The sequence below is a fragment of the Mycobacterium sp. E1386 genome, assembly GCF_001672745.1.
GTDB lineage: Bacteria > Actinomycetota > Actinomycetes > Mycobacteriales > Mycobacteriaceae > Mycobacterium.
In genome coordinates this window covers 1-46,194 of sequence record NZ_LZKH01000262.1, presented here as the reverse complement: position 1 = coordinate 46,194, position 46,194 = coordinate 1, and the positions used below count along the sequence as shown (strand labels likewise).

Genomic DNA, 46,194 nt, shown 5'->3' with positions numbered 1-46,194 from the left:
CTTCTGCGCCCGGCGCCCGGATTCGTTTTCGTGGTATGCCTGAAGCCGTGTCCGACGGTCTTTTTGACCTGCCCGGCCCGCCGCCGGGTTACGGCGCACCGCCGCCCGGCTACGGCCCGCCACCCGGATACGGCGCCCCGCCCAAGCCCGCGTTCAGCGTCGGTGAGGCCTTCAACTGGGCGTGGAACACCTTCACCAGGAACGCCGTCGCGTTGATCGTTCCCGCGCTGGTGTACGGGCTATTGCTCGGAGTGGCCACCGCGCTGATCACACTGAGCCAGAACATCGGCGCGACCGGCACGAGCTCCGACGACTACGACTTCACCTTCACGACCAACCTGACCGGACCCGGATACGGGATGCTGGCCCTCGGCTACCTGATCGCCTACGCGGTAAGCGCATTCGCGCAGTCGGCGTTCCTGTCCGGCTGCCTCGACCTCGCCGACGGGCGCGCGGTCACGGTCGGCTCGTTCTTCAAGCCACGCAACCTCGGCATGGTGTTTCTCGCCGTGCTGATCGTCGAGGTGCTCACCTCGATCGCGTCGGCGTTGTGCTTCATCCCGGGGCTCGTCCTTGGCATCTTCACCCAGTTCACCGTCCCGTTCGTGATCGATCGCTCGGAGTCGGCCATCAAGGGCTTCACCTCCAGCTTCTCGCTCGTCGGGTCGAATTTCGTCAACGCGCTGCTGGTGTGGCTGGTCGCGTTCGCGTCCTTCCTCGTCGGGTTCCTGTTGTGCGGTGTGGGCCTGTTGGTGGCGGCCCCGGTCGCCTCCCTGGTGATCATCTACGCCTACCGCAAGCTGACCGGCGGCCAGGTCGTCCCCGTGCCGCAGCCCGGTTACCAGCCGGGTCCACCGCCGGGACCGCAGCCGGCGTAAGCGCCGGTCCGCGTTCGAAGTTACGGCGCTGTTAGCCGCGGCTGCGGTGCGCTGCGGCCTTGTGCCGCCTGTGATGAGATCACCTTGTTATGAGCATCAAAGTCGCGCTGGAGCACCGCACCAGCTACACCTTTGACCGGCCGGTCCGGGTGTATCCGCACGTGGTGCGGCTGCGGCCCGCGCCCCATTGCCGCACGCCCGTCGAGGCCTACTCGCTGCGCATCGAGCCGGACGAGCACTTCATCAACTGGCAGCAGGATGCGGTGGGCAATTTCCTTGCGCGCCTTGTGTTTCCGAACCCGACTCGGCGGCTGACCATCACCGTCGGGCTGATCGCCGACCTCAAGGTGATCAACCCGTTCGACTTCTTCATCGAGGACTGGGCCGAGATGTGGCCGGCGCAGGGGTTGACGTACCCCAAGGAGCTCGCCGACGATCTGGAGCCATACCTGCGGCCGGTCGACGAAAACGGTGACGGGTCGGGTCCCGGCGAGCTGACGCGGGCCTGGGTGCGCAACTTCTCGGTGCCCGCCGGCACGCGCACCATCGACCTGCTGGTCGCGCTCAACCGCGCCGTCAACGCCGATGTCGCCTACAGCGTGCGCATGGAACCCGGCGTGCAGACACCGGATCACACGCTGCGGACCGGCGTCGGCTCGTGCCGCGATTCGGCGTGGCTGCTGGTGTCGATCCTGCGCCAGCTGGGGCTGGCCGCCCGCTTCGTGTCCGGCTACCTGGTGCAGCTGGCCTCCGACGTGGAGGCGCTCGACGGGCCGTCGGGCCCCGCCGCCGACTTCACCGACCTGCACGCCTGGACCGAGGTGTACATCCCCGGTGCGGGCTGGATCGGGCTGGACCCGACGTCGGGATTGTTCGCCGGCGAGGGCCACATCCCGTTGGCGGCCACCCCGCAGCCGGCGTCGGCGGCGCCGATCAGCGGCGGCACCGAACCGTGCGAATCGGTGCTGGAGTTCTCCAACACCGTCACCCGGGTCCACGAGGACCCGCGCGTCACCCTGCCCTACACCGACGACGCGTGGGAGACGATCCGCGAGGTCGGCCGGCGCGTCGACGAGCGGCTGGCCGCCGCCGACGTGCGGCTGACCATCGGCGGTGAGCCGACATTCGTATCGGTGGACGATCAGGTCGCCGAGGAATGGACCACGGCCGCCGACGGCCCGCACAAGCGGCAGCGCGCCTCCGACCTGGCCGCGCGCCTGCGAGAGGCGTGGGCGCCCAACGGGTTGCTGCAGCGCGGGCAGGGGCGGTGGTATCCGGGAGAGCCGTTGCCGCGCTGGCAGATCGCGTTGTATTGGCGCACCGACGGGCGACCGCTGTGGAACGACGGCGCGCTGCTGGCCGACCCGTGGCTGGGCGACCCGGCCCCGGTCGATGCCGACGCGGGCCACCGCCTGCTCGCCGCGATCGCCGACGGCCTGGAGCTGCCGCCCTCGCAAGTTCGGGCCGCCTACGAGGACCCGTTGCACCGGCTGGCGACCAAGGTGCGGCAACCCGAGGGCGACCCGGTGGACCCGGCCGACGATCTCGACCCCGAAGACGGTGCGGACTCCCCCGCCGGGCGCGCCGCCCTGCTGGCACGGCTCGACGAATCCATCACCGCCCCAGCGGCTTTCGTGTTACCGCTGCACCGCCGCGACGACGGCCAGGGCTGGGCGAGCGCCGACTGGCGCCTGCGCCGCGGTCGAATCGTGTTGCTGCACGGTGATTCTCCCGCGGGTCTGCGGCTGCCGCTCGATTCCATCAGCTGGCGTCCGCCGCGCCCGTCGTTCGAGGCCGATCCCCTGACCGTCGGCGACGAGCTGTCGATCGAGTCGGGCACCGCGGTGTTGGAGGACCCCGACACCGCGCCGCCCACCGCCATGGTCGCCGAGGTTCGCGACGGGCTGCTCTACCTCTTCATGCCGCCCACCGAGGCGCTGGAGCATTTCGTCGACCTCGTCGCCCGCGTCGAGGCCGCGGCGGCCAAGGTCGACTGCCCGGTCGTGATCGAGGGCTACGATCCCCCGCCGGACCCGCGGCTGCGCTCGACCACCATCACGCCGGACCCGGGGGTCATCGAGGTCAACGTCGCGCCCACCGCGACCTTCGCCGAGCAGAGTCAGCAGCTCGAGACCCTCTATGAGCAAGCGCGATTGGCTCGCCTGTCCACCGAGTCCTTCGACGTGGACGGCACCCACGGCGGCACCGGCGGTGGCAACCACATCACCCTCGGCGGCGTCACGCCCGCCGACTCACCGCTGCTGCGGCGGCCGGACCTGTTGGTCTCGCTGCTGACGTACTGGCAGCGGCACCCGTCGCTGTCGTACTTGTTCGCCGGCCGGTTCGTCGGCACCACCTCACAGGCTCCCCGGGTCGACGAGGGCCGCGCCGAGGCGCTGTACGAACTCGAGATCGCGTTCGCCGAGATCGCGCGGTTGGGCGGCGGTGGTCCTAAGAGTGTGGCGAAGCCGTGGGTGATCGACCGCGCGCTGCGGCACCTGCTGACCGACATCACCGGCAACACCCACCGCGCCGAGTTCTGCATCGACAAGCTCTACAGCCCCGACAGCGCTCGCGGCCGGCTCGGCCTGCTGGAGCTGCGGGGGTTCGAGATGCCGCCGCATCTGCGCATGGCGATGGTGCAGTCGCTGCTGGTGCGCTCGCTGGTCGCGTGGTTCTGGGACGAGCCGCTGCGCGCCCCGCTGATCCGCCACGGCGCCAACCTGCACGGCCGATACCTGTTGCCGCACTTCTTGATTCACGACATCGCCGACGTGGCCGCGGACCTGCGGGCGCACGGCATCGCGTTCGAGACCAGCTGGCTGGACCCGTTCACCGAGTTCCGTTTCCCCCGCATCGGCACGGCGGTTTTCGACGGGGTGGAGATCGAACTGCGCGGCGCGATCGAGCCGTGGAACACCCTCGGCGAGGAGGCCACCGCGTCCGGGACCGCCCGCTACGTCGACTCCTCGGTCGAGCGCATCCAGATCCGCATCATCGGCGCCGACCGGCACCGCTACGTGGTGACGGTCAACGGCTACCCGGTGCCGCTGCTGGCCACCGACAACCCCGACATCCACGTCGGCGGGGTGCGGTTCAAGGCCTGGCAGCCGCCGAGCGCGCTGCACCCCACCATCAGCACCGACGTGCCGCTGCAGTTCGAGCTGGTCGACCTGACGACGGGCACGTCGCGCGGCGGGTGCACCTACCACGTCGCGCATCCCGGTGGGCGGGCCTACGACGAGCCGCCCGTCAACGCCGTCGAGGCCGAGGCGCGCCGCGCCCGCCGCTTCGAGGCGACCGGCTTCACCGCAGGCAAGCTCGATCTGTCCGACATTCGGGAGAAACAGGCCCGGATCTTCACCGATATCGGCGCGCCGGGCATCCTCGACCTGCGCCGCGTGCGTACCGTGCAGCGGTAATGGCGTCTGCGGACATGACATTCGGCATCGGTGCGGGGTCGGCGCCCCCGGCCGACCACTACGACGCCGACCGCCTGCTGGCCGGGTACCGCGCCGCGCGCGCCCAGGAGGCGCTCTTCGATCTACGGCACGGCCCGGCCGCCGGCTATGACGAATTCGTCGACCGGGACGGACGCGTGCGACCGGCATGGACGGAACTCGCCGACACCATCGCGGAACGCGGCCGGGCAGGGCTCGACCGGCTGCGCTCGGTGGTGCGCGGCCTGATCGACAGCGACGGCATCACCTACACCGACGTCGACCGCACCGAACACGGCCTCGAGCCGCGGCCGTGGATTTTGGACACGCTGCCGCTCGTGCTCGCGGCCGCGGAGTGGGACGTGCTGGAGGCCGGGCTGGTGCAGCGGTCCCGGCTGCTCGACGCCGTTCTCGCCGACCTGTACGGATCGCGCAGCCTGCTCACCGAGGGGCTGTTGCCGCCGGAGCTGTTGTTCGCCCATCCCGGTTATGTGCGCGCGGCCAACGGCATCGAAGTGCCCGGGCATCACCAGCTTTTCCTGCACGCCTGCGACGTCAGCCGGCTGCCGGACGGGACCTTCCAGGTCAACGCCGACTGGACACAGGCGCCGTCGGGCGCCGGCTACGCCCTGGCCGACCGGCGCGTCGTCGCACACTCGGTTCCCGATCTCTACGAACGGATCGTGCCGCGACCGACGACGCCGTTCGCCCAGGCGCTACGGTTGGCGCTCATCGATGCCGCGCCCGACGACGCGCAGGACCCGGTGGTGGTGGTGCTCAGCCCGGGCATCTTCTCCGAAACCGCCTTCGACCAGGCGTATCTCGCCACGTTGCTGGGTTTCCCGTTGGTGGAGAGCGCGGACCTGGTGGTGCGCGACGGCAAGCTGTGGATGCGCTCGCTGGGCACCCTGAAACGCGTCGACGTCGTCCTGCGCCGGGTCGACGCCGAATACGCCGACCCCCTCGATCTGCGCGCCGACTCCCGCCTGGGCGTCGCCGGTCTGGTGGAGGCGTCGCACCGCGGGACCGTGACCGTCGTCAACACGCTGGGCAGCGGCATATTGGAAAACCCTGGGCTGCTTCGGTTTTTGCCCGAGCTGTCCGAGCGCCTGCTCTCGGAGGCGCCCCTGCTGCAGTCCGCGCCGGTCTACTGGGGCGGCATCGCGGGTGAATGCTCACACCTGCTGGCGAATCTTTCTTCGCTCCTGGTGAAGTCGACCGTCGGCGGCAAAACCCTTGTCGGCCCGACCCTTTCGTCATATCAGCTTACACGGTTGGCGGCCGCGATCGAGAAGATGCCTTGGCAGTGGATCGGTCAGGAGCTGCCGCAATTCTCGTCGGCGCCCACCGACCATGCCGGAGTGTTGTCGTCGGCCGGCGTCGGCATCCGGTTGTTCAACGTGGCCCAGCGCAGCGGGTACGCCCCGATGATCGGCGGCGTCGGCTATGTGCTGGCGCCCGGGCCGGCCGCGTACACGCTGCAAACCGTTGCCGCTAAGGATGTTTGGGTGCGCCCGACGGAGCGTGCGCGGGCCGAGACGGTGACCCTGCCGTCGCCCGCGCCGCCGGCCAAGACGGCCGCGGGCACCTGGGGCGTCAGCTCGCCGCGTGTGCTGTCCGACCTGTTCTGGATCGGCCGCTACGGCGAGCGCGCGGAGAGCATGGCGCGGCTCCTGCTCGTCGCCCGGGACAGGTTCCACGTCTACCGGCATCAGCAGCACACCGAGGAAAGCGAATGCGTGCCGGTGCTGATGGCCGCGCTGGGCAGGATCACGGGGACCGACGACGACGACCGTGTCAGCGACGGGGCGGAGATGATCGCCGTCGCCCCCTCGACCCTGTGGTCCCTGACCGTAGATCCCGAGCGGCCCGGGTCCCTGGTGCAGTCGGTGGAAGGGTTGGCGTTGGCCGCCAGGGCGGTGCGCGACCAAATGTCCAACGACACCTGGATGGTGCTGGCCGGGGTGGAGCGCGCGCTGGCTCAGCGGCGGGAGCCGCCGGAGTCCCTCGCCGAGGCCGACGCGCTACTCGCGACGGCCCAGGTGCAGACGCTGTCCGGGATGCTCACCCTGTCGGGGGTCGCCGGTGAGTCGATGGTGCGCGACGCAGGCTGGACCATGATGGACATCGGCAAGCGCATCGAACGCGGCCTCTGGCTGACCGCGCTGCTGCGGGCCACGTTGACCGCCGTCCGCGCGCCCGCGGCCGAGCAGACGATCATCGAGGCGACGCTGGTGGCGTGCGAGTCCTCGGTCATCTACCGGCGCCGCACCGTGGGCCAGGTCAGCGTCGCCGCCGTGGCCGAGCTGATGCTGTTCGACGCGCAGAACCCGCGGTCGCTGCTGTATCAAGTCGAGCGGCTGCGGGCCAACCTCAAGGATCTGCCCGGGGCGTCGGGGTCGTCGCGCCCGGAACGGCTGGTGGACGAGATCGCCACCCTGCTGCGCCGCTCGCATCCCGCCGAGCTGGAAGTCGTCAGCGCCGACGGGCAGCGTGCCGCGCTGGCCGACCTGCTCGGTTCGGTGCACGCCGGGCTGCGCGAGCTGGCCGAGGTCATCACCACCACGCAGTTGGCGCTGCCCGGTGGCATGCAGCCACTGTGGGGTCCCGACGTACGCCGGGTGATGCCGGCCTAGCGGTGATCGCGAGCGCGGCGAAGCCGGGCGAAGCGGGTCACCGCCATCAGGTCCAGCGGTGATCGCGAGCGCGGCGAAGCCGGGCGAAGCGGGTCACCGCCATCGCCGCTAGCCCCTGGCGTCAATCGGGTTCCTCGTCGTCTTGGCCGCGGAGGAATCGTTCGGGGTGGTGGTAGCTGTTGGTGCGGGGTTGTCCGCGGTCGAGGTGCGGTGGTGGGAGCCATTCGGTTTCGCCGCGGGCGTTGGTGCGGGTGGTCCAGCCTTGTTCGGCCAGCCGGTTGTCGGGGCCGCAGGCCAGGGTGAGGTCGTCGATGTCGGTGCGGCGGGTGGTGGTCCAGCCGGTGATGTGGTGGACCTGGCTGTGGTAGGCGGGGGCATCGCAGCCGGGTTTGGTGCAGCCGCGGTCCTTGCCGTAGAGCATGATGCGCTGAGCGGGGGAGGCGATTCGTTTGGTGTGGTGCAGCGCCAGTGATTTGGCGCCATCGAAGATGGCGAGGTAGTGGTGGGCGTGGCCGGCCCAGCGGATCACATCGCTCATGGGTACCAGGGTGCCGCCGGCGGTCAGGGCCTTGCCGGCGGCGGCCTCCAGGTCCTCCAACGTGGTGGTGACCACGATCGAGACCGGCAACCCGTTGTGGGAGCCGAGTTTTCCCGAAGCCAGCAGGCCGCGCAGCCCGGCGAGGAAGGCATCGTGGTTGCGCTGCGCTGTCGAGCGGGTGTCGCGGCGCACCGCGTCCTCATCGGGGGTGGCATCGACCACCGGGGTGTCGTCCTCGGGGTTGCACGCCCCGGGGGCGGCCAGTTTGGCCAGCATGGCCTCGATCGCGGAACGCAGCTCCGGGGTGATCAGCCCGCCGATGCGTGACATGCCGTCGATCTCCTGGGCGCCTAGGGTGATGCCGCGTTTGCGGGCCCGCTCGGCGTCGCTGAATTCCCCGTCGGGGTGCAGCCAATCCATCACCCGCCCGGCGTATTTGGCCAACTCGTCGGGCCGATACCCGGCGGCCTTGCCGGCCAGGTCGGCTTCGGCGGCCTGGCGGGTCAATGCGTCCACCGCGGCGGGCAGCTGGGCGAAAAAACTCCGGATCACCTTGACGTGGCTATCACCGATGACCCCGTCGCGTTGGCCGGCCGCGGTGGCGCTCAACAGCGGCGCCAGCCGCTGGCCGGTCAACCCCCGGCGCTGTCCGAGGTCGGCGGCTTCGGCGATACGCCGGGCGGCCTCGCCCTTGGTGATGCGCAACCGATCAGCCAGGCCCACCCGCAGCGAGCCACCCAACTCTGCGGGGCTGGCGTGGGCGTCGAGCTGGTTGATCAACGCGTGCTGGGGGGCGCGCAGCCGGCGGTACACCCGTTCCAGGCGTTCCAGGGCGCGCAGCCGCTCGGGGGCGGTGAGCACGTCAAAAGACAACCCACACAACCGATCCACGTCGTGGTCGAGCGCGTCGAACACCTCGACGATCTCCTCACGACCACTGACACCCATGCCCCAAACCCTACGAACACCCACCGACAAAAACGGCCGCCATGTGACCACTGAAGCCAAAGTAACACAAGGGATTTCAGATGTCGGATGGCTAGAGAGGAAGCCGGGTCACACGTCCGACGTCGTGCGGTCCACGTCGACCCCGTGATAGCGGTGCGGATCGGGCAGCCGGCGACGCCGCCGCATATGCACCAGCGCCAGGACCGACAGCACGGCGGCGTAGATGCACCAGAGCGACGCGAACGCCTCTAGGTATAGCACCGCAACCAGGACTAGCCCCACCAGGTTTGCGAAACCGAACACCACGATGGAGCGATATCCCGACATCAGGGCCGGCCCGATGACGGCGATGATGTAGAGCACCGCCCACGGGTAGCTTTCGCGGGAGGCGGTTTGATATTCCAACACGTGCGGGCACCTCATCACCCCGACCGGTTTGGTGAGGACGACGAACGCGAGGTAGGCCGACACCACCGCACCGAGCACCACGAAGGGCGCCACCCGCAGCCGGGCGCCGCGCGGTTCAAGCATCAGGATCGCCAACGGGACCAGTAAAGGGAGCACCGGCAGTGCGATGAACACATAGGCGTGCATCGCAAAGTTGGCCATCTCGGCCGAGGCAAACCGATTGGGCCACACCACCGCCTCGAGGAACTGGTGGACCGAGAACACCGCGGGCAGCGAGGCGAAAGGCACCTCACGCCAGTGCTTCACCTCCCGCAGGGTCGCAACCGCGACCGGCAAAAGGGCGGTACCCACCACCAGATCCGCCGTCATCGAAAAGCACATGGCTAACCCGCGATGGCGGCGGGCCCCCGCGACTCGGAGGTCACCTCGTCGATCACGGTGTAGATGAACTTCATCTTCTCCAGCACCGCGACGGGCAGCACGAACGGGTACAGGTCGTCGTGACCCATCGACCGGTTCACCATGTTCAGCGACCAGGACAGCGGCAGCCACATGTCGATGATCGTCTGAAAAGCGCTGGGCCCCAACGCAGGCCGGTCGAAAGTGGCCGATGCCGACGCAAAGCCGCACCATGCCGAGGTGTCCAGCGTGTCGCGGATGTGCAGGTAGTGGGCGAACGTCTCGGCCCAGTCCTCGGCGGGATGCATGGTGGCGTACGACGACACGAAGTCTTCCTGCCAGTCCTCGGGCGGCCCCTCGCTGTAATGGCGGTCCAGCGCCTCTTGGTAGTCGGCGTCGGGATCACCGAACAGCTCGTTGAACCGCGCCAGGTAATCGCTGGACGGGGCGATCAGCCGGTAGAAGTAATAGTGCCCGATCTCGTGGCGGAAGTGTCCCAGCAGGGTGCGATACGGCTCCTCCATCTCCACCCGCAGCTGCTCGCGGTGCACGTCGTCGCCCTCGGCCAGATCCAGCGTGATGACGCCGTTGTCGTGCCCGGTCATCACCTTCTCGCGCGCGCTGGACAGCAGATGGAAGGCCAGTCCCTGCTCGGAATCTTGATCGCGCCCGATGATCGGCAGCTTCAACTCGTGCAACTCGGCGATCAGCCGCCGTTTGGCCGCCTCTGCCCGGGCGAATTCGGCCAAGCCGGCGGTGTCGGCGTCGTTGGGCCGCACGGTGGTCAGCGCGCAGGACGCGCACAGCAGCCGGGGATTGTTGACCGGCACCAGCCAATTGCATTCGGCCAGCTGCAGGTTGGCGCACAGCTGATACTCGGCGGCGTCCACGAAACCGGCGTGCTCGCCGGCGTTCTCCTCGGCGATCACCAGCAGAGCCATCTGCTCGAGCGAGAACCCCAGCGCGCTACCGCAATTCAGGCAGGTGGAGTTCTCGAACGTCAGACGCTGGCCGCAGTTGGGGCAGTTGAAGTCACGCATGGAGCACATCCCCTTCGAAGGGCACCACGTCGACGGCAACGTCGATCACGCTGTGCTCGGAATCGGTGTAGATGATTCCCCGCAGCGGCGGCACGTCGGCGTAGTCGCGGCCCCGTCCGACGATGATGTAACGCTCGTCGACCAGCTGGTCGTTCGTGGGGTCCAAACCCAGCCATTCGAACTGGCCGGGCTCCTGCGGTGTCCACACGCCCGCCCAGGCGTGGGTGGCGTCAATACCGATCATTCGATCCTTCCCCGGTGGCGGGTCGGTGGCCAGGTAGCCGGACACGTAGCTGGCCGCAAGACCGTTGGCGCGCAGGCAGGCGATCGCCAGCCGTGCAAAGTCCTGACATACCCCTTCCCGGGCCGCCAGAACCTCATTGACACCGGTGGAAATCGTCGTCGACCCCGAGCGGTAGGTGAAGTCGGCGAAAATCCGCGACGCGAGGTCGCGCAGCACGTCGACCAGCGGCCGCCCCGGAGCGAAGCTGGGCGCCGCGTATTCGCGGACCTCGTCGGTGATCTCGGGCGGGTTCAGGTCCAGGGTGAACTCCGCGGCGAGCGCTCCCCTGCCCCCCGTCGGGCGGGCCGCCTCCCACGGTTGCACCGCCGGGCCGCTGGTGTAGCGCCCGGGAGGCGGCGGATACACGTCCACGATGGAGTCGCTGGTGACGGTCAGGGTGTGGTGCGGCTCCGTGACGTGGAAGTACGAGCTGATGTTGCCGTAGACGTCGCTGCTTGTGGAGACGTCGGCGGGCGCGGGATCGATGGTCAGCTCGTGCACGATGCACCGCTGCCGCATCGAATCCCGCGGGGTGAGAAAGCCGCGGCCATATGAACTGGTCACGACGTCGGAGTACCGGTACTCGGTGCGGTGGGTGACTCGGTGCCGGCGGGCGACCGCGGCGTCAGCTTCAGGCACAACGCTGATCACATCACACCGGACCGTTGCGCGCCGTCCCCGGCGCGAAACCGTTTGCCAATACGGCGGCACGCGGGCGAAACCGGGAGCACAATCGAGATGTGGCCACGTGGTACGACGTCGCCCGCATCGTTCGTGAGCTGGCACTGACCTCGGAGCCGTCACCGCATGAGTGGCGGGTCGGCAAGAAGTTGCTGGCCTGGGAGCGGCCATTGCGTCCGTCCGAACGCGAGGCGCTGGCCCGCGAAGGCCTGGAATCGCCCGACGGCGACGTCCTCGGCGTGCGGGTGTCCGACGAGGGGGTCAAGTTTGGGTTGATCGCCGACGAGCCGGGCGTGTATTTCACCACCCCGCATTTCGACGGCTACCCGGTGGTGCTGGTCAAGCTCGCCGCGATCGCGGTCCGCGACCTCGAGGATCTGATCACCGAGGCGTGGTTGACGCAGGCCCCGAGGAAGCTGGTCCAGGAGTTCCTGGCCGACTCGCGCTGACTCGGTCACACGTGCCGAAGGTCGATGACCCGTTGCAGATCGTCGACGCAGGCGCTGACGACGTCGGCCAGGATCAACTGCGTCTTCTCGCGCGCGGCTGACTGCAATTCCGAAGCGTGATGACGCGCGGAGGCGGCGTACGCGCATGCGCCGGCGGGATCGCGGTCCGCGAGAGCGGTTCCGGCCCCCAGCACCACCACCACCGTGTGCACGGAGCTCGGAAGCCCGTCACGGAAGCCGTCGGCATTGTTGGCGACGGCGCGGGCGAGTTGCAGCACCGAACCGGCCAGCAGGGCCACGTGCACGGCCTGATGGTCGGCGGCCTGGACGGTGTCCCGCAGGCCCCAGCGTCGCGGGGCGATGGTGACGACGTGGCGGGCGGTGGTGCGCGCCTCGAGCAGCCCGCTGAGCTGCTCCTGCACTCGGTCGACCGCCGTCAACGGCCAGTCGGGAGGGGGTGCCTTGCGCCCGACGGCGATGTCCGCGGTTCGCGACAAGACGTCGTGCAGCACGCTCAGCACGCCGACGCGCGCGGTGCGCAGCAGCTGCAGCGGGTCGGCGGGGAACAGCAGGACCGCGAAAACGATGGCCACCGCACCGCCGATCAGCGCGTCGAAGATGCGTTCCAGGCCGACACCGCCGCGGTAGAGGGCCAGCACCAGGATCGCCGACACCACGGTCTGGTTGGCGAACATCATGCCGTGCCCGATGAAGCCGCCCCCGATGAACACCGCGGCGCCCAGCGCGACGAGCGCGGCGACCGCGATGGGCACCGCCCCGGGCCCCAGCACGCCCTGCACCACCGAGCCGACGCCGATCCCCAGGGTTACCCCGACCATCATCTGGATGGCGCGTTGCGCGCGGAGGACGTTGCTCGTCGACAACGACACCGCGGCGGCGATCGGCGCGAAAAACGGCTGCGGGTGCCCCAGGACATCGTGCGCGAGGTACCAGGACAGGCCCGCGGCGAACGCGGTCTGCACCAGGTTGAACCACACCACCCGCAGCCGTTTCAGGCCCGCGCGGGCGGCGGCGAGAGCCGCGGGAGCCGTCGTCCGCCGCGAGGTGCCCACGGGCCTAGGTGCGCTGCAACTCGAACAACGGAATGACCCGGCTGGTCTTGGACTGGTACTCGGCGAACACCGGTGCCGCGGCGGTGATTGTCGGCAAGACGTCCTCGCGTTCGGCGGTCGAAAGCTCGCGGGCCGTGACGGCAAACTCCTCGGTGCCGACCTCGACGCGGGCCTGCGGGTTGGCCCGCAAGTTGTGCACCCACGCGGGGCTGACCGGGGAGCCGGCGAAAGATCCGATGATGATCAGCTTGCCGTCGATGTCGAAGTACGCCAGTGGCGAAACCCGGGTCTGCCCGGACTTGGCGCCGGTTGTGTGCAGCAGGAGCAGGTTGGCGTTCTCGAACTGGCCGCCCACTTTGCCGTCGTTGGTCCGGAACTCGTCGATGATGCTCTTGTTGAACGCGTTGATCGTTTCGGTGTCAGGCATTTCAGTCATGCCCGGTCAACCTTTTCGGGCTTGGCGTCTATTCCGGACTCCCTGCGCTGCTGGGCGGTGATCGGCGCGGGCGCATCGGTGAGCGGATCGACGCCGCCGCCGGTCTTCGGGAACGCGATCACCTCGCGGATCGAGTCCACCCGGGACAGCAATGCGTTGATGCGGTCCCAGCCGAAGGCGATCCCGCCGTGTGGCGGCGCGCCAAAGGTGAACGCCTCCAACAGGAATCCGAACTTCTCTTCCGCCTCGGCCTGGTCCAGTCCCATCACGGCGAACACCCGCTCCTGGATGTCGCGGCGGTGAATACGGATCGAGCCGCCGCCGATCTCGTTGCCGTTGCAGACGATGTCGTAGGCGTCGGCCAGCACGCTGCCGGGGTCGGTGTCGACCACGTCGGAGAACTCGGGCTTGGGCGAGGTGAAGGCGTGATGCACCGCGGTCCACGCGCCGGAGCCGACGGCCACGTCCCCGGCGGCGGTCGCCTCGTCGGCGGGCTCGAACAGCGGCGGGTCCACCACCCAGACGAACGCCCACGCGTCCGGGTCGATCATGTCGAGCCGGCTGGCGATCTCCCCGCGCGCGGCGCCCAACAGGGCGCGCGACGACTTCGGCGGCCCGGCCGAGAAGAAGATGCAGTCCCCTGGTTTCGCCCCGACGTGCGCGGCCAACCCCTCCCGTTCGGTGTCGCTGAGATTCTTGGCGACCGGGCCGGCGAGCGTGCCGTCGTCACCGACCAGCACGTAGGCCAGCCCGCGGTGCCCGCGCTGCTTGGCCCACTCCTGCCAGCCGTCCAGCGTGCGCCGCGGCTGCGACGCCCCTCCGGGCATCACCACCGCACCGACGTACGGTGCCTGGAAAACACGAAATGTGGTGTCGGAGAAGAACTCCGTGCACTCGACGAGCTCCAGCCCGAACCGCATGTCCGGCTTGTCGGACCCGAACCGTCGCATCGCTTCCGCATAGGTGATCCGCGGGATCGGCGTTGGGACCTGGTATCCGATCAACGCCCACAACGCGGTCAGGATCTCCTCGGAGATCGCGATGATGTCCTCGGCGTCGACGAAGCTCATCTCCATGTCGAGCTGGGTGAACTCGGGCTGGCGGTCGGCGCGGAAATCCTCGTCGCGGTAGCAGCGGGCGATCTGGTAGTAGCGCTCCATCCCGGCCACCATCAGCAATTGCTTGAACAGCTGCGGGCTCTGCGGCAGGGCGTAGAACGAGCCCGGGTGCAGCCGGGCCGGCACCAGGAAGTCGCGCGCGCCTTCAGGCGTCGAGCGGGTGATGGTCGGCGTCTCGATCTCGACGAAGTCGTGACCGGCCAGCACCGCACGGGCTGCGGCATTCACGTTGGAGCGCAGGCGAAGTGCCGCGGCGGGGCCGTCGCGGCGCAGGTCGAGGTAGCGGTACTTCAGCCGCAGCTCCTCGCCGGCGGGCTCGTCGAGCTGGAAGGGCAGCGGCGCGCTGTCGCCGAGCACGGTCAGGGAGTCGACGTTGACCTCGATGTCGCCGGTGGCGATCTCGGGATTGGCGTTGCCTTCCGGGCGGATCTCGACGACACCGGTCACCGCGACGCAGAACTCGGCGCGCAACCGGTGCGCCTGGGCCAACACCTCGGCATTGCGGAACACCACCTGCGCGATACCGGAAGCGTCACGCAGGTCGATGAAGATGACCCCGCCGTGGTCGCGGCGGCGAGCCACCCAGCCCGCGAGCGTCACCTGCTGCCCGGCGTCGCTGCTTCTCAGCGAACCGGCGGCGTGGCTGCGCAGCACAAACACTCCTTTTTCGGCGGGCTTGGGACGAGTGACCAGTCTAGAGGAGGTACTTTCGGACCTATTGCCACCACCATCGCACTAGTCGGACCCGGCGCCGTCGGCACGACGATCGCCGCGCTGCTGCACAAGGCCGGGCACGCGGTGCAGGTGTGCGGCCGCACGGCCCGCGCCCGCATCGAATTGCGGCCCGACGACGCCGATCCGATCATGGTGCCCGGCCCGGTGTGCACCGATCCCGACCAGGTCACCGCCACCGTCGACGTGGTGGTGCTGGCGGTCAAGGCCACCCAAAACGACGCCGCCGCCGGATGGCTCGCCCGCCTCTGCGGCCCACACACCATCGTCGCCGTGCTGCAGAACGGCGTGGAGCAGGTCGAGCAGGTGCAGCCGCATTGCCCGTCGTCACCGGTGGTCCCCGGGATCGTCTGGTATTCGGCCGAGACCCAGCCCGAGGGCTGGGTCCGGCTGCGCACCGAAGCCGCCCTGGTGCTGCCCAGTGGGCCGTCGGCCCAGACGCTCGCCGAGCTGCTGCGCGGCGCCGGCTGCCGGGTCGAGTGCGACCCCGACTTCATCACCGCGGCCTGGCGCAAGCTGCTCACCAACGCACTGGCCGGGTTCATGGCTCTGTCCGGGCGGCGGTCCGGCATGTTTCGCCGCGACGACGTCACCGAACTGTCGCGCCGCTACGTCGCCGAATGCCTGGCGGTAGCCCGGGCCGAGGGCGCCCGGCTGCCCGACGGCATCGTCGACGAATTGGCCGGCATGTTCCGCCACGCTCCCGAGGACATGGGCACCTCGATCCTGGCCGACCGGGAGAACCGTCGGCGGATGGAATGGGACATCCGCAACGGGGTGATCATCCGCAAGGCCCGCACCCATGACTTGGCGACGCCGATCAGCGACGTCCTTGTGCCGCTGCTGGCCGCGGCGAGCGACGGCCCCGGCTAGATTAATTTCATGTTCCCGTGCGAGCGCGTCGACCTGGGCTTCATCGACAGCGCGCCCTTCGTGTTCCGCAACAGCGTCGACCTCGCCATCACGCCCGAGCAGTTGTTCGAGGTGCTCGCCGACGCCGAGTCGTGGCCACGCTGGGCGAGCGTGATCACCAAGGTGACCTGGACCAGCCCCGAGCCGCGCGGTGTCGGCACCACCCGCGTCGTCGAGATGCGCGGAGGGATGGTCGGCAACGAGGAGTTCCTGGCCTGGGAACCGTTCAGCCACATGGCTTTTCGGTTCAACGAATGCTCCACGCAAGCCGTCGCCGCGTTCGCCGAAGACTACCGGGTCGAAGTGATCCCGGGTGGTTGCCGGTTGACGTGGACCATGGCGCAAAAGCCCGCGGGCCCGGCCAGGCTGGCGATGTACGTGGTGGGGCCGCTGCTCAATCTGGGCCTTCGCCGCTTCCTGCGCAACCTGCGCAGCTACACCGACGTCCGGTACTCCGCGACCCAACAACATTAGGAGCCTGCCATGTCCTTCAACGAGGGTATGCAGATCGACACCAGCACCGCGTCCTCCTCGGGTGGAGGCGGGATGGGCATGGCGATCGGGGGCGGCGGCCTGGGCCTGCTCATCCTCATCGGCGCGTTGCTGTTGGGCGTCGACCCGGGCCGCGTGCTGAACCAGCAGGGGAACACCAGCGGCTACTCGGCGCCCGGGTTCGACCTGAGCCAGTGCAAGACGGGGGCCGACGCCAACAAGTACGTGCAGTGCCGCGTGGTCGCCACCGGTAACTCGGTGGACGCGGTGTGGCACCAGCTGATGCCGCGCTACACCCGGCCGCATGTGCGGCTGTTCACCGGTTCGGTCGACACCGGCTGCGGACCGGCCACCACCGCGGTGGGGCCGTTCTACTGCCCGGTGGACCAGACCGCCTACTTCGACACCGACTTCTTCCAGGAACTCGTCGACAAATTCGGTTCCAGCGGAGGGCCGTTCGCGCAGGAGTACGTGGTCGCCCACGAATACGGCCACCACGTGCAGCAACTGCAGGGCGTCCTGGGTCGCTCCCAGCAAGGGGCCAAGGGCGCCGGCGGCAACGGCGTCCGCACGGAATTACAGGCGGACTGCTACGCGGGCATCTGGGCGCACTACGCGTCGACGGTCAAGCAGGAGAGCACCGGCGTCCCCTACCTGCAGCCCTTGAGCGACCAGGACATCCAAGACGCGCTCTCGGCCGCGGCGTCGGTGGGCGACGACCGCATCCAGAAGGAAGCGACCGGCCGGGTCAATCCCGAGTCGTGGACGCACGGATCCTCGGAGCAGCGGCAGCATTGGTTCACCGTCGGCTACCAGACGGGCGACCCGAAGCAGTGCGACACCTTCTCCGCCCCGAGTTTGGGTTAGTCAGCTAGTAGCTGCTTCGGCTCGGCGCGGCCTTCCTCGTCGAGCGGCAGTAGCGGCGCGCGGGGGCCGGCGACCAGACCCCGAACCCGGCGGTGCTGCCGATCCGCCATGCGCGCGTCGGGCGGGTGTCTTAGACTTCTACCCCGCCGCACGACGCGAAAGGCTCGCATGTCGGATCTGACGCAGGAGCGCACCGACATTGCGGATGTGTCGGTCTGGACGCCCTTGCGTAATCAGGTTTTCCGCGCCCTGTTCATCGCTCAGTTCGTCTCCAACGTCGGCACCTGGATGCAAAGCGTGGCGGCGCAATGGTTTCTGGTCGAAGGGCACAGCAGCGCCACCGTCGTGGCACTGGTCCAGACCGCGAGTCTGGGGCCGACGCTCCTGTTGGGATTGTTCGCCGGCGCGCTGGCCGACGTGTTCGACCAGCGGCGGCTGCTGATGGCCCTGCAGTCGTATGCGGTGTTGGTGGCGCTGGTGCTGGCGGGACTGACCTACTTCGGCCGGCTCACCCCGACGGAGCTGCTGCTGTTCACCTTGGCCATCGGCGTCGCCTCCGCACTGACCGCGCCGGCCTGGCAGGCGATTCAGCCCGAGGTCGTTCCGCGCGAGCAGATCACGGCCGCCGCGACTTTGGCCAGCGTCTCGGTCAACGTCGCCCGCGTGGTCGGACCCGCCATCGGCGGCGTCGTCCTCGCGCTGACCGGGCCGGCAGCGGTCTTCGCGATCAATGCGATCTCGTTCGTGGGCATCATCATCGCCCTGGCGGCGTGGCGACGGCCCAAACAGATCGCGCCCGTCGAACGAGAACACCTGGGCCAGGCGATCCTCACCGGACTGGCGTACGCCGCCAACGGCCCGATCTTTCGCAGGATCCTGCTGCGCGCAGCCCTTTTCGTCTTCCCCGCCTCGGCACTGCTGGCCCTGTTGCCGGTGGCCGCCGCCGACACCTGGCACCTGCGGGCCAGTGGCTACGGTATGGCGCTGGGCGCCATCGGTTGTGGCGCGGTGCTCGCCGTCGCGGTCCCCGCACCGTTGCGCCAGAAGGTGCCGCCCAACACGCTGCTGGCGGGGTGCGCGGCCGCGTACGGCGCCGCCACTCTCGCGGTGGTCTGGCTGCCGTTCGCCGCGGCGGCGCCCTTCCTGGTGTTGTCGGGGATGACCTGGCTGATCACGTTGACGACGTTGAACGCCGCGGCGCAGCTGCATTTGCCGCGCTGGGTTCGGGCCCGCGGGTTGGCCATGTACCTGCTGGTCTTCACGGGCTCGCAGGCGGTCGGCTCGTATCTCTGGGGTGTGGTCGCCACGCGGGAAGGCCTCGGCGTGGCGCTGACGTTGTCGGCGGCGTTGCTGGGGGTCACCGCCCTCAGCGTCGTGCCGCTCGGGTTGCGGCCGGAAACCGGGAAGCTCAGCCGCGACATTTCGCGGGCCTGGCCGTCGCCGATGGTCGTGTTCGAACCCTGCCCGAACGACGGACCGGTGCTGGTGACCGTCCGCTATCGGGTCGTGACGGACACCCTGCAGGACTTCGTCGAGGCGATGAGCGCGGTCCGGCGCTCACGGTTGCGAACGGGAGGCCATAGCTGGGGGCTGTACCACAGCCTGGAACATCCCGACACGGTCCTCGAGAGGTTCACCGTGCCGTCGTGGACCGAATTCAGCCGGCAACACACCGAACGCTGGCTGGAGTCCGACCACGACGGGGTGACGAAGGCGGTCAGCTACACCGTCGACAACACCCGGCGGCACGAGTATTACCTCGCGTTGCGGGTGCACCGATGAGCGGCTTCTACCGGTTCACCAGGGCCGCGTCGAGCAGGTGACGCCCGTGGTGGCGCTCTGCGTCACCACGACCTGGCCGTCGACCGCGATCTGGCATTGAATCTGCGGCGTGTTCGACGAATCGCAGTCCGGCCAGTGGCACCCGCCGCTCGCGTTCACGAACGCCCATTGATTCGGGTCGGCCAGCGTCGTGTTGTACACCAGCGGCTGCCCCGCGGTGAACGCCGTCTGCACGCTGTTCAAGTACTGCGACGAGTTGGCATTGAAGGCGGCCTGGCTGGGCGGATCGGTGTTCATGTAGCGGACGTTGCCGGTGAGATTGCCGGTGGCGGTGATGGTGTAGGTCACCTGGTGGCCGGCCGGGTCCGCAGATGAGGTCGCGGGCGTGACGGCCAGCGCTGCGGCTGCCGCAAACGTCGCCACCGCGACCCCCGTGGTCACTATTCGCACGTTCGTCATATCGAAAACGCTACCCAATTCGTTACGGGGCTACGCCTGGAAAGGGCCGCGGGATTTGCTCGAGCCGCATGGGCGCCCGTTCCGCGGCGTTCACCGCCCTCGGGTATGAAGCAGGAGTGGCCGACGATCCCGCACACCCTGGCGGAAGGGAACCCGCCCCCGGCATCAGCCGCCGCAGGCTGTTGACCACCAGCGCGGTCTCGGCCGCCCTCGGTGCGGGTGCGGGCGGCGGGGCCGCCATGTTGTGGTCCCACACCAGCGCGCCCGCCGTCTGGTATCAGCCGAGTCGCAACGGCGGCCCACCGGTGACGGGACTGCACCTGCAATTCGGCCGGCATGCCGGCTCCGAGGTGGTGGTGTCCTGGCACACCGTGGACGCGGTCCGGAATCCGCGCGTCATGTTCGGCACGCCCACGTCGGGCCTCGGGCACACGGTGGCGGCCGAGACCCGCACCTATCGGGACGCCAAGTCCGACACCGAGGTTCGCGTGAACCACGCCCGCCTGACAAACCTCACCCCGGACACCGACTACGTGTACGCGGCGGTGCACGACGGCGCGGAGCCGGAGATGGGCACCATCCGGACCGCCCCGTCGGGCCGAAAGCCCTTTCGCTTCACCAGTTTCGGTGATCAGTCCACGCCGACGCTGGAGAGGCTTCCTGACGGCACATACGGCACCGACAACATCGGATCGCCCGCATCCGCCGACACCACCCTGGCGGTAGAGCGGATGGCGCCGCTGTTCAACCTCGTCAACGGCGACCTGTGCTATGCCAACCTCGCACAAGACCGTATCCGCACCTGGTCGGCCTGGTTCGACAACAACACGCGGTCGGCGCGTTACCGGCCCTGGATGCCGGCGGCGGGCAACCACGAGAACGAATTGGGCAACGGCCCAATCGGTTACGGCGCGTATCAGACGTACTTCGCGGTCCCCGATTCCGGCTCCAGTCCCGAGACCCGCGGCCTGTGGTATTCGTTCACGGCCGGCTCGGTGCGGGTGATCAGCCTGAACAACGACGACGTGGCGTTTCAGGACGGCGGCAATTTCTACGTGCACGGCTACTCGGGTGGCGAGCAGAAGCGTTGGCTGGCAAACGAACTCGCCACGGCGCGGCGCGATCCCGAAATCGACTGGATCGTCGTGTGCATGCACCAGACGGCGATCTCCACCGCCGACAAGGCCAACGGTGCCGACCTGGGGATCCGCGAGGAATGGCTCCCGCTGTTCGACGAGCACCAGGTCGACCTGGTGGTGTGCGGGCACGAACACCACTACGAGCGGTCGCACCCATTGCGCGGCACGCTGCCGAGCGACACCCGAACGCCGATACCCGTGACCACCCGCGACGACGTCATCGACTCCACCAAGGGAACGGTGCACCTCGTCATCGGCGGCGGCGGCACTTCCGCCCCCACGAACGGGTTCTTCTTCCCCGAGCCGCGCTGCCGCGTGCTGACCGGTGTCGGCGCGTTCGACCCGGGGCTCGGGCGCAAGGCACCGATCTACGTCGTCGAGGACGCGCCATGGTCCGCATTCCGCGACCGGGACAATCCCTACGGCTTCGCGGCATTCGACGTGGACCCCGGTAACCCCGGCGACAACACCTCGATCAAGGCCACCCACTACGCGCTGAGCGGGCCGTTCGGCGCGGTGACGGTGGTGGACCAGTTCACCCTGACCAAGCCGCGCACCGACCGGCCGGCCTAGTTCAAAACAGCGTCGCCTGAAGGGGTTCCGGCTCCGCCTGCATCGGCGCGACGGGTTGGCGGAACGAGCGATGCTCACCACCCAGCCGGTACTTCGCGATCAGTGGCGCCGCCCGCTTCCGCAACATCTCGCGGTAGTCGGCCGGCAGGTACGCCCCGCGCCGGTAGAGCTCGCGATAGCTGCCCACCAGCTCGGGATGCGAGCGGGCCAGCCAGGACATGAACCAACCGCGGGTCGAGCCGCGCAGGTGCAGCCCGAAGACCGTCACACCGGTGGCGCCCGCGGCCGCGATCTGACCGAGCAGCCGATCGAGGTGTTCTTGCGAGTCGGTCAGGTGCGGCAGCACGGGCGCCACCATCACATGGCAGTCCAGGCCGGCCTCGCGGATCGCGGCGATCAGTCCCAGCCGCGCCTGCGGCGTGGGCGTGCCCGGCTCGACGTCCCGATGCAGGTCCGCGTCACCGATCGCCAGCGACACCGCGACCGAGAGCGGAACCTGTTGCGCCGCGGCGGCGATCAACGGCAGGTCGCGGCGCAGCAGCGTGCCCTTGGTCAGGATCGACAGCGGTGTCCCGGATTCGGCGAGGGCGGCGATGATGCCCGGCATCAGCGCGTAGCGCCCCTCCGCCCGCTGGTAGGGGTCGGTGTTGGTGCCCAGCGCGACGGTCTCGCGTCGCCACGACGGCCGCCGCAGCTCGCGCCGGAGCACCGCGACGACGTTGGTCTTGACGATGACCTGGCTGTCAAAGTCATTGCCGCAGTTGAGGTCCAGGTATTCGTGTGTCGGCCGGGCAAAGCAATAGCGGCAGGCGTGCGAGCAGCCGCGGTAGCCGTTGACGGTGTACCGGAAGGGCAATGCGGAGGCGTCCGGCACCTTGTTGAGCGCGGACTTGCAGAGCACCTCGTGAAACGTGATCCCCTCGAACTGCGGGGCCCGCACGCTGCGGACAAAACCGATCCGCTGCAGCCCCGGCAGCGCCCCGTCCTCGACGGGCCGTCCGTTGACCGCGATGGCCTGGTCCGCCCAGCGCATGGCCTATTCGAACATTAGTTCGATCTGGAGTCAAGCACCGTGGGCAGATGTGGCCGGGCATCTCGATCGTCGGAGGCGGCGGCGGGGGCTACCGCCGGCGATGGCCGCACCCCGCGACTTTGAGCGTGGCCGACGAGTCTGCGCGGTGCCTGTTTCTCAGGGCCGGCGTCTCAATCGAATGCCAAAACGCGAGTGGTCGAGCATGAGTGGCAGCGGTCGGTGTGGGTGCGGATAGGCACCGGTCGCCGCCGGGCTGCGCTCGCCGAGTACGGCCGTCAATACCGCGACACCGATTCGCAGCGCAAGGTCGGCGCCAGGGCATGCTTGCGGCCCGTGACTGAAGAAGTTGAATGACCACGACGATTGGGCGGCCCCTTGGGTCCACACTATGGGATCGAACTGATCGGCCCCGGGGAAACGGCTGGTGTCGCGATGGTTGAAGGTGTTGACGATCAGGACTTGTGTTCCCGCGGGCACGATCTCGCCGTCCCACTCGGTGGGCCCGGTGAGGGTTCGCGCCAACACGGGGGTGCTGGGCCAGAGGCGCATCGCCTCGGATAGGCAGCCCACGAGGTAGTCGTGGGCACTGTGTTCGTCGATTGCGTTCTGCGCGTTGAGGAGAATCTCGGTGTGTGTGGCCAGCAGCGCTAGACAACGCCAGAGATTGATGGCCAGGGTGTCACCCATCGCGAACATCCAGTGGATGACTTGATGGGTCGGGTACGTGATGTCGGAGGCGGGCGCCGCGGCGAATTGCCCCACCAGGCTGTGTGCGTCCGCGGCTTGAACGTAGCGGCTCAGCGCGGTCAGGAAGGTGTCGAAAAGCTCGGGGTCTCCCCTGCCGGGCGGGTTGGCTTTGGCCATCAGCGTCACGAGTTGTACCGATATTTTTTGGTCGTCAGCTGCGTTGTCGCCGAGAATGATTCGGCGCGCGATTCGCTGTATCACGCTGTGAAACCGCGGCCAGTCAAGGTTGTCGGGCATGGCTCGGGCTTCCTGGTCCGCGACGGTGTCGCAGCGGTGGGCGACCGCGCCGCCACCGGCGGCGTGCGCCAGGACAGCCACGGTGAATCGGCGGCGGTCGGACCAATGGTCGCCTCGTGAGATGGTCAGGGCGTGCGGCTGGAATTTGTTCATTCCGGAGAGTTTGGGCTCGGGGTCGGACGCGAAAGGCTCTGGCGCGTGGGAGAGTACGAAACGGATCTGATCCGGGCCGAAGACGAGCAGCGTGGGCTTGCTTCCCACCTTCACCCAGATCGGTCCGTCACCGTAGCGCCGGTGCAGCGCGGTGAGCAGCCGGTGTGCGCCGCGGGCGACACCGGCTCGGTTGAGCGCAGCGGTTACCGCGGGTCGGCGGCTGAAGAGGCCCTCGGCCACATTGGGCAGCGCCACCAGGGCGGTGAAGCGCAGGTCCTCCAGTGTGGTGGTGCGCGGGAGGGCGAGCGTGCGACTCGTCAAAATTGCTCACTTTTGACGAGGGCGGCCTCGATGTGGCTGAGCAGTGCACGGCATGCGGGCTTGGCTTCCGGAACGGGCAGCAGCGGGTAGACGTGAATCGCCCCGGGCTGCTCGTGGTAGGCAATGCGGCCGGTGCCGATGCTGTCCCGCAGCCGGCGGCAGTCGGCGACGAAGATGTCGCGGTCGCCGACGTAGAGGTCGATGGGTGGAAGATTGTGCAGCCCACCGAAGATGGGACTGACCCGGTAGTCGTCCGCCGGCAGGTGTCCGGCCCATACGCGGCCGCACTCGCGCAGGCCGGGAACCGCGAGCCAGGGGTCGCGCTTGGCGAGGGTCGGGATGACGGGATTGGTCAGTGCGATGTCGAGCCACGGACTGATCAGGGTGAGCCCGAGCGGCTGGGTGGCTCCGGCGCTGATGGTGGCCTGGGTAGCGGCGAGCGCCAGGCCCGCGCCGGAGGAGTCACCGGCAACATAGGTGGGCCCGTCATGCGCGGCTCGGCCGATCACCTGCCCGACAAAGTCGATCGCTTCGTCCGCATGGTGTTGCGGCGCAAGTCCGTAGAGGGGGACGTGCACAGGGCGCCGGGTCGCGTCGGCGATCGCGCAGACGAGTTTCCAGTGTGCGGGCGCGATCTGGTTGACGTAGGCGCCCCCGTGGACGTAGACCACCGACGGACCGCGGGTAGGAATCGGCGTACCGCTCGCCGATTGCACTGTGTAGCAATCGAACCCGCCCACGGTGGCACTGGTCAGATGGTAACGAGCTGACGTCGCTATCCGAGAGGGTGGTCCGCCGCTTTTCTTGGGCCGATTGAGATAGGCGCGCGCGCTCCGCGCGCTGGCATAGGTGCGAGGTCGCCGGACGAGTCGCCCGTAGGTAGCGATGGCATGCATCTGCCAGGACATCGGCCTACCGTTCGACTGCGATCTTGAAGACAGCGCTGGTGATCGTCCCGAATGCGTTTCCGCCGCCGATGAACAGCCGTTTGGTGTCGTAGCCCGCGACGTCTTTCATGTTCTGGCCGCCGAAGCGGGCCGCGGCGGCACCGTCGGGCAGGACAACCTCGACACCGAGCAGTCCGTGGCGCACCTCTAGACGTTCATCGCCGGTAGCGTTGGCGATCAGTTCGCCGACGGTGCGGTCGAGGCCCTCCGTTGGGATGGCCGGGCAGGTCACACCTTGCTCGTGGAGTTTGCGCGACAGGTCGCCGAGGGTGACCGCGGCGCCGACCACCAGGTTCAAGTTGCCGGTGTTGACCTCTACCGTGGTGTCGTCGCCGTCGGCGTGGGGTGTGGAGTTCGGACGACCTTCGAGCGCCGCGCGCACGGCGGCCTCGAACGCAGGCAGCGGGGGTTCTTCCGGTGACGGTTCGGGCAGCATGATGCCGGGGTTGAACGTGTGCGCGGGATCGAAGACCCGCTTGAGGATGCGTTGAGCGGCGATCTCGACCGGGGTGAAGCGTTTGGTCATGAATTGGATTTTCTCGGTACCGACCCCGTGCTCGCCGGTGATCGTTCCATCCAGCTTCAACGCCGCTTCGATGATCTCGTTGTTGGCGGCCTCCAAAGCCGCGGGCGCGTCGGGGTTCTCCTTGTCGTAGAAGGTGGTCGGGTGGAGGTCCCCGTCTCCGGCATGTCCGGTCACGGCGATGAACAGCAGGGCGTCCGAGTGTCGTTTGGCGGCGTCCTGGATTGCCTGCTGCATCTCCGGAATGTGTTGGCGTGGGACGGTGACGTCGCCGATGAAGAAGCCTTTGCCGCTGTGCACGACCGCGTCCGGGGCGTGGAGGCGCCCGTACCAGAGCTTGGCGCGGGCCTCGTCGTCGTCGGCGCGGCGCACCTCGGTGGCGTGTTGTCGCAGGACCTTTTCTACGATCGCGCCGTCGCGGTCGACCTCGGCGGCGGTCCCGTCGACGTCGATGAGCACGATCGCGTCGGCGTCGGCGGGATAGCCGGTGTCGGTGAACTGCTGCAGGCCGTTGATGCCGGCTCGATCGAGCCACTCGACCGCCGCGGGCACGGTCCCGGTCCGGATGATCGCAGAGATGGTTTCGGCTGCCTCCCGGGCGGTGTTGAAGCTGCCCATCAGGCTGCGAGTGACCGGCGCGATGGGGCGCAACGCGACGGTCGCCTCCGTGAGGATCGCCAGGGTACCTTCCGACCCGATCAGCACACCGAGCAGATCCGGGCCGTCGTCGGCCGCGCTGAGGTTGATCACGGTGCCATCAGCCAGAACCGCTTCGACGCTGAGGACGTGGTTGTAGGTAACGCCGTACTTGAGAGCGTGTGGCCCACCGGCGTTTTCGATGATGTTGCCGCCGACGCTCGCCAGATGTGCCGATACCGGGTCGGGTGAGAACACCAGCTTGTGCGGGGCTAACTGCTGCTGCAGATCGAAGTTGATGACACCGGGCTGGACTCGAGCCGTGCGAGCTGCCGGGTTGATGTCGAGGATCTGGTTCATCTGTGTCAGATCGATCACCACGCGGTCCGCGCCGGCCATGACTCCGGCACTGCAGTTCGATGCGCCGGCCCGGGTAACCAACGAAACGTGATGTTCAGCAGCAACTTTGACTGCGGCGACGACGTCGTCGCGACTGCGCGGGCGCAACACCAGACCAGGTTGCTGGCCGAAACCCCAGTAGTCTTCGGTGTGTTCAACCAGGGTAGCCTCGTCGGCGGCCACCGCGTCGCGGCCCTGAAGCGCCGCGGCGAACGCCGAAATGACCGTGTCATCCACTAATGTCTCCTAGCTGCCGAATCCCGCGGGCACGGGCGTCGTGCGGGCGTTGATCAGGGTGGGACGGTCGCGGTCGGCGATGCCGGCTTTGACCAGTTCGTACACTTCGTCGGAGCTGTGTGCTTCGTGGGCGTCGACGCCGTAACTGGCCGCGGTTCCCACGATGTCGAGTCCGGGAATGTCGAGCCCCGGGACATTCGGGGTCTTCTCCCAGACGCCGAATTCTTTGACCACGCCGTACTCGGCATTGGAGGCCACGACGATAGTGAGCGGGATGTTGTAGCGTGCCGCGCTCCACAGCGCGGTGATCGCGTAGTGGATGGAGCCGTCGCCCATCAACGACACGACCGGGCGGTCAGGAGCCGCGACTTGAGCGCCGACCGACGCCGGCAGCCCCCAGCCGAGCCCGCCACCGGCGGCCGACAGATGTGATCGCGGATTGCCCGGGCGGATGCTTTCGGTCATAACGATCTCGTTGCTGCCCGCTTCGCTGACCCACAGGGTGTCCGCGGGTGCGGCGTGCCCGACGGCGGTCCACAGGTCCGCCGGCTTGAGCGGCACCTGCTCCGACACCCGTTCGGGGACCGCGGCGCGCGGCGCGGGCGCGGCGCGCTGCGTGGGCTTGACCGCCGCCGCCAAGGCCCGGGCCGCGGTGCGAATGTCGGCGACGATCGCGTCACCAACGGGGGCGCGGGCGGCCTCGTCGGGATCGTTGGTGATCTGGATCAAGCGAGCTCCCTCAGGCAGGTACGGCCCGGGCACCAACGGGTAATAGCGGAACACCGGCGTCCCGATCGTGAGGATCAGGTCGTGGCCGGCGAGAAGCCCGGAGATCCAGCCCGCACCCGGAGGCAGCGCGCCGTGATAGAGCCGGTGATTTTCCGGGAACCCGCTCCAACCGGTCAAAGGTGCGGTGAATACCGGTGATTCGGTGCGCTCGGCCAGCTCGATCACCGCGTCGTAGGCGTCGTAGCGGTCGATGTCACCGCCGACAACGATCGCTGGCGACGAGGCGGCGTCGAGTTGTGCACCGACCTGTTCGGCCAGCTCGGTCGGGAAACCCGCCGCGTGGGTCACGGTGCGATCGCGGACCAGTGCGATATCGGCGAGCTGGCCGTCGGTCAGTTCGATCGGCATGTCGTCCATCGGCAGCGAGACGAACACCGGGCCCATCGGCGGGGTGGTGGCCAGGTGGATGGCCCGGGCCAGCACGGCGGGGGACTCGCTGGCGGTCGCCGGCTCGGCGGCCCATTTCACGAATGGCTTTGGTGTTGTGGTGGGTTCGTGATTGGTCAGCAGGCAGTACTGGTTTTGCATGTTCCGGCGCTGGTTGCCCGCGGTGATGATCAGCGGCGTCTTGTTGACGTAGGCGTTGTAGATCTGGCCTTGCGCGTTACCCATTCCAGGGGCGGTGTGCAGGTTGACCACGGCCGGACGGCGGGTGACTTGCGCGTAGGCGTCGGCCATCCCGACCGGGATCATCTCCTGCAGGCCCAGGAAGTAGCGGAAGTCGTCGGGAAAGTCTTGCAGCAGCGCCAATTCCGACGAGCCGGGATTGCCGAACCAGGTGGTCAGGTTGTGCGAGCGGAACAAGTCAAGGATGGCGTCGCGCACTGTGGTCATAAGTGATGGTCGCTTTCATGCGAGTGAGAAGGAGAGTTAGTCGAGTTCCCCGGGCACGGGGTTCAGCGCCCAGCTCAAGGCGAAGTCGGCGACTTCTTCCCATCCCGGTGCGCCGCAGGTGAAGTGGTCTCGCTCGGGGAAGAGTTTGTAGGCGGTGATCGCGGCCGAGTGTTTGGCGTTTTTCGTGTAGTTCTCGTGCTGCACCGCGGGCGGCAGGATGTGGTCGTGGCCGCCGGCGATGAACAGCAGCGGCGCGCGGTCGTCGTTGGCGAAGTTGTAGGTGGTGGCCGCGTGGGGCGTGACGTTGGCCAGGCCGCCCTGGAACAGGATGCGCGCCGGCACCGGAACCGCGTACCGCTCATAGGCGCTCGCAGAGTCGGCTTCGGTGAGCGTGTTGGCGAAGGCGTAATGGAATTGCTTCGCTGTGATGGGCACCGCGCGGTGCACGTTGGCGGGATTTTTCAATACAGGGAATGTAGCCCGAACCTCCGAGAACGGCAGCGCGTTGATGCCCTTGACGGCGGCGCCGTCGATGGACACCCCGGCCCGCCCGTAGCCGGCGTCGAGCAGCAGCTGCACGAAGGTGCCGCCGAACGAGTGGCCCATCAGTATCGGCGGTTGGCTCAGTTCGCCGATGATCTCGGCGAGATGGTCGAAGACTTCCCGCACCCCAAGGTCGGCCAGCGGAGAGGGGTTCTCGCGCAGCGCGGCGACCCCCGTCGGGCCGGGCGCCACACCCGGATAGCCCGGCGTCAAAACCGTGAATCCCCTGGCGCGGTAACGGGCAACCCAGTCCTCCCACGCAAACGGCGTCATCCACAGGCCGTGCACCAAAACGACGGTCTGATCATGGGCGGCGTTCATGACAAGAAGCGTGATCGTTGCGGGAGGACTTCACAATGAACGGCAGCCCAAAGTCGCGATCGTGCGCCTTGTGCCCAGGCACAATAGCGAGCGGCGCTTTACGATTCGCTACATGTTGCAGCAACGACCGCTGACCGTGCTCACCAATCGCGTGCGACAACAGTCGGGCGCAATCGTGACCAAGGTCCTCGCCCGGCTGCGCGCTGAAGTACCCGACTATTTGCCCATCGACGACGACAACGGCGAGACCGTTAGGGGCAACATCGCCGAGTACCTCGACGAAATGCTCGAATGGATCGACCGAGGCACTGACCCCGGCCACCACAGCTTCGATTCCGCAATTCATCACCGCGCCAGCCAAGGTCTGACGCAGTCAAGTCTGTTGCACGCCTACCGCCTCGGCGCAGCGACCATCTGGGACGAGCTCGCACGCCTGGCGGACATCGGCGAAATCGAGAAGGAAGCCCTCATCGCGGCGACACCGTCCATCTTCGCCTGGATGAACACCAATTCGCTTCGCGCACAGGCGGTTTTCCGCGAAGTCGACATCCGCAACGCCCGACGCAACGAACAAGTTCGCGCCGCCCTGCTCGATACGGTGCTGTTCAACGAATCCAGCGTCGGGGCAGCGTTCTGGGACGCGGTCGCCGCCCTCGGTCTCCCGCGGACGGGGCAGCTCACGATCATCTCGGCAACCAGCGCTGAGCCTTCGGTGGCGCATTCGCCTCCCGACATCGAGACGCTGATCTCGGCGAACCCCGCTGTTCAGGACTCGTGGTTTCGTCTCACGTCTCATTCGCAATTGGGGGTCGTGTCGCTTCGACGGAATCGCGCGGACGCGCTGGACACCATCGCCGCCACCATCTGCACCGACATCCCCATCATGATTGGCCTCAGCAGCCCCTTCACCGAGGTCGCCGACTGCTCAAAAGCCCGCGCTCAGGCGCAAGTCGCTATGTCAGCCTCGTCGAACAGTCGCCCGAGTACTCGCTACAACCGCGACGTCATCGCGGTCTTGCTCGCCAGCTCACCAGACGCCGCCGCATCCGTAGTGACAACCACATTGGGACCGGTACTCGAGTTGCCAGCCGAACGGCGCGAACCACTCCTCACGACCGTCGACACCTGGCTACAGCGCGGCCAGTCCGTCTCGGCCACCGCCGACGAACTGCACTGTCACCGCAACACCATCAACTACCGATTGCGCCGATTCGCCGAACTCACCGGACGACCGCTGGCCGACAATATCTGGCTGGCTCAAGTCGCAGTGGCGCTGCAAGCCGCACGCAGCTAGTAGATAAACCGCGGTCGATCTGCGCGCCGAAAACTCTTCGGGCAGCTCGCGACTGCCTCCTCCGCGGTCCGGGTTCACGAGCTATTCGAACAACGCTCATGAGCTCGCCGAGCCCCGCGCAAACTCCTCTCGTGCAGCGGCCGCTCAGAGGACGGCGTCGGCAAGGCGATCCACCTGATCGACCCCTGCGACGCAGGGATGGAACACCAGCCCATTGAAACCGAGGTCGCGGTAGGCGCGCACGGTGGTCGCCGCGTCCTGCGGGGTGGTCAGCAGGTCGGCGACGTTGAGCGCTGCGTAGTCCGGCTTGAATCCGTAGTAGCGCTGTAGATGCTCCCGGCCGAGCCGGACAGTGTCCTCATCGCCGAACGCGAAGTTCACGCTGGCGTGCAGCCGCGGCTGCCCCGACCGGCCCGCCTCCCGCCACGCCGCGCGTGCCCGATCGGCGAATGACGCCTGATTGTCGTAGTCGCGCAGGGCGCCGGCCGACCAGCCGTCACCCATCGTCGCGACCCGGCGCATGGTGGCCTCCGACCGTCCCCCGAACAGGATGGGGATGCGCACCGGCCGCGGGCACAACCCCTTGTCGCCGGTGACCGGCGCGGCGCGCCACGCCTCGCGCAACAATCCGACCGTCTCGTCCAGAACCCGTCCCCGCCGGCCGAAGTCGGCGCCAACCGCCGCGTAGTCGTCTGTCCGGTTGCCCACACCCAAACCCAGGCTCAGCCGGTTGCCGGTGCCGTCCGCGATGGTGGCGAGCTGCTTGGCAAGCAGCGCGGCCGGGTAGAGGGGTGCCAGCAAAACGTTTGTGATCAAACCGATTTCACTGGTCGCGCCTGCGGCGAGGGACAATGCGACGATCGAATCGAGGCTTTCGTAGACCAGCCGGTCGATGGTGGCCAGGCTGGCGAACCCTCGTTGTTCCGCCCGGCGGGCCCAACGCACGGTGAGCGGACCCCGCACGTGGGCGATGTGGCTCGGCAGGCCAATTCCGATCTGCATGGGAATCCTCCGCTATTTCTGCATGGTTGTCTGATTGACGGCGGTGAAGATCTCGTCGTACGAGTCTTCGCGCGCGGCGAATCGCACGCGCCGAGCGGCATCGACCACGATCTCGGTGGCGCCCGGGTTGGATCGCAGCAACGAAATGGCCTCGGCGACAAAGGCATCCAACGCGACGATATGAGATGCATTGCCGAGACCGCGCTGAATGTCAGTCTCTACCCGTGGCGGGATGACCTCGACTACCTCAATCGCCGTGTCGCGCAGCTGGTGGCGTAGCGACTCGGTGTAGGAGTGCAGTGCCGCCTTGGTCGCGCAATACGTCGGCGTGACCGCCTTAGGTACGAAGGCCAGGGCGGAGGTGACGTTGACGATTGCGGCATCTCGCTGCGCGAGCAGAGTGGGTAGCAGTGCGGCGGTGAGCCGGATGGGCCCGAGCAGGTTGACCGCCACGGTTTCCTCCGCCGCGGCGGCGTCACCGGCCAGCAGGTCCTCGGTATGCATGATCCCCGCGTTGTTGATTACGACGTTCAGCCCGGGGTGGCGACCCGTCACTTCGGCAACCAGCCCAGCGATGCTGACCGGGTCGCTCTGATCCAGATGCACGCAGTCCATGCCGGGGTTGGCGGCCGCGGCGGCTTGCAGGACCTCGCGGCGCCGCCCGGCGATGATCACCCGGTTGCCCAGGCGGTACAGGGATTCGGCCAACGCTCGGCCGATTCCACTGCCTCCGCCGGTAACCAGGACGATGTTGCGTGTCAGCTTCATGGTGCGAGGCTCGCAGCGTCGGTGACGAAACAACCAGCGTACGGCTCAAAGTGTTGATAAATCCCCACTGGATGCCGAGATCCGCCTATCATTGCTCATGATCGACGCGCTGGACGGACAGATCCTGCATGCCCTACAGATATCGCCCAGGGTCTCGTTCCGCCACATGGCCGAGGTCCTCGGAACGACCGAACAGACGGTTGCCCGCCGCTACCACAGGCTGCGCCGGAACGGAGTCGTCCGGGTCGTGGGTCTGGAGAACCCGTGGGGTGACGGTGACGCCGATTGGGCGCACTGGGTCTGCCGGATACACGCCAAGCCCGACCGCATACCGCAGCTGGCCGACGCGCTGGTTCGAAACCCGGATGTCTCCCACGCCAACGTCCTTTCGGGTTGGACCGACCTGGTGTGCACCATCCGGGCACCGCTCGGCGACAGCCGCGACGACGTGTTGTTGAAGCGGCTTCCGCGAGCGGGTTCGGTCATCGACATCGGCATCGACGCGGTGCTGCACACGTTCGGGCGAGCCCCGAGCGCGCCGTGGACGGGCTACGGCCACAAGCTCACTGGCGAACAGGCCGAGCAAATCCTCGCTGTCGTCGACCGCCCGACAACCGGGCAGACGTGCCGGCCGACCCTCGAAGACCGTCCCATGCTCGATGCGCTGGCCGATGACGGCCGCGCCCCCCAGGTACGGCTGGCCGAGCGCACGGGCTGGTCGGTGGCGCGAGTGCGCAGGCGCTTGGCGGCGCTCGAAGCGGCCGGGGCGTTGCTTTACGACGTCGACGTGCTTCCCGAGCGCCTCGGTTACCACCTCAGCGCCATGCTCTGGCTGACGGTCGCGCCCCGGCACACACACCGTGTCGGGGAACAGATTGCAGCGCACGACCAAGTCGCGTTCGCCGCCGCCGTCAGCGGTAGGAAGAATTTGATGGCGGTGGTCATCTGCCGTGACGTCAGTGATCTGTACGAGTACCTTTCCAACCGCCTCGGGGCAATCGAAGAGGTCCTCACCTACGAGGTCAGCATCCGCACCCAGCGGCTCAAGCAACACGGATCGGTGATCGCGCACGGGCGGCTGATGAACCCGACCCCGCCCGCGCGCTGAGCGCGGTGCCGCGGCGGCCTAGAGGGCACCGAAAATGTCACAACGGTCGTAGAGTGAGCGACGACCCCGTCGTACCTACTCCGGCCGCGAGGCACCCATGACCGAACGCATCGAGGTTCAGCGCACCATCGCGGCGTCGGCGCCGGAAATCTTCGCGGTGCTCTGTGACCCGCAGGGCCACGTCGCGATCGACTCGTCCGGAATGCTGCAAAGCGCCGAAGGCGATCCGGTGCGCGGCGTCGGTGACCGCTTCGTCGTGCACATGGATCGCGAGTCATTGAACGACTTTCCGCAATTCGGCAAGTACGACGTCACCGTCGACATCACGGAATTCGAACAGGACCGCCTGATCGCGTGGACCGTTCTGGGCAAAATTCAGCCTCCGATCGGCCATGTCTACGGCTATCGACTCCAGCCCAGCGAAAACGGTGCGGCGACCGTGGTCACCTCGTTCTACGACTGGTCAAACATCGACCCCAAGTGGCGCGAAGCCGGTATTTTCCCGATCCTGTCCGAGGGTGCGCTGCGGGCGACACTGGGAATTCTGGATCGTACGGTCCGGCGCGGTTATCCGCGCGGATAACGCGTTTTCGGTGAGCGCCTAGACCCGACTGCGGTTTTATCGCGCATTCGGGTGGGTATGACGTTTGGGCCCCTCACGAAAGGACCCGACATGTTGCACTCGATGATTCTGGCGAGTTCGGACCCCGTCGCGGCCGGCTTCATCCTCCGCGGCATCAAGGGAATCTTTGTCGCCATCGGCAGCGTTATCGCCGCATTTATCTGCGCAATCATCGCAATGACGAAGGGCCGCAATCCGCTGGGGTGGGGAATTCTCGGCCTATTCTTCTCGATCCTCACGTTGATCGTCGTCATCATCATTCCGAGCAAGAAATAACACCACGACGATGCCCGTGGCCGGGTTATCGATCGAGTTTTGAAAGAACCTCGGCGACAACAGAATCCGCCGCAACGGGCACCTGATCCCCCGTCGAGAGGTCCTTCACCCCGACCGTCCCCGACTCGATGTCACGGTCGCCGACGACCAGCGCGATGCGCGCCCCGGAACGGTCGGCCGCGCGCATCGCCCCTTTGAGGCCACGGTCGCCGTAGGCCAGGTCGACGCGCACGCCGGCGGCGCGCAGCCGCGCGGCCAGCACCGCCAGCTGGAGCTTGGCCCGCTCGCTCAGCGGCACGCCGAACACGTCGCAGCGGGTCGTCTCCCCCACGGTCTTGCCCTCCGCGCGCAGCGCCAGCAGGGTGCGGTCGACGCCCAGCCCGAAGCCGATGCCGGACAGGTCTTGCCCGCCGAGCTCGTGCATCAGGCCGTCGTAACGGCCGCCGCCGCCGATGCCGGATTGCGCGCCCAGACCGTCGTGCACGAACTCGAAGGTGGTCTTGGTGTAGTAGTCCAGTCCGCGCACCATGCGCGGGTTGATGACGTAGGGCACGCCGAGCGCGTCCAGGTGCGCCAGCACGGTGTCGAAGTGCTGCTTGGCGACGTCGGACAGGTGGTCGATCAACACCGGCGCGTCGGCCGTCATGGCCCGCACGGCCGGTCGCTTGTCGTCGAGCACCCGCAGCGGGTTGATCTCGGCGCGCCTGCGCGTCTCGTCGTCGAGGTCGAGCCCAAAGAGGAAGTCCTGCAACAGTTCCCGATACTGCGGGCGGCAAGTCTCGTCGCCCAGCGAGGTGATCTCCAGGCGGAACCCGTCCAGTCCCAGCGAACGGAAGCCGGCGTCGGCGATGGCGATCACCTCGGCGTCCAGCGCCGGATCGTCGACGCCGATCGCCTCCACACCCACCTGCTGCAGCTGCCTATAGCGGCCGGCCTGCGGCCGCTCGTAGCGGAAAAACGGCCCCGCATAACACAGTTTGACCGGCAACGCCCCGCGGTCCAGGCCGTGCTCGATCACCGCGCGCACCACCCCGGCGGTGCCCTCGGGCCGCAGGGTGACCGAGCGGTCGCCGCGGTCTGCGAACGTGTACATCTCCTTGGACACCACATCGGTGGATTCGCCGACGCCCCGGGCGAACAGGGCGGTGTCTTCGAAGATGGGCAGCTCGATGTGGCCGTAGCCGGCCCGGCGGGCGGCGGCCAACAAGCCGTCACGGACGGCCACGAACTGCGCGGAGTCCGGCGGGACGTAGTCCGGCACCCCCTTGGGCGCGTGAAACTCCGTCACGGGCTGAGGCCTTCGATGAACGGATTGAATCGCCGCTCCGCGCCGATGGTGGTGGCGTTGCCGTGACCCGGCAGCACCACGGTCTCGTCGTCGAGCACCAGGAGTTTTTCCACGATCGAGGTCAGCAGGTCGCGGCCGCTGCCGCCGTGCAGGTCCGTGCGGCCGACCGAGCGTTCGAACAGGGTGTCGCCGGTGAACACCACATCGTTGTCTCCCGCTACCCGGAAGACCACCGACCCACGCGTGTGCCCGGGCGTGTGGTCGACGTTCACGGTCACGCTGCCCAGGTCGAGCTTGTCGCCGTCGCGGTCCAGCTCGACGACCTGCTTGGGCTCGCGGAAAAAGGCACCCGCCATCAGCTGCGCCACCCGCGGACCCAGGCCGTAGATCGGGTCTTTGAGCATGAACCGGTCCTCGGGGTGGATGTAGGTCGGGCAGCCGAAGGTGTCGGACACCTTCTGCGCCGACCACATGTGGTCGATGTGTCCGTGGGTGAGCAACACCGCCGCCGGGGTCAGCCGGTTCTCGTCGAGGATGCGCCGCAGCGGGCCCATCGCCCGCTGGCCCGGATCCACGATGACGGCGTCCGTCCCCGGCCGCTCAGCCAGCACATAGCAGTTGCACTGCAACATGCCTGCGGGAAATCCGGTGATCAACACGGTTCCCAGTTTCCCACGGGCCCCACTTGACACCGGTCGCGGCGCCCACATTAGCCTGAGCTGGCCACTGACGCCTTTCGCGGGCACCCGACTTACCGACCATGGAGGCAGACGGCCGTGCCGACCAATGAACAGCGACGTGCCAACGCCAAGCGCAAGCTCGAACGGCAGCTGGAGCGCCGCGCGAAGCAAGCCAAGATGCGCCGGATCGTGTTGATCGCCGCCGGCTCGGCCGTGGCCGTGGCGGTGGTCGTCGCGGTGGTGCTCACGGTCATCAACACCAAACACGAGCACAAGAGCAACACCGCGACGAGCACGACATCCGCCGCCCCCAGCAGCTCGCCGGAGTCCACGACGCCCCCCGGGCCGACGCCGCCCGCGCCGCCGCTGCCGGCGTTCAAGCCGTCGGCCGACCTGGGTGCCAACTGCCAGTACCCGGCGTCACCGCAACCGGCCGCCAAAGAGGTCAAGCCGCCGCGCACCGGCAAGGTGCCGACCGACCCCGCCCAGGTGAGCGCCAGCATGGTGACCAACCAGGGTCGCATCGGATTGATGCTCGCCAACAACGAATCACCTTGCACGGTAAACAGTTTCGCGAGCCTGATCGGCCAGAAATATTTCGACAACACCAAGTGCCACCGGCTGACCACGTCGGCTGACCTGGGCGTGCTGCAATGCGGCGACCCCAAGGGCGACGGCACGGGCGGCCCGGGCTACCAGTTCGCCAACGAGTACCCGACGGACCAATACCCGCCGAACGACCCGAAGGCGCAACAGCCGGTCCTCTACCCGCGGGGCACCCTGGCGATGGCCAACGCCGGTCCCGGGACCAATGGCAGCCAGTTCTTCATGGTGTACAAGGACTCCCAGCTGCCGCCGCAATACACCGTCTTCGGCACCATTCAGCCGGACGGGCTGGCCACGCTGGACAAGATCGCCAAAGCCGGCGTCGCCGGCGGCGGTGAGGACGGCGCACCGGCCTCCGACGTCACCATCACCTCGCTGTTGCTCGACTAAAGCCAAGCAGCGCAACGCCGCTGATTCGAATCGGGCGACCAACGGGTGGTCCACCGCTTAAGGTCGTTGCGTGGGGACAGAGTCTTTCGGGCAATACCAACTGCTGGACGTTTTGGGGCGCGGCGGCATGGGCCAGGTCTACCGTGCCTACGACTCCGCCACCGATCGGGTCGTCGCGTTGAAGGTGCTGCCCCCGAACTTGGCCGAGGATCAGGAGTTTCAACAGCGATTCCGCCGGGAGGCACGCATCGCGGCGAGTCTCAACGACCCGCACGTGGTGCCCATCCACGGTTACGGCGAGATCGACGGTCGGCTCTATGTCGACATGCGCCTGATCGAAGGCCGCGACTTGGTGCAGTACATCGAAGAGAACGGGGGGCGCCTGTCCCCCGAGCGCGCGGTGGCGGTGATCGAACAGGTTGCCGCCGCGCTGGATAGCGCCCACCAGGTGGGGCTGATCCATCGCGACATCAAGCCGAAGAACATTCTTCTCACCCAGGCGCGCGACTTCGTCTACCTGATCGATTTCGGCATCGCGCGCACCCTGGCCGACACGTCGCTCACGCAGACCGGGCACACGATGGGCACCGTCGCCTACATGGCGCCCGAACGGTTCAGGGGCACAACGGATCACCGCGCCGACGTGTATTCGTTGGCCTGCGTGCTGCACGAGTGCCTGACCGGCAGGCGGCCTTATGCCGGCGAGAGCCTCGAGGAACAGCTCAACGCGCATTTGAACACGCCGCCGCCGCGGCCGTCGATGACCGCCGCCGGTGTGCCCCAGGCCCTCGATGCAGTGGTCGCCCGCGGGATGGCCAAAGACGCCGAATACCGCTACCAGTCGGCGATGGAACTCGCCGAAGCCGCCCGGGCGGCGCTGGCCGCCCCGGCCGGGACGGCGGCGTGGAGCCCCCCGCCGGCGCCACCGGCATCGCCACCGGGGCCACCGGCCCCGCAGGAACCGACGCAGGACTTCCCCCCGACGGGCGCCAACCTCGGCGCCGGCCCGCCGTATCGCCCGCCGACGCATTCCCGGCGGCTGCTGCTGGGCATCGTCGGCGCGTCGGCCCTGGCGCTGGCCGCGGTGGTGGCGTTGGTCATCGCGTTGGTGAGCCAGAACGACGACTCGGCCGGCAGCGCGGCATCGAGCACCCCGACCCGCGCCCGCGTTCCCAACCGGCCGGGATCGAGTTCCGGACCGACCGCGCAGGCAACGGGGACCGTGCCGCCGCTGCCGGCGTTCGCCCCGCCGGCCGATCTGGGCGCCAACTGCCAATACCCGAGCGCGCCGGACGCCGTCGTCAAGCCCGTCAGCCCGCCCCCGACCGGAAGGGTCTCCACCGAACCCGCGCAGATCCCGGCCACCGTCTCGACCAACCTGGGCGACATCGGCATCGAGCTCGCCAACAACGAATCCCCGTGCACGGTCAACAGCTTCGTCAGCCTCGCCAAGCAGCAATTCTTCGACAACACCCAGTGCGCCCGGCTGATCAACTCGACGGACGGAGGGTCGCTGCTGTGCGGCGGCCCCGACGCGGACGGCGCCGGTGGCCCCGGCTATCAATTCGCCGACGAATACCCCACCAACCAATACCCGGCCGGTGACCCCGCGCTGCGGGCGACGGTGGTGTACCCGCGCGGCACCGTGATCATGGCGACCGAGGGGCCCAACACCAACGGCAGCCAATTCGTACTGGTGTTCCGGGATTCGGAATTGGAGCCGCAGAGCACGGTGTTCGGCACCATCAGCCAGGCGGGCCTGGCGGTCCTCGACAAGATCGCCCAGGCGGGTATCGCAGGCAACCGGCAGAGCGGGGCTCCGACCAACCCGGTCACGATCAACTCGGTGCGCGTCGGCTGAGCCTCAAGCGGCGGACGTCACGCGGTAGACGTCGAAAACGCCTTCGACGTTGCGCACCACGTTGAGCAGATGCCCGAGATGCTTCGGGTCACCCATCTCGAAGGTGAACCGGCTGACCGCCACCCGGTCGTTGGAGGTGGTGACCGAAGCCGACAGGATGTTGACCTTCTCGTCGGCCAGCACCCGCGTGACGTCGGAGAGCAGCCGGTGCCGGTCGAGCGCCTCGACCTGGATGGCCACCAGGAACACCGACGACGGCGACGGCGCCCAGTGCACCTCGATGATGCGCTCGGCCTGCTGCTGCAGCGACGCGGCGTTGGTGCAGTCGGTGCGGTGCACGCTCACTCCCCCGCCGCGGGTGACGAAGCCCATGATCTGGTCGCCGGGCACCGGCGTGCAGCACTTGGCCAGCTTGGACAGCACGCCTGGGGCGCCGGGAACCGAGACGCCGACGTCGTCGCTGCTGCGCGGGCGGCGCAGCATGGTCGTCGGCGTGGACCGTTCGGCGAGATCCTCCTCGGCCTGGTCGATCCCGCCCAGCTCGGCCAGCAGCCGCTGCACGACATGGCGCGCCGACACGTGGCCCTCGCCGATCGCGGTGTAGAGCGCGGACACGTCCGCGTAGTGCAGCTCGCGGGCCACCGCGGCCATGGATTCGGCGTTGACCAAGCGCTGCAACGGAAGTCCGCCGCGGCGCACCTCGCGGGCCATGGCCTCCTTGCCGGCCTCCAGCGCCTCCTCACGCCGCTCCTTGGCGAACCACTGCCGGATCTTCGCCTTGGCGCGCGGCGACACCACGAACTGCTGCCAGTCCCGCGACGGCCCGGCGTTGGGCGCTTTCGAGGTGAAAACCTCGACGACTTCGCCGTTTTCCAGCTTTCGTTCCAGCGCCACCAGCCGCCCGTTGACCCTGGCGCCGATGCAGCGGTGGCCGACCTCGGTGTGCACGGCGTAGGCGAAATCGATCGGCGTCGACCCGTTCGGCAGGGTGATCACATCGCCCTTGGGGGTGAACACGAAGATCTCTTGCACCGCAAGGTCGTAGCGCAACGACTCCAGGAACTCGCCCGGGTCGGCGGCCTCCCGCTGCCAGTCGAGCAGTTGGCGCATCCAGGCCATGTCGTCGATCTCGGCGGCGGCGTGCGGATGCGGAACCCCGTTGCGGCCCTTGGCTTCCTTGTAGCGCCAGTGCGCGGCGATGCCGTACTCGGCGGTGCGGTGCATGTCCCGGGTGCGGATCTGCACCTCCAGCGGCTTACCCTCCGGCCCGACGACGGTGGTGTGCAACGACTGGTAGACGCCGTATCTGGGCTGGGCGATGTAGTCCTTGAACCGCCCCGCCATCGGCTGCCACAACGAATGCACCACGCCGACAGCGGCATAGCAGTCCCGGATCTCGTCGCAGAGGATCCGGATGCCGACCAGGTCGTGGATGTCGTCGAAGTCGCGTCCCTTGACGATCATCTTCTGATAGATCGACCAGTAGTGCTTGGGCCGACCCTCCACCGTCGCCTTGATCTTCGACGCGCCCAGGGTATTGGTGATCTCGGCGCGGACCTTGGCCAGATAGGTGTCCCGGGACGGCGCGCGGCCGGCGACCAGGCGGACGATCTCGTCGTACTTCTTCGGATGCAGGATCGCAAAGGACAGGTCTTCGAGTTCCCACTTGACGCTGGCCATACCAAGCCGATGAGCAAGGGGCGCAATGACTTCCAGCGTCTCGCGGGCCTTGCGCGCCTGCTTCTCCGGCGGCAGGAAGCGCATGGTGCGCATGTTGTGCAGCCGGTCGGCGACCTTGATCACCAGCACCCGGGGGTCGCGGGCCATCGCGGTGATCATCTTGCGGATGGTCTCGCCCTCGGCGGCGGTGCCCAGCACCACCCGATCCAGCTTGGTCACGCCGTCGACGAGGTGGCCCACCTCCTCGCCGAACTCCTCGCTCAAAGCCTCCAGCGTGTAGCCGGTGTCCTCGATGGTGTCGTGCAGCAGCGCGGCCACCAAAGTGGTGGTGTCCATGCCCAATTCGGCGAGGATGTTGGCGACGGCCAGCGGGTGGGTGATGTACGGATCACCGGAATGGCGAAACTGCGTGGCGTGCCGCTGGTCGGCGACCTCGAAGGCGCGCTGCAGCAACGACAGGTTGGCCTTCGGATAGATCTCGCGGTGCACCGCCACGAGCGGTTCGAGCACCGGGTTGAGCGTGGTGCGCTGGGCGGTCATCCGCCGGGCCAGCCGGGCTCGCACCCGGCGCGACGCGCTGCTGGGGGTTTTCAGCGTCTCGGTCGGCGGATCCGGCGGCTCGGCCTGCGCCGTTACCGGCTCCCCGACCAGCAGCGCGTCGCCGACGTCAGTGGGCGCGTCAAGCGCCTGCGCCGCGCTCTTTTCGTCCGCCACGTTGGTCACCTCCGACTTCGAGGATATCGCGCGGTGCGCCCAGGCTCGGTTTGATCGCCCGCCTCCTCACGCCGCATAGCGGCGCATCGTCGCCGGGCTAAAGCCGACTCAGGCTGTGCAGCGGCAACCCCGCGACCGCCTGACGACCGCCCAGCGCGGTCAGTTCGACGATCACCGCCGCCGCCACGACGGTGGCCCCGGTGCGTTTCAGCAACCGGGCCGCCGCGGCGAGGCTGCCCCCGGTGGCCAGCACGTCGTCGATGATCACGACGTGGCGGCCGCGCAGGTCGATGCCGTCCGCGGGTATCTCGAGCGTCGCGCTGCCGTACTCCAGGTCGTAATGTTCGGCGTACACCGGCGGCGGCAGCTTGCCGCCCTTGCGGATGGCCAGCACGCCCGTGCGCAGGCGGTCGGCGACGGCCGCCGCGGCCAGGAACCCACGGGCGTCGATCCCGGCCACCAGGTCGGCGCCCGACGCGATCTCGGCCAGCGCGTCGGTGATCGCCGCCAACCCGGCCGGATCGGCGAACAGCGGGGTGAGGTCACGGAATTGCACCCCCGGCTTGGGAAAGTCGGACACCTCGCGCAGCAGCGAGGTGATGACGTTGGCCACCGAGGCGTTCCCGCCGACACTGGTCACTGGACCAGCGCCCATCGGTCCATGTTCCAGCCCGCGCCCCAGCGAGTCGGGTTCTTGCTCACCGCATACATCTTCTTCGACATCAGCAGCGTCCGTTGCTGCCGGTAGAGGGGCAAAGTGGGCATGTCGCCCCACAGTACCGGCGCCGCCTCCCCCAGCAGCCGCACGCGCTCGGCGGGGTCGGAAGACACCGCCAGCGCCCCGATCGCGCTGTCGATCTGCGGATTCGAGTAGCCCGACAGGTTGTTGCCGTTGCCGCTGTGCAGGTCGTAGGCGTCCATCGCCGACGACCCGGTGGACCCGCTGCCGGCGGCGCCGCCGGTGCTGGCCAGCAGGGCATCGATCTTCCCGTCCTTGAGCGCTTGCGGCCCCGAGGTGTCCAGGGCGACGTTGGCGACCGTGATGCCGGCCGCGGCACAGGATTTGCCGATCACCCCGACGTTGACCGCCAGGCGCGCGTTGGGCCCCTGATAGCCGATCCGCACCGTCATCGGGGCACCCCCGAGCGCGTCGCGGGCGGCCGCGGGGTCCGCCTTGCCGAACTGGCCGGCCTCGGCGGCACCGTCGGCGGCGGTGACCGGGTCGTCGGCGGCCGGGTTGAGCCGCGAGTTGGCGATCGGCACCCCGGCATCGCGCGCGAGCGTGTCGCGCGGTGTGCACAGGGCGAGCGCGCGGCGGGCCTTGGGCTGCGACAGGGGGCCCTGCGGCGCGAAGATCAGCTGCTCGATGCCGTCCGACGGCGCATCGGCGCGGTCGTAGTTGTCCGGGGTCGTCAACGTGCCCGAAGAACCCGCCGCCACGTCGACCACGTCCACGCTGCGGTTGTTGACCCGGTCCTGGATGTCGGGCCCCTGGGGCCAGACGGTGATCCGCTTGGTGAGCGCCTTGGGACCCCACCACCGGTCGTTGGCGACGAGCACCACCGCGCCGCCGTCCAGGATGCGCTCGATCTTGTACGGGCCGGACGACGGGAAGTGCTTGAGGTCGAGGCCGGGCTTGAGGTCCCACATCGTGTTCCACAGCCTGGCGATCTGCTGCACGAGTTGGGCGTTGTTGCTCAGCAGGGCCGCGGTCACGTCTACGTGCAGCTCGTCGGCGATGACGTGCGACGGCATCATCGACGTGGCGGTGAACAGCTGGTTGTAGTCGACGATGCCGCGGTCCGGGATGAACGACACCCGGGCCTTCTTCTGCCCGGGCAGGCACTCGACGTTGGCGATGTCGAGGTAACCGGCCTGGGAGGCGGCGTTGAACTCGGGATACCGGCCGGACTGGGCCGCCCAGGCCAGCACCAGGTCGTCGCAGGTCACCGGCTTACCGTCGGAATAGACGGCGTTGTCGGCGATCTGGTAGTCCAACACCAGCGGCGAACCGCCCACCACCGACACCGTGCCGAAGTCACGGTCGGCGACGGTCTGCCCGTCGGGGCCGTGGTAGCTGAAGCCGGCCAGCGTGCGCGCGAACGCCTGCGCCCCGGCCGACGCGGCGCCGACGACGGTGTTGGTGTTGTAGGTGACCAGCGGGCCGTCGACCACGTAGTCGATCTGGGAGGCGGCGCTGCCGGAGCACGCCGCCAGCGTGAACGCCGCCACGAGCAGTGCGGCCAGACCGATAGCGCCCCCGGTGAGGCGATACCTGGCGGCCACGGCGACTACCGCCGGCCGGCGTTTCGCTTGCCGCTCGGACGCCGGGTCCCCGTGGGTCGCACCGGGCGCGCACCCGGCGCCGGCTTGCTCGGTGCGGGCTTGTCAGCCGAGGCGGCTTCGGTGGCCTCCGGCGACGCCGACTCGTCCGCGGTGGACTTCGCCTCCTCGGGCTCGGTGCCCGCCTTGCGACGCCGCGTGACGCGACGGGTGTGCGTGCGCACCAGTTCGGTGCGCTCGCGCAACGTGACCAGCAGCGGCGTCGCGAAGAAGATCGACGAGTAGGTGCCGACCAGGATGCCGACCAGCTGCACCAGCGCCAGGTCCTTCAGCGTTCCGACGCCCAGCAGCCACACCGCCACCACCATCAGCGCCAGGACCGGCAACACCCCGATGAGGCTGGTGTTGATGGAGCGCATGAACGTCTGGTTGATCGCGAGGTTGGCCTGTTCGGCGAAGGTGCGCCGGGTGGTGTGCTGGAACCCGTGGGTGTTCTCCTCGACCTTGTCGAACACGATGACGGTGTCGTAGAGGGAGAAGCCGAGAATCGTCAGCAGACCGATGACGGTGGCCGGGGTGACCTCGAAACCGACCAGCGAGTACACCCCCGCCGTGACCGTCAGGTCGAAGACCATGGTCGTCAGCGCGGAGATGGCCATGTACCGCTCGTATCGCACCGTGATGTACAGGCTCACCAGCGCCAGGAACACCACGAGCGCGATCAGTGCCTTATTGGTGATCTGATCGCCCCAGGTCTCCGATACCGCCGCGTCGCTGATGGCCTGCTTACTCGGCTTGCCGTCGGCGCCCTTGGGCTGGAAGGCGTCGAACAGGGCGTTGCGCAGCGCGGATGTCTGGGCGTTGGACAGCGTTTCGGAGCGGATCTGCACGGTGGCCGAACCGCCGTTGCCGACGACCACCACCGACTCCGGGTCGCGGCCGATGGCCTTGCGGAAGACGTCGGACACCTGCGACGTCTGCACCTGGCCCGACGCGCCCGCGGCGGGCATCGACACCGTCGTGCCGCCGTTGAAGTCGATCCCGAAGGTGAAGCCCCGCAGCAGGATGCTCAGTACGGCGACGCCGACGATCGCGCCACTGATGCCGAACCACAACCGGCGACGCCCGATGACCTCGAAGGCGCCGGTGCCGGTGTAGAGGCGGGACAGGAAGCCGTGGCGCGGCAGCGCGGTACCGCCGTCGGAGGTTGCCTCCACCGAGCCTTCGCCGGCTTCGGTGATCTCGGTCGCTTCGGCCGCGTCTGTCTGGGTCTTGCCTTTGGAGGCCATCACGCTATCCCCGTCCCGTCTTGACGTTCGACGAAGCCCGGCGCTCGCGGGCGACCTGCTGTATCGCGCCCAGGCCGTTGTATGCGGGTTTCGCCAGCGTCGGCGACTTGGACGCCAGGTAGACCAGCGGCCAGGTCACCAGGAACACCACCACGACGTCGAGGATCGTGGTGAGACCCAGCGTGAAGGCGAAGCCCCGCACCTGGCCGATCGCCAGGGCGTAGAGCACCGCGGCGGCCAGGAAGGTGACGGCGTTGCCCGACACGATCGTCTTGCGGGCCCGCACCCAGCCACGGGGCACCGCCGACCGGAACGATCGGCCCTCGCGGATCTCGTCCTTGATGCGTTCGAAGAACACCACGAACGAGTCCGCGGTGGTACCGATACCGATGATCAGACCCGCGATCCCGGCCAGGTCCAGGGTGTAGTTGATCTGCCGGCCCAGGATCACCAGGATCGCGAAAATCATTGCGCCGGAAGCGATCAGCGAGAGCGCCGTAAGCAGGCCCAGCACCCGGTAATACAACAACGAGTACAGCAACACCAGCACCAAGCCGATCGCACCCGCGATCAGCCCCGCTCGCAGCGAGGTCAATCCCAGTGTCGCCGATACGGTTTGAGCCTCCGAAGCCTCGAAGGACAGCGGCAGCGAACCGTATTTCAGGACGTTCGCCAGCTGCTTGGCGGTGGCGGCGGTGAACGGCGGGTCGCCGCCGGTGATCTGGGTCCGGCCGCCCGGGATGGCTTCCTGAATCATCGGGGCGCTGACCACCTGGGAGTCCAGCGTGAACGCCGTCTGGGTGCCGATGTGGGCGGCGGTGAAGTCCGCCCAGGTGTTGGCCGCCGCCGGCTTGAATTGCACGTCCACGACGTAACCGATGCCGCGCTGGTTCATGCCGGAGGTGGCGTCCTGGATCTGGTCGCCGCTGATGATCGACGGCGCCAGCAGGTAGGCCACCTTGTGGTCGGTCGAGCACGTCACCAGCGGCAGGTTCGGGTCGTCGTTGCCGGCCAGGATGTCCTCTTTGTCGCAACGGGTGGCCTGGAACTGCAGCGCGAGGAACTGAACGCCCTGACGGGTGCTCTGGCGCCACTTCTTCTCATCGGCGATCCGGTCGGCGAGCTCCTTGCGCGGGTCAACGGGCTTGGCGTGTCCGGTTCCGAAGTGGTGGTCGACGGCGACAACCTGGTCATCACCGTTCCCGGCAACGACGGCAACGAGGCGCGCAACCTGGGCCAGACCGCCCGCCTCTATATCCGTCCGGTGCTGAACTCGATGCCGGCCCAGGCGCCCCAGCCCACGCCCGCCTCGAAGGCGCCGACCCCGGGC

General features: G+C 68.2%; 37 protein-coding genes and 2 pseudogenes. 15 read left to right on the top strand and 24 right to left on the bottom strand.

All coding sequences use genetic code 11. The features are described from left to right. The 3 genes from A5709_RS27095 to A5709_RS27085 form a co-directional block, all read left to right on the top strand. Nucleotides 1–878: hypothetical protein (locus A5709_RS27095; RefSeq protein ID WP_231987084.1), on the top strand; the 878-nt coding region annotated here is incomplete at its 5' end. Between the two features lie 89 nt (nt 879–967). Beyond that, on the top strand, nt 968–4,300 hold the full coding sequence (locus A5709_RS27090) for a DUF2126 domain-containing protein (protein WP_068123789.1): 3,333 nt from the start codon (nt 968–970) through the stop codon (nt 4,298–4,300). Beyond that, nucleotides 4,300–6,954: a circularly permuted type 2 ATP-grasp protein gene (locus tag A5709_RS27085; protein WP_068009788.1), complete on the top strand. Its 2,655-nt coding sequence runs from the start codon at nt 4,300–4,302 to the stop codon at nt 6,952–6,954. The genes A5709_RS27090 and A5709_RS27085 overlap by 1 nt, the downstream gene beginning before the upstream one ends. On the opposite strand, the pseudogene A5709_RS29325 reads toward A5709_RS27085, so the two are convergent. From A5709_RS29325 to A5709_RS27065, 5 genes and pseudogenes are all read right to left on the bottom strand, one after another. After that, nucleotides 6,910–7,112: pseudogene (locus A5709_RS29325) on the bottom strand (hypothetical protein); the annotation flags it as partial. The gene A5709_RS27085 and the pseudogene A5709_RS29325 overlap by 45 nt on opposite strands. Further along, a complete protein-coding gene (locus tag A5709_RS27080; RefSeq protein WP_068123784.1) occupies nt 7,076–8,440 on the bottom strand; it encodes an HNH endonuclease signature motif containing protein in 1,365 nt (454 codons plus the stop codon). The pseudogene A5709_RS29325 and the gene A5709_RS27080, both read right to left, overlap by 37 nt. Nucleotides 8,441–8,548: 108 nt before the next feature. Beyond that, nucleotides 8,549–9,217 (bottom strand): DUF6629 family protein, encoded by a 669-nt coding sequence (locus tag A5709_RS27075; RefSeq protein WP_231987083.1) that lies wholly within the window; start codon nt 9,215–9,217, stop codon nt 8,549–8,551. Between the two features lie 14 nt (nt 9,218–9,231). Next, a complete protein-coding gene (locus A5709_RS27070) occupies nt 9,232–10,287 on the bottom strand; it encodes a putative zinc-binding metallopeptidase (RefSeq protein ID WP_067949630.1) in 1,056 nt (351 codons plus the stop codon). Then, nucleotides 10,280–11,221 carry a transglutaminase family protein gene (locus tag A5709_RS27065; RefSeq protein WP_197500922.1) on the bottom strand — a complete coding sequence of 314 codons (942 nt, stop codon included), beginning with the start codon at nt 11,219–11,221 and terminating at the stop codon, nt 10,280–10,282. The genes A5709_RS27070 and A5709_RS27065 overlap by 8 nt, the downstream gene beginning before the upstream one ends. Before the next feature lie 89 nt (nt 11,222–11,310). On the opposite strand from A5709_RS27065, the gene A5709_RS27060 reads away from it, so the two are divergent. Next, nucleotides 11,311–11,700 carry an MmcQ/YjbR family DNA-binding protein gene (locus A5709_RS27060; protein WP_068008616.1) on the top strand — a complete coding sequence of 130 codons (390 nt, stop codon included), beginning with the start codon at nt 11,311–11,313 and terminating at the stop codon, nt 11,698–11,700. A gap of 5 nt (nt 11,701–11,705) precedes the next feature. Here the strand turns inward: A5709_RS27060 and A5709_RS27055 are convergent, their stop codons facing one another. From A5709_RS27055 to aspS, 3 genes are read right to left on the bottom strand one after another with little or no spacing between them, the layout of a single operon-like run. Beyond that, nucleotides 11,706–12,773 carry an aromatic acid exporter family protein gene (locus A5709_RS27055; protein WP_068008613.1) on the bottom strand — a complete coding sequence of 356 codons (1,068 nt, stop codon included), beginning with the start codon at nt 12,771–12,773 and terminating at the stop codon, nt 11,706–11,708. A 4-nt stretch (nt 12,774–12,777) separates the two neighbouring features. Then, nucleotides 12,778–13,209 carry a nitroreductase family deazaflavin-dependent oxidoreductase gene (locus A5709_RS27050; RefSeq protein ID WP_067949624.1) on the bottom strand — a complete coding sequence of 144 codons (432 nt, stop codon included), beginning with the start codon at nt 13,207–13,209 and terminating at the stop codon, nt 12,778–12,780. Continuing rightward, on the bottom strand, nt 13,206–14,987 hold the full coding sequence (gene aspS / locus A5709_RS27045) for an aspartate--tRNA ligase (protein ID WP_156673167.1): 1,782 nt from the start codon (nt 14,985–14,987) through the stop codon (nt 13,206–13,208). The genes A5709_RS27050 and aspS overlap by 4 nt, the downstream gene beginning before the upstream one ends. A gap of 57 nt (nt 14,988–15,044) precedes the next feature. On the opposite strand from aspS, the gene A5709_RS27040 reads away from it, so the two are divergent. The 4 genes from A5709_RS27040 to A5709_RS27025 all read left to right on the top strand — a co-directional run bounded on the left by A5709_RS27040 (nt 15,045) and on the right by A5709_RS27025 (nt 19,112). Then, nucleotides 15,045–15,932 (top strand): oxidoreductase, encoded by an 888-nt coding sequence (locus A5709_RS27040; protein ID WP_197500923.1) that lies wholly within the window; start codon nt 15,045–15,047, stop codon nt 15,930–15,932. 9 nt (nt 15,933–15,941) lie between these two features. After that, entirely contained in the window at nt 15,942–16,445 is a 504-nt protein-coding gene (locus A5709_RS27035) for an SRPBCC family protein (protein WP_068008610.1), read from the top strand. A gap of 9 nt (nt 16,446–16,454) precedes the next feature. Further along, nucleotides 16,455–17,330 (top strand): neutral zinc metallopeptidase, encoded by an 876-nt coding sequence (locus tag A5709_RS27030; RefSeq protein WP_067949615.1) that lies wholly within the window; start codon nt 16,455–16,457, stop codon nt 17,328–17,330. Between the two features lie 168 nt (nt 17,331–17,498). Next, nucleotides 17,499–19,112, top strand: coding sequence for an MFS transporter (locus tag A5709_RS27025; RefSeq protein WP_068008608.1), 1,614 nt, complete (start codon nt 17,499–17,501; stop codon nt 19,110–19,112). 15 nt (nt 19,113–19,127) lie between these two features. Here the strand turns inward: A5709_RS27025 and A5709_RS27020 are convergent, their stop codons facing one another. Then, nucleotides 19,128–19,571 (bottom strand): hypothetical protein, encoded by a 444-nt coding sequence (locus A5709_RS27020; RefSeq protein ID WP_067949613.1) that lies wholly within the window; start codon nt 19,569–19,571, stop codon nt 19,128–19,130. A 68-nt stretch (nt 19,572–19,639) separates the two neighbouring features. Here A5709_RS27020 and A5709_RS27015 point away from each other — a divergent pair, with 68 nt between their 5' ends. Then, the gene (locus A5709_RS27015) at nt 19,640–21,283 is read left to right on the top strand and encodes a metallophosphoesterase family protein (RefSeq protein WP_082974388.1); all 1,644 of its coding nucleotides are present in this window, start codon (nt 19,640–19,642) and stop codon (nt 21,281–21,283) included. A 1-nt stretch (nt 21,284) separates the two neighbouring features. On the opposite strand, the gene A5709_RS27010 is transcribed toward A5709_RS27015, so the two are convergent. From A5709_RS27010 to A5709_RS26985, 6 genes are all read right to left on the bottom strand, one after another. Next, on the bottom strand, nt 21,285–22,316 hold the full coding sequence (locus A5709_RS27010; protein WP_068008605.1) for an Rv2578c family radical SAM protein: 1,032 nt from the start codon (nt 22,314–22,316) through the stop codon (nt 21,285–21,287). A gap of 156 nt (nt 22,317–22,472) precedes the next feature. Next, nucleotides 22,473–23,774, bottom strand: coding sequence for a cytochrome P450 (locus tag A5709_RS27005; protein ID WP_068123781.1), 1,302 nt, complete (start codon nt 23,772–23,774; stop codon nt 22,473–22,475). Then, a complete protein-coding gene (locus A5709_RS27000; RefSeq protein WP_197520244.1) occupies nt 23,771–24,514 on the bottom strand; it encodes an alpha/beta hydrolase fold domain-containing protein in 744 nt (247 codons plus the stop codon). Before A5709_RS27000 ends, A5709_RS27005 begins: the two co-directional genes overlap by 4 nt. Nucleotides 24,515–24,686: 172 nt before the next feature. After that, nucleotides 24,687–26,516, bottom strand: a complete 1,830-nt coding sequence (locus tag A5709_RS26995) for an FAD-binding oxidoreductase (protein WP_068123776.1) — start codon at nt 26,514–26,516, stop codon at nt 24,687–24,689. 9 nt (nt 26,517–26,525) lie between these two features. Next, the gene (gene mdlC / locus A5709_RS26990; protein WP_067949607.1) at nt 26,526–28,139 is read right to left on the bottom strand and encodes a benzoylformate decarboxylase; all 1,614 of its coding nucleotides are present in this window, start codon (nt 28,137–28,139) and stop codon (nt 26,526–26,528) included. 36 nt (nt 28,140–28,175) lie between these two features. After that, entirely contained in the window at nt 28,176–29,003 is an 828-nt protein-coding gene (locus A5709_RS26985) for an alpha/beta hydrolase (protein ID WP_068123773.1), read from the bottom strand. Between A5709_RS26985 and A5709_RS26980 the strand changes: the two genes are divergently transcribed. After that, the gene (locus tag A5709_RS26980) at nt 29,002–30,297 is read left to right on the top strand and encodes a CdaR family transcriptional regulator (RefSeq protein WP_082974386.1); all 1,296 of its coding nucleotides are present in this window, start codon (nt 29,002–29,004) and stop codon (nt 30,295–30,297) included. The two genes, A5709_RS26985 and A5709_RS26980, sit on opposite strands and share 2 nt — an antisense overlap. A 144-nt stretch (nt 30,298–30,441) precedes the next feature. Here the strand turns inward: A5709_RS26980 and A5709_RS26975 are convergent, their stop codons facing one another. Next, nucleotides 30,442–31,299, bottom strand: a complete 858-nt coding sequence (locus A5709_RS26975) for an LLM class flavin-dependent oxidoreductase (protein WP_068123768.1) — start codon at nt 31,297–31,299, stop codon at nt 30,442–30,444. 12 nt (nt 31,300–31,311) lie between these two features. Next, entirely contained in the window at nt 31,312–32,067 is a 756-nt protein-coding gene (locus A5709_RS26970; protein ID WP_067949601.1) for an SDR family oxidoreductase, read from the bottom strand. A gap of 67 nt (nt 32,068–32,134) precedes the next feature. On the opposite strand from A5709_RS26970, the gene A5709_RS26965 reads away from it, so the two are divergent. The 3 genes from A5709_RS26965 (at nt 32,135) to A5709_RS26955 (ending at nt 34,073) form a co-directional block, all read left to right on the top strand. Next, complete coding sequence (locus A5709_RS26965) at nt 32,135–33,175, top strand: Lrp/AsnC family transcriptional regulator (RefSeq protein ID WP_082974385.1); 1,041 nt, start codon at nt 32,135–32,137, stop codon at nt 33,173–33,175. Nucleotides 33,176–33,272: 97 nt separating this feature from the next. Beyond that, entirely contained in the window at nt 33,273–33,758 is a 486-nt protein-coding gene (locus tag A5709_RS26960) for an SRPBCC family protein (protein ID WP_067949596.1), read from the top strand. A 90-nt stretch (nt 33,759–33,848) separates the two neighbouring features. Beyond that, nucleotides 33,849–34,073, top strand: coding sequence for a deoxyribodipyrimidine photolyase (locus A5709_RS26955; RefSeq protein WP_067949594.1), 225 nt, complete (start codon nt 33,849–33,851; stop codon nt 34,071–34,073). A 25-nt stretch (nt 34,074–34,098) separates the two neighbouring features. On the opposite strand, the gene hisS is transcribed toward A5709_RS26955, so the two are convergent. Both hisS and A5709_RS26945 read right to left on the bottom strand, forming a co-directional pair. Next, nucleotides 34,099–35,361, bottom strand: a complete 1,263-nt coding sequence (gene hisS, locus A5709_RS26950; RefSeq protein WP_068123764.1) for a histidine--tRNA ligase — start codon at nt 35,359–35,361, stop codon at nt 34,099–34,101. After that, nucleotides 35,358–36,020 carry an MBL fold metallo-hydrolase gene (locus tag A5709_RS26945; RefSeq protein ID WP_067949589.1) on the bottom strand — a complete coding sequence of 221 codons (663 nt, stop codon included), beginning with the start codon at nt 36,018–36,020 and terminating at the stop codon, nt 35,358–35,360. Before A5709_RS26945 ends, hisS begins: the two co-directional genes overlap by 4 nt. Nucleotides 36,021–36,137: 117 nt before the next feature. On the opposite strand from A5709_RS26945, the gene A5709_RS26940 reads away from it, so the two are divergent. Further along, the gene (locus A5709_RS26940; protein WP_068123761.1) at nt 36,138–37,037 is read left to right on the top strand and encodes a peptidylprolyl isomerase; all 900 of its coding nucleotides are present in this window, start codon (nt 36,138–36,140) and stop codon (nt 37,035–37,037) included. Between the two features lie 70 nt (nt 37,038–37,107). Next, on the top strand, nt 37,108–38,898 hold the full coding sequence (locus A5709_RS26935; protein WP_068123758.1) for a protein kinase: 1,791 nt from the start codon (nt 37,108–37,110) through the stop codon (nt 38,896–38,898). 3 nt (nt 38,899–38,901) lie between these two features. Here the strand turns inward: A5709_RS26935 and A5709_RS26930 are convergent, their stop codons facing one another. The 5 genes and pseudogenes from A5709_RS26930 to secD all read right to left on the bottom strand — a co-directional run. Beyond that, nucleotides 38,902–41,292: a bifunctional (p)ppGpp synthetase/guanosine-3',5'-bis(diphosphate) 3'-pyrophosphohydrolase gene (locus A5709_RS26930; protein WP_068123795.1), complete on the bottom strand. Its 2,391-nt coding sequence runs from the start codon at nt 41,290–41,292 to the stop codon at nt 38,902–38,904. Between the two features lie 97 nt (nt 41,293–41,389). Continuing rightward, nucleotides 41,390–41,947 carry an adenine phosphoribosyltransferase gene (locus A5709_RS26925; RefSeq protein WP_068123754.1) on the bottom strand — a complete coding sequence of 186 codons (558 nt, stop codon included), beginning with the start codon at nt 41,945–41,947 and terminating at the stop codon, nt 41,390–41,392. Next, nucleotides 41,929–43,578 carry an ABC transporter substrate-binding protein gene (locus tag A5709_RS26920; RefSeq protein WP_067948687.1) on the bottom strand — a complete coding sequence of 550 codons (1,650 nt, stop codon included), beginning with the start codon at nt 43,576–43,578 and terminating at the stop codon, nt 41,929–41,931. Before A5709_RS26920 ends, A5709_RS26925 begins: the two co-directional genes overlap by 19 nt. 5 nt (nt 43,579–43,583) lie before the next feature. After that, nucleotides 43,584–44,864 carry a protein translocase subunit SecF gene (gene secF / locus A5709_RS26915; protein ID WP_068123792.1) on the bottom strand — a complete coding sequence of 427 codons (1,281 nt, stop codon included), beginning with the start codon at nt 44,862–44,864 and terminating at the stop codon, nt 43,584–43,586. 4 nt (nt 44,865–44,868) lie between these two features. Further along, a pseudogene (gene secD, locus A5709_RS26910) lies at nt 44,869–46,005 on the bottom strand (protein translocase subunit SecD); the annotation flags it as partial. Nucleotides 46,006–46,194: the final 189 nt, after the last annotated feature.

What these genes read in the sequence shown, in the direction of transcription:
- A5709_RS27090 (WP_068123789.1), top strand. Translation starts at nt 968, where the DNA reads ATGAGCATCAAAGTCGCGCTGGAGCACCGCACCAGCTACACCTTTGAC.
- A5709_RS27085 (WP_068009788.1), top strand. Translation starts at nt 4,300, where the DNA reads ATGGCGTCTGCGGACATGACATTCGGCATCGGTGCGGGGTCGGCGCCC.
- A5709_RS27080 (WP_068123784.1), bottom strand. Translation starts at nt 8,440, where the DNA reads ATGGGTGTCAGTGGTCGTGAGGAGATCGTCGAGGTGTTCGACGCGCTC.
- A5709_RS27075 (WP_231987083.1), bottom strand. Translation starts at nt 9,217, where the DNA reads ATGACGGCGGATCTGGTGGTGGGTACCGCCCTTTTGCCGGTCGCGGTT.
- A5709_RS27070 (WP_067949630.1), bottom strand. Translation starts at nt 10,287, where the DNA reads ATGCGTGACTTCAACTGCCCCAACTGCGGCCAGCGTCTGACGTTCGAG.
- A5709_RS27050 (WP_067949624.1), bottom strand. Translation starts at nt 13,209, where the DNA reads ATGACTGAAATGCCTGACACCGAAACGATCAACGCGTTCAACAAGAGC.
- A5709_RS27035 (WP_068008610.1), top strand. Translation starts at nt 15,942, where the DNA reads ATGTTCCCGTGCGAGCGCGTCGACCTGGGCTTCATCGACAGCGCGCCC.
- A5709_RS27030 (WP_067949615.1), top strand. Translation starts at nt 16,455, where the DNA reads ATGTCCTTCAACGAGGGTATGCAGATCGACACCAGCACCGCGTCCTCC.
- A5709_RS27025 (WP_068008608.1), top strand. Translation starts at nt 17,499, where the DNA reads ATGTCGGATCTGACGCAGGAGCGCACCGACATTGCGGATGTGTCGGTC.
- A5709_RS27020 (WP_067949613.1), bottom strand. Translation starts at nt 19,571, where the DNA reads ATGACGAACGTGCGAATAGTGACCACGGGGGTCGCGGTGGCGACGTTT.
- A5709_RS27015 (WP_082974388.1), top strand. Translation starts at nt 19,640, where the DNA reads ATGGGCGCCCGTTCCGCGGCGTTCACCGCCCTCGGGTATGAAGCAGGA.
- A5709_RS27010 (WP_068008605.1), bottom strand. Translation starts at nt 22,316, where the DNA reads ATGCGCTGGGCGGACCAGGCCATCGCGGTCAACGGACGGCCCGTCGAG.
- mdlC (WP_067949607.1), bottom strand. Translation starts at nt 28,139, where the DNA reads ATGACCACAGTGCGCGACGCCATCCTTGACTTGTTCCGCTCGCACAAC.
- A5709_RS26980 (WP_082974386.1), top strand. Translation starts at nt 29,002, where the DNA reads ATGACAAGAAGCGTGATCGTTGCGGGAGGACTTCACAATGAACGGCAG.
- A5709_RS26985 (WP_068123773.1), bottom strand. Translation starts at nt 29,003, where the DNA reads ATGAACGCCGCCCATGATCAGACCGTCGTTTTGGTGCACGGCCTGTGG.
- A5709_RS26975 (WP_068123768.1), bottom strand. Translation starts at nt 31,299, where the DNA reads ATGCAGATCGGAATTGGCCTGCCGAGCCACATCGCCCACGTGCGGGGT.
- A5709_RS26970 (WP_067949601.1), bottom strand. Translation starts at nt 32,067, where the DNA reads ATGAAGCTGACACGCAACATCGTCCTGGTTACCGGCGGAGGCAGTGGA.
- A5709_RS26960 (WP_067949596.1), top strand. Translation starts at nt 33,273, where the DNA reads ATGACCGAACGCATCGAGGTTCAGCGCACCATCGCGGCGTCGGCGCCG.
- A5709_RS26955 (WP_067949594.1), top strand. Translation starts at nt 33,849, where the DNA reads ATGTTGCACTCGATGATTCTGGCGAGTTCGGACCCCGTCGCGGCCGGC.
- A5709_RS26925 (WP_068123754.1), bottom strand. Translation starts at nt 41,947, where the DNA reads ATGGGCGCTGGTCCAGTGACCAGTGTCGGCGGGAACGCCTCGGTGGCC.
- secF (WP_068123792.1), bottom strand. Translation starts at nt 44,864, where the DNA reads ATGGCCTCCAAAGGCAAGACCCAGACAGACGCGGCCGAAGCGACCGAG.